The following is a 57,671-nucleotide window of genomic DNA, read 5'->3' as shown; positions in this document are numbered from 1 at the left end:
GCCCGTTCAGGGGTATCGACATTCCCCTCCGCCACCACCGGCAGAGTAACCGCAGCCAGCACCTCACGTAAAAAACCACAGTCATTATCCGCAAGCACATGCCCGACAGTCTCTGCCGTATAGCCATAAAGAGTTGTACCCACGCAGTCAAAACCCAGTCGTTCGGCAGTGACGGCTTCGTCGACGTTGGAGATATCCGCCATCAACAACACGGATGGGTAGCGTGCGCGGAGCTGCACAACCAGCTCTTCCAGCGTTTGCCCACCGGGACGTGGGCGCGCAGTTGCATCAAGGGCGATAATCTCTGGCTCAACGGTCATCAACTCATCCACCTCCTGCATGGTAGCGGTGATAAACACTTCGCTCCCCGGGTAATCGCGTTTGATGATCCCAATGATCGGCAGTGCGACGCTCTCTTTAATGGCGCGTATGTCCGCTACACTGTTTGCACGAATACCAGCCGCCCCACCCTGCGCTGCCGCCAGCGCCATACGTGACATGATAAACGGGCTGTGCAGAGGTTCATTTTCCAGCGCCTGGCAGGAGACAATTAACTTACCTTTCAGCGAATCCAATACAGTTTTCATTACGATAAGATCTCTTCAACTTCATTTTTGATAATGGTGACATGCGGGCCATAGATCACCTGAACACCATTGCCACGAATAATCACACCACGCGCCCCGGTTGCTTTCAGCGCCGCTTCATTAACTTTGCTGCCATCTTTCACCGTCACGCGTAAACGCGTAGCACAACAATCCACCTCTTCCAGATTCTCTTTGCCCCCAAGTCCGGCGACCACGGCTGCTGCTCGTTCAATTTGAGGCAGTGTGTTTTCTACGGATGTTGCGTTCTCGCGGCCCGGCGTCAGCCAGCCAAAGCGATTTATCAAATAGCGGAAGGTGAAGTAATACAGGAAGAACCACGGCACACCCACCATAGGCACGTACATCCAGTTGGTTTTCGCTTCGCCCTGCAACACACCAAAGAGGATGAAATCGATGAGTCCACCCGAGAAGGTTTGACCGATGGTGATATGTAAAATATGAGCAATCATAAACGCCAGTCCATCGAAGAAGGCGTGAATGACATATAAGACAGGAGCCACAAACAGGAAGGAGAACTCAATCGGCTCAGTGATGCCGGTCAGGAAAGAGGTCAAGGCGGCTGACAGCAGCAGACCGGCGACAACTTTTTTGTTCTCTGACTTAGCGGTGTGATACATCGCCAGACATGCTCCGAGCAGGCCGAACATCATGGTGATGAAGCGCCCGGACATAAAGCGTGAGGTACCCACATAGAACTGCTGGGTGTTCGGATCGGCAAGCTGAGCAAAGAAAATACGCTGCGTGCCTTCGACCAGTTGGCCGTTAACGATTTCACTGCCACCGAGCGCCGTCGTCCAGAACGGCAGATAAAAGATATGATGCAAGCCCAATGGGCCAAGCATACGCAGAATAAAGCCGTACAGCAGCGTACCCAGGTAACCTGTTGCATCCACAAGGCCACCCAGTCCAAAAATAAGTTTCTGGAAATGAGGCCAGACGACCGTCATAGCTGCACCCACGGCAATCGCCGCGAGCGAGCTAATAATCGGCACAAAGCGCGAGCCGCTAAAGAAACCCAGAAACTGTGGTAGCGAGACTTTATTAAAGCGACTGTGCAGCGCGCAAGTGACCAGACCAATCACCACACCACCAAATACTCCCGTTTCCAGCGTCTGGATACCAAGCGTCATCCCCTGACCAACAGCCCCCGGGTTTTCATGCGCCAGCGTCCCGTTCAGGATCAGCAAGGCGTTGATGGTGGCATTCATCACCAGAAACGCCAACAGCGCTGCAAGCCCCGCCGTGCCTTTATCCGTTTTCGCCAGGCCTACCGCCACCCCAACGGCAAAGAGCACCGACAGGTTGGCAAACACAATGGAACCCGCGCTGGTCATGATAGTGAAGATAGCCTGCAACCAGTCGACATCTAAAAACGGATAGGCCGTCAGCGTATTAGGGTTCGATAATGCACCACCAATGCCCAACAGCAGTCCCGCAGCGGGCAAGATCGCAATCGGCAGCATGAACGATTTACCGAACCGCTGCGCCTTTTCAAACCACGCCCCAGAGGAAGCGCCGCTAAACATTTTCATCATTTTTCATTTCTCCTGATTGTTGATGAAAATTTTTACCATAATTAATTTAATAAATGAAAATTACCATCAAAAACCAGGAAGTCGATCATACTTTTTTAAAATGTCTGGCATCTCTCCCCAGCTTTCCGCCACACTATCGACAGAGAAACGTATTAAGGATTTTGCATGTCAGAAAATGAAAACCTGCTGCTGAGATTGCGCCAGGGTGTAGACGGATATAGCCGGACACAACAGAAGCTGGGTGAGTTTGTGCTGAGCGATCCGGCGAAAGTTGTCTATCTGACGATTACCGAGCTGGCTCGCGAAAGCGACACCAGCGAGGCAAGCGTCACGCGCCTGTGCCGCACGCTGGGATGTAAGGGATATAACGAATTTAAGATGGCGCTGGCACTTGATCTCCAGCACGGACAGCCCGTAGAACACAGCGGCGATGAGATTGACAACGTGGTCAATGAATCCGTTCAGGCGTTGCAGGACACAGCAAAATTACTCGACAGAACATTACTGGAAGCAGCAGCCCTCGCACTGCACCAGGCGCAGTCGGTACAGATTTATGGCGTGGCGGCCAGTGCGATTCTGGGGGAATATCTACATTATAAACTTTTGCGCCTTGGCAAGCCCGCACAACTGTTCAGCGACATGCATCGTGCCGCCATGAATGCCACAACGCTTTCCAAAAACTCGCTGGTGGTGGCAATTTCCAGTTCAGGTTCCACTCGCGATCTGCTGCATGTGGTTAAACTTGCGCGTACACACGGCGTCCCTGTACTGTCGCTGAGCAATACGCCGCGCAGTCCGCTGGCTTCTCTGAGTGATATCCAACTGGTTGCAGCCAAACCCGAAGGACCGCTGAGCGCCGGGGCGCTGAATGCAAAAGTGGGCGTAATGCTATTAATTGAATTGCTCACCACATCACTTATTGCGTTGGATAAACAGTACAGCGATGTCAGTCAGCAAACCGCCAGTGCGACTCTGCCACTGCTACTTTAAAGACATAAAAAAACCCGCCGAAGCGGGTTTTACGTTAAGAGCTAAAGAACAGGATTAAGCCTGGCCTTTGATCTCTTTACGACCGTTGTACGGCGCTTGCTCACCCAGAGCTTCTTCGATACGAATCAGCTGGTTGTATTTAGCAACGCGGTCAGAACGGCTCATAGAACCGGTTTTGATCTGGCCTGCAGCGGTACCAACAGCCAGGTCAGCGATGGTAGCGTCTTCAGTTTCGCCAGAACGGTGAGAGATGACAGCAGTGTAGCCAGCGTCTTTCGCCATTTTGATCGCAGCCAGAGTTTCGGTCAGAGAACCGATCTGGTTGAATTTGATCAGGATGGAGTTAACGATGCCTTTTTCGATGCCTTCTTTCAGGATCTTGGTGTTAGTTACGAACAGATCGTCACCAACCAGCTGGATTTTGTCGCCCAGAACTTTGGTCTGGTATGCGAAACCGTCCCAGTCAGACTCGTCCAGACCATCTTCGATGGACACGATCGGGTACTGTTTGGTCAGTTCTTCCAGGAAGTGAGTGAATTCTTCGGAGGTGAATGCTTTGTTGCCTTCGCCAGCCAGAACGTATTTACCGTCTTTGTAGAATTCAGATGCTGCGCAGTCCATCGCCAGGGTGATGTCTTTACCCAGCTCGTAACCAGCGGCTTTAACAGCTTCAGCGATTACAGCCAGAGCTTCAGCGTTGGAACCCAGGTTCGGCGCGTAGCCGCCTTCGTCGCCAACTGCAGTGTTCATGCCTTTCGCTTTCAGAACTTTAGCCAGGTTGTGGAACACTTCAGAGCCCATACGTACGGCTTCTTTCAGAGTTTTTGCGCCAACCGGCTGAATCATGAATTCCTGGATGTCGACGTTGTTGTCAGCGTGCTCACCACCGTTGATGATGTTCATCATCGGAACCGGCATGGAGTATTTGCCCGGAGTACCGTTCAGTTCAGCGATATGTGCATACAGCGGCAGGCCTTTAGCAGCAGCTGCTGCTTTGGCGTTAGCCAGGGACACAGCCAGGATGGCGTTTGCACCGAAGTTAGATTTGTTTTCAGTACCGTCCAGATCGATCATGATCTTGTCGATGCCAGCCTGATCTTTAGCATCTTTACCCAGCAGAGCCTGAGCAATCGGGCCGTTAACCGCTGCAACAGCTTTGGTTACGCCTTTACCCATGAAACGGGATTTGTCGCCATCGCGCAGTTCCAGTGCTTCGCGGGAACCAGTAGAAGCACCTGACGGAGCTGCTGCCATACCAACGAAACCACCTTCCAGGTGTACTTCGGCTTCAACAGTCGGGTTACCACGGGAGTCGATGATTTCACGACCGATGATTTTAACGATTTTGGACATTAGATTTTCCTCAGTACAAGTTAAACTAAAACTCCAGACAAACAATGCACCCGTGTGGGTGCATTGCCGTTCTAACTTTTCTACTTCTTACTTCGCCTGACGCTTCTGATGTTCACTAGCGGCTTTCACAAAGCCTGCGAACAGCGGGTGTCCATCACGCGGCGTGGAAGTAAATTCCGGGTGGAACTGGCAGGCCACGAACCACGGATGATTCGGTACCTCAATGATCTCGACCAACTGATCATCACCGGAACGGCCTGCAACACGCAGACCCGCAGCTTCAATTTGTTTCAACAGCATATTGTTGACTTCGTAGCGGTGACGATGGCGTTCAACAATTGTCGGCGTGCCGTACAGTTGACGTACCAGACTCTCGTCGTCCAACTGACACTGCTGCGCGCCAAGGCGCATAGTGCCCCCCAGATCGCTCTTCTCGGAACGGACCTCGACGTTGCCGTCTTCATCACGCCATTCGGTAATCAGGGCCACCACCGGGTACTTACAGTCTGGCACAAATTCCGTAGAGTTGGCGTTGTCCATCCCCGCTACGTTACGTGCAAACTCAATCAACGCAACCTGCATACCCAGGCAAATTCCCAGATAAGGAATATTGTTCTCACGCGCAAAGCGCGCTGTCGCGATTTTACCTTCAACACCACGGTAGCCGAAGCCGCCAGGGATCAGGATTGCATCGAGACCTTTCAGGATCTCAACACCACGTGTTTCGACATCCTGCGAATCAATCAGCTTGATGTTAACGGTGACACGATTCTTCAAACCACCGTGCTTCAGCGCTTCGATCACTGACTTATAGGCATCCGGCAGTTCAATATACTTGCCAACCATACCGATAGTCACTTCACCTGCCGGATTAGCTTCTTCGTAGATAACCTGTTCCCATTCTGACAGATTTGCTTCCGGACAGTTCAAGCTGAATCGTTTACAAATATAATCGTCCAGCCCCTGAGATTTCAACAGGCCTGGAATTTTATAAATAGAATCGACATCTTTCATTGAAATAACGGCTTTTTCTGGCACATTACAGAACAATGCAATTTTTGCACGTTCGTTGGCCGGAACCGCGCGATCTGAACGACAGATCAGAATATCTGGCTGAATACCGATGGAAAGCAGTTCTTTTACGGAGTGCTGAGTCGGTTTAGTTTTGACTTCACCTGCCGCCGCCAAATAAGGAACCAGGGTCAGGTGCATGAACAGCGCGTGCTCACGACCAATATCCACCGCCAACTGACGAATCGCTTCCAGGAACGGCAGAGATTCGATATCACCGACCGTACCACCGATTTCAACCAGCACCACATCATGACCTTCGCCACCGGCAAGGACGCGCTCTTTAATCGCGTTAGTGATGTGTGGAATAACCTGTACGGTTGCGCCCAGATAGTCGCCACGGCGCTCTTTGCGCAGGACATCGGAGTAGATACGCCCGGTAGTGAAGTTATTGCGGCGAGTCATTTTGGTACGAATGAAACGCTCGTAGTGACCCAGGTCCAGGTCGGTTTCAGCGCCGTCTTCAGTAACGAACACTTCCCCGTGTTGGATTGGACTCATAGTACCTGGATCAACGTTGATATACGGATCCAGTTTCATCATGGTCACGTTGAGGCCACGTGCCTCAAGAATGGCTGCCAGGGAGGCTGCGGCAATGCCTTTACCCAGAGAGGATACGACCCCGCCGGTCACAAAAATATAGTTCGTTGTCATGCTGGACCTGAGAAGTTAGGGTGAAACGATGGAATAACCAAGACGGGAAAGTAGTATACCCGAACATGACGAGCGCCACAAACTTTCATTATTCCTCCTCTTCACCAGGCTCACATTAACATCGGGAGTGAGAAAATAGCCCCTTTGGGGTAAATGTTTTTGACGTAAATCAATCGCTTGTTATTTAAAAAATCACACAAATCGCCCTTGACCGACGAAATCCTTTAGAGATCAATTTCCTGGCGTTTTACCTGTTGCCAGACTTCTTCCATAGTTTCCAGATCAACTCCAGTCATTTCCAGACCTCGTTCAGCAACAATTCGTTCAACTTCACGAAAACGTCGTTCAAATTTCTCGTTGGCTTTTTGTAATGCAGTCTCTGCTTTAGTGCCTAAATGACGCGCCATATTGACCGTCGCAAACAGCAAATCCCCCATTTCCTCCTCCAGTTTAGCCTGGTCGACAACGGCCTGCTTCGCTTCGAACATCACTTCGTCGATCTCTTCGTAAACCTTATCGACAACCGGTCCTAGCGTCTTCCAGTCGAAACCAACATTTGAGCAACGTTTCTGGATTTTTTGCGCGCGCATTAATGCTGGTAAGCTGCGAGGAATATCATCAAGCGCGGAATGCTGCGCTTTCTCTGCACGCTCTTCGCTTTTTATTTGCTCCCAGCGGGTTAGTACCTCTGTACTGTTGCTGGCAGAAACATCGGCAAATACATGCGGATGACGACGCTCGAGCTTATCGCTGATAGCAGCACAGATATCATCAAAATTGAAACGTCCTTCTTCCTGCGCCATTTGGGCGTAAAACACCACCTGAAACAGCAGATCGCCCAGTTCTCCGCGCAGATCGTCGAAGTCTTCACGCGCAATGGCATCGAGAACTTCATAAGTTTCTTCGAGAGTGTAAGGGGCAATAGTGGCGAAAGTCTGCTCTTTATCCCACGGACAGCCGTTTTCCGGGTCGCGCAGGCGCTGCATAATACCGAGCAGTCGGTCGATTTGATTCATGTGAAGATCCTGAAAACGATTCAATAGACAGGCCGGATAAGACTTACGTCGCCATCCGGCGCTTTCATGATGCCTGATGGTGACGCCATTGCGTCTTATCAGGCCTACGAAGAAAAATTATCCACCGTGTAAACGACGCGCGTCGATCACATCGGGTACCTGATTGAGCTTGCCGAGTACGCGCCCGAGCACCTGCAGGTTATAAATTTCGATGGTCATATCGATAGTGGCAAGCTGCTGTTTAGTATCACTACGGCTGGCAACACCCAGCACGTTCACCTTCTCGTTAGCCAGAATGGTAGTGATATCGCGCAATAAGCCGCTACGATCGTTGGCCTGAACACGGACAACCAGCGAATACCCGGCAGAATAACTCTCGCCCCACACCGCGTCGACAATTCGTTCCGGCGCATGTGAGCGCAGCTCCACCAGTTGTTCGCAATCGGCCCGGTGTACGGAAATACCACGCCCCTGGGTGATAAATCCAACGATCTCATCGCCAGGGATCGGCTGGCAGCAGCGAGCGATGTGATGCATCAGGTTTCCAACCCCTTCAACCACGACGCGACCATCATCTTTACGACGGCTTTGCGGCGCATGCGTTTTCTGCTGAAGCTGTTTCAGCGCCGCCGCATCTTGTTCGGCTGCACTCGGCTTATTAAACTGCGATTGCAGGAAGTTCACCATCTGGTTGAGGCGGATATCTCCCCCACCAATCGCAGCCAGCAGTTCCTCAAGTTCGTTGAAGTTGTAACGCGGAAGCAGGTGTTTTTCAGCCTCTTTCAGACTAATGCCCAAATGCGCCAGCTCGTCATCGAGGATCTGTCTTCCGGCCAGAATATTCTTGTCCCTGTCTTGTTTACGGAACCAGGCATGAATTTTCGAGCGGCCACGACTGGTAGTCACATAACCCAGGTTAGGGTTCAGCCAGTCACGACTTGGGTTTGGCTGCTTCTGGGTGATAATTTCAATTTGATCACCCATTTGTAGCTGGTAGGTAAACGGCACGATGCGTCCACCAATTTTGGCACCAATACAACGGTGTCCCACATCACTGTGAATGTGATAGGCAAAATCAAGCGGCGTGGAGCCAGCGGGTAAGTCCACGACATCGCCTTTTGGCGTAAAGACATAAACCCGATCGTCAAAGACCTGGCTGCGCACTTCGTCCAGCATTTCGCCGGAATCCGCCATCTCTTCCTGCCAGGCGATCAGCTTACGTAGCCACGCAATCCGATCTTCATGACCGGAGCGAGCCGCACCTGACGCGGTGCCCTCTTTGTACTTCCAGTGCGCTGCGACGCCCAGCTCCGCATCTTCGTGCATCTGTTTAGTACGGATCTGGATTTCAATGGTTTTACCGCCTGGCCCCAGCACAACCGTATGGATTGACTGGTAACCGTTAGGTTTCGGATTCGCGACGTAGTCATCAAACTCATCAGGCAGATGGCGATAGTGGGTATGAACAATCCCGAGCGCGGCATAGCAGTCCTGCAGACGTTCCGCCACGATACGCACGGCGCGCACATCGAACAATTCATCAAAAGCCAACTGCTTTTTCTGCATTTTGCGCCAGATGCTGTAAATATGTTTCGGGCGACCGTACACTTCCGCTTTAACGCCTTCAATTTTCATTTCAGAGCGCAAATGTCCGACGAACTCATCAATGTAGTGTTCGCGATCGATGCGGCGCTCATGCAGCAATTTGGCAATGCGCTTGTATTCTTCCGGATGCAGATAGCGGAAGCAGTAATCTTCCAGCTCCCATTTTAACTGCCCGATCCCTAAACGGTTGGCCAGCGGAGCATAGATATTGGTGCACTCTTTTGCCGCCAGTACACGTTCATCTTCCGGTGCGTCTTTCACTTCACGCAGGTGCGCAATACGTTCTGCCAGTTTGATGACCACACAGCGGAAGTCGTCCACCATTGCCAACAACATGCGACGGACGTTATCGACCTGTTCTGATGAGACTGAGTCGGTATGCGTTGCTTTAAGCTGGCGGATCGCCGCCATATCGCGTACACCGTGGATAAGATTGACGATAGACGTGCCTACGCTTTCACGCAGAGTATCTTCGCTAACCACGCTGGCATCCGCCAGAGGAAACAGCATTGCAGCCCGCAGTGTGTCGATATCCATACTCAACATAGAGAGTATTTCCACCATTTCCACACCACGCCACAGCAACAGATCCGCATCCGGATGCCCCTGTGTTTGCTGCAGGCAGTACGCCCAGGTTTCGGCTAAGCGTTCACACGACTGCTGGCTGGAGATCCCGAGACTCGCGATCCATTTCTTTGGATCAAACTCACCAGCTTTATTTATATGTGCACTTCTTACCGCAACCATCGTCCTCTCCTTAAGGGGCCAGGCCTGTCGAAGTCGACAAGCCATACCCACTGTCTTTCAGGCTGCATTTTTGTTGGCTTCTGACAGACTCAATGCAACCCGAAATTCATCGGGTAAAATATTTATTACAAACGCTCAAACAGGACCATTGATTCCAGATGTCCAGTGTGCGGGAACATATCGAGCATCGCCAGTCGTTGAATGGCATATCCCGCGTTAAGTAACGCTTCGCTGTCACGAGCCAGCGTAGCAGGATTACAGGATACATAAACAACGCGACCAGGTTTTAATTTTATAATATGTTGCATCACGCCTGCAGCCCCCGCACGCGCAGGATCGAGAAGGACTTTATCGAACCCATTTTTCGCCCACGGCTGCCTGGTGACATCTTCCTCAAGGTTTTCATGAAAGAATGTCACATTGTGTAATCCATTATTCAGTGCATTTTCCCGGCCTTTTTCCACCAGCGCAGGCACACCTTCAACCCCCACCACACTTGCAGCTCGTGCTGCCAGCGGCAGCGTAAAATTCCCCATACCGCAGAACAGATCGAGCACGCGATCCTCAGGCTGCACATCCAGCCATTCCAGTGCCCGGGCCACCATTTGTTGGTTCACCCCTTCATTGACCTGGATAAAATCACGCGGGCTGAAGGTTAAACGTAGTCCATTTGAGTCGTACCAGGGCGATTCCCCTGAGATTGATTCAAGTATCTCGCTTTGTGGAGCCAGAAACAAAGACAGTCCCTGGGAATGCGAAAAGCATTCCAGTTTTTCTTTATCGGCTGCACTTAGTGGTGCCGTATGCCGCAAAATCATCAGGGTGCCGTTACCCGCCTGCACCAGTTCAACATGACCAAGATGCCGAAGCCCTTGCAAACTCTCCAGGCACGCCCTGATGTCGGGCAGCAGCGCCTCAAGTTGGGGCACCAAAACAGGGCATTGCTTCACATCGATAATGTCGCTGGAGCCGGATTGACGAAATCCCATCTGCAACTGCTGTTCTTTGGGTCGATAGTTCAGACTTAAACGCGCCCGACGACGATAACCCCACGGAGTGCCAGAAATGACTTCTGAAACCTCACATTTCATCAAACGTGACAGCGCCGCACTTTTACTTCGCTGCTGCAGATGAATGCTTGCATGCTGCTGCTGGCAGCCGCCACACACACCGAAATGTGGGCAACGTGGCACTTCACGATCCAAACTGTCGTTTAAGCGACGTTTGACTTGCGCTCGGGCAAACTGTTTTTTATCTTCGGTTATTACGACCTCGGCGCTTTCCTGGGGCAATAATTCCGGTATAAACAGGGCCTTCCCGTTATGGCGAGCTACGCCCTGACCAAAAGGATCGAGGTCATTGACAGTAACGGTTATGATCTGACGCGTCGTCACGCGTCGCTTTGCAGAGTAGAATTGCGCCATCGACGAGATATTTCTCTATTTAACAGTGTGACCCTAATTGTCCCATAACGGAACTCCATGACCAACTACAGCCTGCGCGCTCGCATGATGATTCTGATCCTGGCCCCGACCGTCCTGATTGGTTTGCTGCTAAGTATCTTTTTTGTTGTGCACCGCTATAACGACTTGCAGCGTCAACTGGAAGACGCGGGTGCCAGCATCATTGAGCCACTTGCTGTCTCCAGCGAATATGGCATGAACTTGCAAAATCGGGAATCCATCGGCCAGCTTATCAGCGTGCTGCACCGCCGCCATTCCGATATCGTGCGGGCAATTTCTGTCTATGACGAAAATAACCGATTGTTCGTCACATCAAACTTTCATCTCGATCCATCGGAAATGCAGCTTGCTACCGGCGAGCCGTTTCCCCGCAAGCTGAGCGTTACCCGGCTCGGGGATATCATGATCCTGCGTACCCCTATTATATCGGAAAGCTATTCTCCGGATGAATCTGCCATTAGCGATGCGAAAAATACGAAAAACATGCTGGGATACGTGGCACTTGAGTTAGACCTCAAATCAGTGCGGCTACAACAGTACAAAGAGATCTTCATCTCCAGCGTTATGATGCTGTTTTGTATTGGTATTGCGTTAATTTTCGGCTGGCGTCTGATGCGTGACGTCACCGGGCCTATCCGCAACATGGTGAATACCGTCGACCGTATACGAAGAGGGCAACTCGACAGCCGGGTAGAAGGATTTATGTTGGGTGAGCTGGATATGCTGAAGAATGGCATCAACTCAATGGCGATGTCTCTCGCCGCCTATCATGAAGAGATGCAGCACAACATTGATCAGGCCACCTCCGACCTACGTGAAACACTGGAGCAGATGGAGATTCAGAACGTCGAACTGGATCTGGCGAAGAAGCGCGCCCAGGAAGCTGCGCGCATTAAATCTGAGTTTCTGGCAAACATGTCGCATGAACTGCGTACGCCGCTTAATGGCGTCATTGGTTTTACACGCCTGACGTTAAAAACTGAGTTAAACACCACGCAACGGGATCACCTGAATACGATTGAGCGCTCTGCCAACAATCTGTTGGCTATCATCAATGACGTTCTCGACTTCTCCAAACTGGAAGCAGGTAAGCTGATCCTGGAAAGTATCCCCTTTCCTCTGCGCAGTACGCTGGATGATGTCGTAACACTTCTGGCACACTCATCCCATGATAAAGGGCTTGAGCTGACGCTTAATATTAAGAATGATGTGCCAGACAATGTAATCGGCGATCCGCTGCGCTTACAGCAGGTCATTACCAATCTGGTCGGGAATGCCATCAAATTTACCGAGAGCGGTAATATCGACATTCTGGTCGAGAAACGCTCCCTCAGTAATACCAAGGTACAAATCGAAGTACAAATCCGCGATACCGGCATTGGTATTCCGGAACGAGATCAGTCCCGTCTGTTCCAGGCCTTCCGCCAGGCGGATGCCAGTATTTCACGACGCCACGGTGGCACCGGGCTGGGGCTGGTGATTACACAAAAACTGGTTAACGAAATGGGTGGGGATATTTCGTTCCATAGCCAGCCGAATCGCGGCTCCACTTTCTGGTTTCATATCAGTCTCGATCTCAATCCTAACGTTCTCAGTGAACGCTCACCAACCCGTTGCCTGGTCGGTAAACGGCTGGCCTACGTTGAACCCAATGCCACTGCAGCACAATGCACATTGGATATATTAAGTGAAACACCGCTGGAGGTGATTTACAGCCCGTCATTCTCCGCGCTGCCAGCGGATCATTACGATATTTTGCTACTCGGCGTACCCGTTACTTTCCGTGAACCGCTCACCATGCAGCATGAGCGACTGGCAAGCGCTGCAGCGATGTCAGATTTCCTGTTACTGGCGCTTCCTTGCCATGCGCAAATTAACGCGGAGAAATTAAAACAAGGCGGCGCTGCGGCGTGTCTGTTAAAACCACTTACCTCAACCCGCTTGCTGCCTGCACTCACGGAGTATTGTCATCTGAATCAAAGCGCAGAGCTGCTGCTGATGGATGAGAGTAAAATTGCCATGACCGTCATGGCTGTGGATGACAATCCGGCGAACCTCAAACTGATCGGCGCATTGCTGGAAGATAAGGTGCAGCACGTCGAACTGTGTGACAGCGGACATCAGGCAGTAGATCGCGCCAAGCAGATGCAGTTTGATCTGATTCTGATGGATATTCAGATGCCGGATATGGACGGTATACGCGCTTGTGAACTGATCCATCAACTTCCTCATCAGCAACAGACGCCAGTTATTGCCGTAACGGCACACGCCATGGCCGGTCAAAAAGAGAAGCTACTCAGTGCCGGAATGAACGATTATCTGGCGAAGCCAATCGAAGAAGATAAGCTGCATAATCTGCTGTTACGCTACAAGCCCGGAGCAGTTGCGTTGACCCGGGCGATTGCCGTTGAACCCCTTGAGCCAGTCGTCAACCCGAACACCACGCTCGACTGGCAACTGGCATTAAGACAAGCCGCAGGGAAAAACGATCTGGCGCGCGATATGCTGCAAATGCTGATCGATTTCCTGCCTGAGGTTCGTAACAAAATTGAAGAACAACTGGTAGGTGAAAATCCCGAAGGCCTGGTGGATTTGATTCACAAACTGCACGGCAGCTGCGGCTATAGCGGCGTTCCCCGTATGAAGAATCTGTGCCAGCTCATTGAGCAGCAGTTGCGCAGTGGCACCAAAGAAGAAGATCTGGAACCTGAATTTTTAGAGCTTCTTGATGAAATGGATAACGTCGCGCGAGAAGCGAAGAAGATGTTGGGATAACGGTTTAACTACCCGGCGAGCTTAGTGCCGCCGGGTAAATCGCCGGATAGCGGCGTAAACACCTTATCCGGCCCAATAATTCAACGTAATTGTTGCCCTACTTTAAGCGTTGCAGCCACATTTCGCGCCGTCATCCGTACATTTTCGCTCGCATTATCCAGCGCCTCGTCCAGCGTACAAATGGTAAAAATCACGCTAAAAACAGCATCGATACCATGCTCATGCACCACACCAACATCCGGTGTCAGACTACCCGCAATACCAATGACGGGCTTATTGTAACGCTTTGCAACGTTTGCCACACCGACCGGCACTTTGCCATGAATCGTCTGGCTGTCGATACGCCCTTCGCCGGTCACCACTAAATCCGCATCTGCGACGCAGTCATCAAGGTGTAACGCATCGGTTACGATCTCTATGCCACAACGTAACTGAGCGCCACAAAACGCATACAGCGCAGCCCCCATGCCACCGGCAGCACCGCCGCCAGCCAGCTCGAACACCTCAACATTCAGATCGCGGTCAATCAAATGCGCATAGTGCGTTAGCGCCTGATCCAAACGCGCAATCACTTCGGGTGTAGCCCCTTTTTGCGGACCAAATACCGCAGAGGCCCCCTCTTTACCAGTAAGCGGGTTGGTCACATCACATGCCACTTCGATGCGACACTCGGCAAGACGTGCGTCTAACTGAGAGATATCAATCCTGGCGAGCGCTTCCAGGCCCATACCGCCCTGTGCAATGTCGTTATTCTGCTCATCCAGTAATCTTGCCCCCAGGGCCTGTACCATACCGGCACCACCATCGTTTGTTGCACTACCACCAATCCCGATGATGATATGCTCAACCCCCGCATCCAGCGCATGACGTATCAGCTCTCCGGTACCCCAGGAGGTCGTTTTTAGCGGGTTACGTGAACCCGGTGGCACCAGCTCCAGTCCACTGGCTGCTGCCATCTCAATAAACGCGGAACGTGCATCCCCCGATAAGCCATAAAATGCCTGAACATTGCTTCCCAGAGGACCAGTAACATCAACATGAACAAGGCGACCTGCCGTTGCAGCAACCATTGCTTCAACCGTTCCCTCGCCACCATCAGCAAGCGGGATTTTTACGTAATCAGCATCAGGCCAAATTTCACGAAACCCCTGCTCAATGGCAGTTGCCACCTCAAGCGCACTCAAACTTTCCTTATAGGAGTCCGGTGCGATCACTATTTTCATAAAGCATCCTTACGCATGTTGACGGTGTTAAGCATACAACAGGAGAAGTGCCGGTTCCTGTCAGAACCGGCATAACGCTTAGCGCACCATGCATGGGCGTTTATTATCAAAGGTCCAGTTCGGGATCAGATACTGCATTCCCATCGCATCGTCACGCGCCCCCAGTCCATGTTTCTGGTACAGTTCGTGCGCTTTCATTACTTGATCCATATCGAGTTCCACGCCCAGCCCCGGTTTCGCAGGTACCTGCACCATGCCACCTTTAATTTCAAACGGCTCTTTGGTCAGACGCTGGTTGCCTTCCTGCCAGATCCAGTGAGTGTCGATAGCCGTAATTTTACCCGGTGCCGCCGCTGCTACATGGGTAAACATCGCCAGCGAAATATCAAAGTGGTTATTGGAGTGAGAGCCCCATGTCAGGCCAAACTCATGGCACATCTGCGCCACGCGTACGGAACCCTGCATAGTCCAAAAATGCGGATCCGCCAGCGGAATATCAACGGATTGCAGAGACAGCGTATGCCCCATTTGACGCCAGTCGGTCGCGATCATATTGGTCGCCGTCGGCAGTCCGGTAGCGCGACGGAATTCTGCCATCACTTCACGCCCGGAGAAGCCTTGCTCTGCCCCACACGGATCTTCGGCATAGGCCAGCGAGCCTTTCAGGTATTTACCGATTTTGATCGCTTCATTGAGCGACCAGGCACCGTTTGGATCCAGCGTCACGCGCGCCTGTGGGAAGCGTTTCGCCAACGCAACAATAGATTCAGCCTCTTCTTCCCCTGCCAGCACACCGCCTTTCAGTTTGAAGTCATTGAAACCATATTTTTCATACGCCGCTTCTGCCAGTCTTACCACTGCATCCGGAGTCATCGCCTCTTCATGACGCAGACGATACCAGTCACATTGCTCATCCTGCTGGCTCTGATACGGCAACGGCGTCGCTTTACGGTTGCCAACAAAGAACAGATAACCAAGCATTTCGACTTCGCTACGCTGCTGACCATCGCCCAGCAAAGAGGCCACGTTTACCCCCAGATGCTGACCCAGCAGATCCAGCATTGCTGCTTCGATCCCGGTAACAACGTGAATAGTGGTACGTAGATCGAAGGTCTGCAAACCACGCCCACCGGCATCGCGATCGGCAAATGTATTGCGTACGGCATTCAGCACATTTTTATATTCGCCAAGCGCTTTGCCGACTACCAGCGGGATCGCATCTTCCAGGGTTTTGCGAATTTTCTCGCCACCGGGAATTTCACCGACGCCAGTATGGCCGGAGTTATCTTTGATAATCACAATATTACGCGTGAAGAATGGGGCATGCGCGCCGCTCAGATTCATCAGCATGCTGTCGTGACCCGCAACCGGAATAACCTGCATAGCGGTAACGACTGGGGTAGTAAATTGTGTACTCATCATTGTGTCCTTATTCAAAATCAGTGACGGCCGAAAACGGGACGTTTACGGTCAAAAGTCCATCCGGGGATCAAATACTGCATCGGGCCTGCGTCATTACGCGCGCCACCGGGCAACGCCTTATACGCTTCATGTGCTTTTTGTACCTGATCCCAGTCCAGTTCCACACCCAGTCCGGGGGCGTCCGGAACAGCAATTTTTCCGTTCTTAATTTCCAGTGGATTTTTAGTCAGGCGGCAATCACCCTCCTGCCAGATCCAGTGCGTGTCGATAGCCGTCGGATTGCCCGGTGCAGCAGCACCAACATGGGTAAACATCGCCAGCGATATATCGAAGTGGTTATTCGAGTGGCAACCCCAGGTCAGGCCCCAGTCATCGCACAACTGTGCCACGCGCACCGCGCCAGAAAGCGTCCAGAAGTGCGGATCGGCCAGCGGAATATCCACAGAGTTGAGCATCACTGCATGACCCATTTCACGCCAGTTGGTAGCGATCATATTAGTCGCGACAGGCAGTCCCGTCGCACGACGGAACTCCGCCATCACTTCGCGACCAGAGAACCCTTGTTCCGCACCACATGGGTCTTCCGCGTAGGTCAGAACATCATTCAACCCTTTACACAGCGAGATAGCTTCATCCAGTAGCCAGGCACCGTTGGGATCGACCGTAATACGTGCGTCTGGGAAGCGTTTTTTCAGCGCACGTGCGGTTTCAATTTCCTGCTCACCTGGCAGCACACCGCCTTTGAGTTTGAAATCTTTAAAACCGTAGCGATCCTGCGACGCTTCTGCCAGACGTACTACCGCATCGCTGTTCATCGCTTGCTGGTGGCGCAGGTGATACCATTCATGATTACCCGGAGTACTTTCCAGATACGGTAAATCGGTCTTTGTGCGATCACCGACATAGAACAAATAGCCAAGTACGGTCACCGCGTCGCGCTGTTTACCCGGCCCTAACAGTTCGCAGACCGGTACATTGAGCGCTTTGCCCAGCAGATCCAACAGCGCAGCTTCCAGCGCCGCCACCGCGTTGACTCGCAGCTCAAAGGTCCAGGCGCCTTTACCAAAGGTGTCAAAGTCAGCCGCCTGATTTCCTTTATGTACCTGCTGGACCACTTTATTCAGCCGGGCGACCTCCTTGCCCAATACCATCGGGATGGCGTCTACCAGCGTCTGATAAATCACTTCCCCGCCCGGCGCTTCACCGACGCCGGTATTCCCGGCGTTGTCGGTGAGAACGACGATGTTGCGGGTAAAATGTGCGTTGTGCGCGCCGCCAATATTAAGCAGCATGCTGTCATGCCCGGCCACCGGGATGACCTTCATGTCGGTAATTACGGGACTCGATTGTGTTGTCATGATCATTGCCCTGCTACAGGTTTCAGTTCGATACGCTTAATATCGCCCACCAGCACCAGATAGCTCAGTACGGCAATCAGCGCGTGAACACCCACGTAAATCAATGCGCCGTTGAACGAGCCAGTGGTGCCAACGATGTAGCCGATGGCAATCGGCGTCACGATGCCGGAGATGTTACCGAACATATTGAACAGGCCACCGCTCAGGCCGCTGATCTCTTTTGGTGCGGTATCAGCCATCACCGCCCAACCCAGCGCCCCAATACCTTTGCCAAAGAAGGCCAGTGCCATAAAGCCGATGATCATCCATTCAACGTTGACGTAGTTACAGAACACCATCACCATCGATAACAGCATCCCCATAACAATTGGCGTTTTACGGGCGATATTCAGCGAACCAGTACGGCGCATCAGCCAGTCGGAAATAATGCCGCCGAGCACGCCACCAGCGAAGCCGCAAATCGCCGGCACCGAGGCGACAAACCCCGCTTTCAGAATCGACATGCCGCGTGCCTGCACCAAATAAACCGGGAACCAGGTAATGAAAAAGTAGGTCAGGGCGTTAATACAGTACTGACCGATATAGATACCTACCATCATACGAGAGCCAATCAGTTGCTTAATTTGCCCCCACTTCACGCTGAACGGAACCTTGGCTTTGGCTGCGGCCTGATCCATGTTGATCAGCGCGCCACCTGCGGCAATATACTCAAGCTCTTTTTGGTTCACACCAGGATGCTGGTTCGGTTCGTGGATAACCTTCAACCAGATAAAGCTAATCACGATCCCGAGGCCCCCCATAAAGAAGAACACGTGTGACCAACCCACTTCATGAGTCAGCCAGCCCATAATCGGAGCGAAGATAACGGTGGCAAAGTACTGTGCAGAGTTGAAGATAGCGACCGCCGTTCCCCTTTCCTGTGCCGGGAACCAGGCCGCGACGATTCGACTGTTACCGGGGAATGAAGGCGCTTCAGCGAGACCAACCAGGAATCGCAGAGTGAACAGCGCAACGATGATGCCGAAGCCGCTAAAGATGTCGACGAAGCCCTGCAACAGGGTAAACATGGACCAGATAAAGATGGACCAGAAATAGACACGTTTTGAACCGAAGCGGTCGAGCAGCCAGCCGCCTGGGATCTGGCCGATAACATAAGCCCATGAGAAGGCAGAGAAAACATATCCCATGCCAACCGCATCCAGGCCAATGTCTTTGGCCATTTCTGAACCTGCAATCGATAAGGTAGCGCGATCGCCGTAGTTGAAGGATGTGACGATAAACAGCATCACCACTATCCAGTAGCGAGCATTTGTGCGTTTTTCCGCACTGCTCGCTGCCTGACTTAATGAACTCATTGTTGCACTCCTGAATTTTCGTGTTAGCCACGCTCACTCTGAACTGCACAACCGGTAGGGAATCAGAGGTGACGTTTCATATATATGCAGCTTTTTATGAGGTCGTTCGCCTTGCATGCTGCGTTTTTATTTACTGGCATAAGCAGTATAAAAAGCGTCCCGCGCGCTCTCACCGTGCAACAACACAACATTTTGGCAGCGTATCACGTATGTTTGTGGCAAAAGCCCAGGGTACTGGAAGCAACTTCACGGAAATGAAATCCGATGGGTTGAAAAGGAGAATGTCAGGCGTGAAAAGAGAGGAGTGTGAAACAGGTCGCTTGACCCTATGAAAACGCCAGTAAAACCCCTTTCAAATGAAAGGCTTTTACTGGCATTTGCCCGAAGCTAACACGATTCAGTTTTATTAGGATAGAAACGGGTCGTTCTTTTGCTTACTGGCACAGGCAAGGCACCCTCCCGGTAGGGGGAGGGTGAACCTTAAGACAGGAGGGTTCCCCAGTTTTCTACCCAGGGATTGGATTCACTTTCCGGCTCAGGGTGCTCACTGGCATCAATCAGCAGCATCTCACCCACGCGCTGGGCGCTCTGCTCCTGTAGCAAAGCGTCAAACTGTTTTCCGCCATTGCAGAAATTAACGTAGCTACTGTCACCCAGTGCAATCACGCCGTAACGCAGATTTGGCTGGAAACCAAGATTATCTTTAATCCCCTGAAAAAGCGGCACAATGCTGTCGGGAAGATCCCCTTGTCCGGTTGTTGAGGTTACTACCAGCACATATTTTTCCTGATACGCCTGCCAGTCAGTCAGCTCAGGATCTTCAAACACCGTGGCTTTATGACCCTGTGCAGTAAGGATCGCTTCGGCCTCTTCGGCTACCAGCAGCGCGTTTCCGTACATCGTGCCGACAAAAATACCAATTTCCGCCATACCCTTTGTCTCCCTGAATTAAGAATCTATCTGCTCATCCTGACCCGACGGCTCGCTTAACTCAACCCTTTCATTCTCAGGGAGAAGTCCACGCCAGCCAAACTGTGATAACGCCTGCATCCAGACCTCGTCAAGTCCGGCGCGAATAACCAGCGGCTCCCCGGTAAACGGATGAATAAGTTCAAGCTGGCTGGCATGCAGCATTAATCGCTGGCAACCGAAATGCTCTGCAGCACTGCGATTTTGCCGCAAATCTCCATGCTTACTGTCGCCAATTATAGGATGGCGCAAGTGAGCAAGATGGCGTCTGAGTTGATGTTTACGCCCTGTTTGAGGATCAAGCTCCACCAGCCCGTATCGGGTTGTCGGATACCGCCCGGTTGCCACCGGCATTTCAACCGTCGCCAGACCTCGATAATGTGTGACCGCTGGCTGCGGCTCTTTGTCCACGCGGGCAAATTTATCGGCGATTTTGTCCAACTCCTCCACCAGTGGATAATCCAGCACCGCATCATCCATCAGCCAGCCGCGCACAATCGCATGGTAACGTTTCTGGATTTGGTGCTGTTCAAACTGCTGCGACAACAGACGCCCGGCTTCACTGGATAACCCCATCAGCAGAACACCAGATGTCGGTCTGTCGAGGCGATGAACGGTAAAAACATGCTGACCAATCTGGTCGCGCACCGTTTGCATCACCACCACTTTCTCGTCACGGTCGAGCCAACTACGGTGGACCAGCCAGCCAGAAGGTTTATTTACAGCAACCAGCCATTCATCCTGATAGAGTATTTCCAGCATCAGATGTTATCGCTTGTAAACAGCGCATCCAGATCCTGCAATGCCATCAGAATAACCTCACGCTGCGGGTGATCGGCTGCCAGCGCCATTTCGTAATACGGCGAGATGGCAAATGCCTCCGGAAGTGGCTGAGCATTATCCAGCAGGGCATGCATGCGGGGAATCAACACCCATTGCAGCCATTCAACTGGTTCCATGGTATCCATACAAAAAGGCTGCGTGCTGGTAAACAGATGCTCCTCTGGCTCATCCATCCGCCAGTGATTATGTTCACGCAGCAACGCTTCTAGCGCATGTAACTGCTCGCGCACACGGTCATGAGTCGTCATGAAATTAACCTCAATGATGAAAAATCTGGCGCGAAGAATAGCACTTGTGAAAAGGAAATAAAAAAAGGGAGCACTGTAAAAACAGTGCTCCCGGTTCGTTTCGCAGCATTCCAGCTACTTTTAGTGCTCCCTGCTCATCCGTGACAACTTTTCCTGTGGTCTTTCGACCTGTTCGTCCTGAACGTTTGCATCCTGCTCACACCACCCCGATGTGAAAACTTCATCCTGAAGTGTCCCTGGCCATCCTGACCCACCGGCTATCCTGACCGGCTCTCGTTCTCCTTCCTGGAGGTGTCCTTTAACGCATCCAGCGTTTTCCTCTTTGCTTCATCCTGAAGCCTGTCCTTGCAACACCATCCTGGTGTGTCCTGCAGAAGTGTCATCATCCTGATGTTCACTTCGTTGTGCGACTCCTTGTCGACAGAGATAGAATCGCCTGTTTCGCCTTATCTTACAAGACACTTACAGACAACCCCTTAAGCTTTTTTTCATATGAAAGCGGGTAGTAAGATAGTAATACGTTGATTTACATAAAATTAGTGTTAAATGGAACAACTAAACCTTTACTTATTACCTGGCAATCTCCTACAGGGTTTGTAAGAGATCTCTCACACGGTTCAGGGCAAACTGGACTACAGAACAGGCTTAAGTTGAGTGAGAAATTCCGCAAGCGAAGCCGCCAGTACCGTTCTGTTACGGGTACCCAGCGTTTCTTTGCACACTTCTCCAGACAGGTTGCACACGGAAATGACATCAAGTTCATTTTCTTGTGTGGCAATAAAAAGCGTAGGCGATAACTTGAGTCGCTTTTGCGTAACCAGATGGCCGATCAGGTTTTCCTGAACACGCCTGAAGTCATCTTCACTCCAGGTTTGCAGCAATGTCAGCTTTTCATCTGCAAACTGCGCGTGCATATCCCCGGCAAACTGGGTGGTATAAAAAGCATGAATAGCGGGTTGTATCACAATATCAAAGGCGCGTTCAACCGCATTTACGTTGGCGTCTCCCACAAAGGGTTGGGGTTGCCAGTACACCGCATCATTGGTGGAAGAAATAATGCACGGAGAAGGTACGCCGTACAGCTCTTCGCTCAACGGCCAACTGTTATTTTGTTCATGCCATGCGTCGCAATAACGTGTCGTAAAGGCTGTCAACGCCTGCGCAGTCAATTCGTCCACTGATTTCTCTCTTCACAAAAGCCAGGATACACTTGTCGCATAGTGTATCTGGTTTATGACGGTGAAACATGTCTTCTTATGAAAACCATCAGGCGCTTGATGGCCTGACTCTCGGAAAATCAACAGATTACCGGGATAATTACGATGCCAGTCTGTTGCAGGGCGTTCCGCGCAGCCTGAACCGCGACCCGCTGGATTTAAAGGCCGATAACCTGCCTTTTCACGGTGCCGATATCTGGACGCTGTATGAACTGTCCTGGCTGAATGCTAACGGCTTGCCGCAGGTTGCCGTCGGTCATGTTGAACTGGATTACACCAGCGTTAATCTGATTGAATCGAAAAGCTTTAAGCTCTATCTGAACAGCTACAACCAAACCCGGTTTGACTCCTGGGATGCGGTTCGCCAGACGCTGGAAAACGATCTGCGCGCCTGCGCTCAGGGTGATGTCAGCGTGGCACTCTATCGTATTGACGAACTGGAAGGGCAACCTATTGCCCATTTCAACGGTACCTGCATCGATGACCAGGACATCGTTATCGACAACTACGAATTCAGTACAGAGTATCTGGAAAATGCCGTTAGCGGTGAGAAAGCGGTGGAAGAAACCCTGGTCAGCCACTTGCTGAAATCCAACTGTCTGATCACTCATCAGCCGGACTGGGGCTCCATACAGATTCAGTACCGTGGACGAAAAATCGATCGCGAGAAGCTGTTGCGTTATCTGGTCTCTTTCCGCCATCACAATGAATTCCACGAGCAGTGCGTGGAACGCATTTTCAATGACATTCTGCGCTTCTGCCAGCCGGAAAAACTGAGCGTCTATGCGCGCTACACTCGACGTGGCGGCCTGGACATTAATCCGTGGCGAACTAACACCAATTTTGTCCCCGCCATCGGCAGACTGGTACGTCAGTAATCTTTTTTCTCAATTTTGCGTGTCGGATTCCGCACGCAAGGTTGTGAAAGATCATAAGCCAGGGCTATTGTAATCAATAGAGGATGATGTCTCTCGTCCCGTAAGGAGTTTACTTGATTACACATATTAGCCCCCTTGGCTCAATGGACATGTTGTCGCAGCTGGAAGTCGATATGCTTAAACGCACGGCCAGCAGCGACCTGTATCAACTGTTTCGTAACTGTTCTCTTGCCGTCCTGAACTCCGGCAGTTTGACTGACAACAGCAAAGAGCTGCTGTCACGTTTTGAAAGTTTCGACATTAACGTGCTACGCCGCGAACGTGGCGTGAAGCTGGAGCTGATTAACCCACCTGAAGATGCGTTTGTTGATGGACGTATTATTCGCGCGCTACAGGCCAACCTGTTTGCCGTGCTGCGCGATATTCTTTTTGTCAACGGACAGATCAGTAACGCCGGTCGCTTTCAACATCTGGATCTTGAAAGCTCAGTGCACATCACTAACCTGGTCTTCTCAATCCTGCGTAACGCCCGAGCGCTGCACGTCGGTGAAGCGCCGAATATGGTCGTCTGCTGGGGCGGTCACTCGATTAACGAAAATGAGTACCTTTATGCCCGTCGCGTCGGCACTCAACTGGGTCTGCGTGAACTGAACATCTGTACCGGTTGTGGTCCAGGAGCGATGGAAGCCCCGATGAAAGGTGCTGCGGTCGGCCACGCCCAACAGCGCTACAGAGACAGCCGCTTTATCGGTATGACTGAGCCATCAATCATTGCCGCTGAGCCGCCTAACCCGCTGGTTAACGAACTCATTATCATGCCGGACATTGAAAAACGTCTGGAAGCGTTTGTACGTATTGCGCACGGTATTATCATTTTCCCTGGTGGCGTAGGAACAGCGGAAGAGCTGCTGTATCTGTTGGGGATCCTGATGAATCCGGCCAACAAAGATCAGGTTCTGCCACTGATCCTGACCGGTCCTAAAGAGAGTGCGGATTACTTCCGGGTCCTGGATGAGTTTATCGTGCACACGCTGGGAGAAAATGCTCGTCGTCACTACCGCATCATCATTGATGATGCTTCGGAAGTAGCGCGCTTGATGAAAAAAGCGATGCCGCTGGTGAAAGAGAATCGCCGCGACACCGGAGATGCCTACAGTTTCAACTGGTCGATTCGTATCGCACCTGACTTGCAGATGCCGTTCGAGCCGTCCCATGAAAACATGGCCAATCTGAAACTGTATCCTGACCAGCCCGTTGAAGTGCTGGCGGCTGACCTGCGTCGTGCGTTCTCCGGTATTGTTGCGGGTAACGTGAAAGAAGTTGGCATCCGTGCCATTGAAGAGTTTGGCCCGTACAAAATCCACGGTGACCGCGAGATGATGCGGCGCATGGACGATCTCCTGCAGGGCTTTGTTGCGCAACATCGTATGAAGCTACCTGGTACTGCGTATATCCCTTGCTACGAGATCTGCGCTTAACCTCCAACGACAGATTGACGCTGCTATCGCGGTGACAGATTTGTCCATATACAAGCCGGGATTGGCACCTCTGCCTCCCGGCTTTTTTAGTGATACCAGTCACATAGCACAACTCCAACACATAAATACCAATAATATCTCCTCAAAAAAGCCTCAACACGCAAACGTTTACCTTCCGAAGCCGACCGTGATTTATCGCCGCAAATTATTATTAGTCGCCAGAATTCACTAAAAATGACAGTTTTTACAGCGCAACGCTCGTATCTTCTCGCCTTACCTTTCATGGCATATGTCGTTAATGGTAGCCTTCGCGCCCGTAAATTCGCTTTGACTATTTTTTAACAGATTAATGGTCCAAATTTATCCACATAAAAGGTGGATTATTGCATTTGAGATCGCGATCACTGATACATTCATAACTAAAATGTATCTTTCCGCCCGAAAATTATTACGGCGAAAAATTATATAAAAAATCGCTAAACGAATTTCGTTTTACAGTCGGGTCTTTTTTCATTGGATTGAACCCAAACCTGACTTTTTAAGCTTCCTCCAGGAGAAATAGATGGAAAACACGCAAACCAGCACTATCGTTACGGGCCAGACCCGCAGCGCATGGCGCAAGACAGACACCATGTGGATGTTGGGCCTTTACGGCACGGCGATTGGCGCGGGTGTATTATTCCTGCCAATTAACGCAGGCGTTGGCGGTATGATCCCGCTGATTATCATGGCCATTCTTGCCTTCCCGATGACCTTCTTTGCTCACCGTGGCCTGACTCGCTTCGTGTTATCCGGTAAAAATCCGGGTGAAGACATTACCGAAGTTGTAGAAGAACACTTTGGCATTGGCGCGGGTAAGCTGATCACTCTGCTCTACTTCTTCGCTATTTACCCAATTCTGTTGGTGTACAGCGTTGCTATCACTAACACAGTAGAAAGCTTCCTGACCCATCAGCTAGCAATTACCCCACCGCCGCGCGCGATCCTTTCTCTGATCCTGATTGTCGGCATGATGACCATTGTTCGCTTCGGTGAGCAGATGATCGTGAAAGCGATGAGCATCCTGGTGTTCCCGTTCGTTGCTGCATTGATGCTGCTGGCTCTGTACCTGATCCCTCAGTGGAGCGGTGCGGTTCTGGAAACTCTGTCTTTTGACTCTGCGGCAACCACCGGCAATGGCCTGTTGTTGACCCTGTGGCTGGCAATCCCGGTAATGGTGTTCTCCTTCAACCACTCCCCGATCATCTCCTCCTTCGCCGTAGCGAAGCGTGAAGAGTACGGTGATGAAGCTGAGAAGAAATGTTCTAAGATCCTGGCATTCGCTCACATCATGATGGTATTGACCGTTATGTTCTTCGTCTTCAGCTGCGTATTTAGCCTGACCCCGGCGGATCTGGCTGCGGCGAAAGAGCAGAACATCTCCATCCTGTCTTACCTGGCGAACCACTTTAACGCGCCGATCATTGCCTGGATGGCACCGATCATCGCGATTATTGCTATCACCAAATCCTTCCTCGGCCACTACCTGGGCGCACGTGAAGGTTTCAACGGTATGGTAATTAAGTCTCTGCGTAGCAAAGGCAAATCCATCGAAATCAACAAACTGAACAAAATCACTGCGCTGTTCATGCTGGTAACCACCTGGATTGTGGCAACGCTGAACCCGAGCATCCTCGGTATGATTGAGACCCTGGGTGGCCCAATCATCGCGATGATTCTGTTCCTGATGCCGATGTATGCGATTCAGAAAGTACCGGCAATGCGTAAGTACAGCGGTCATATCAGCAACGTCTTCGTTGTGATTATGGGCCTGATTGCAATCTCCGCTATTTTCTACTCGCTGTTTAGTTAATCCCCTGCGCCGCCCTCGGGCGGCGCACCTCGTTACACAATGGACGCCTAATGATTAGCGTATTCGATATCTTCAAAATCGGCATTGGCCCTTCCAGTTCCCATACTGTAGGCCCAATGAAAGCAGGCAAACAATTCACGGACGACCTGATTGCGCGCGGAATACTCACTGACGTAACCCGCGTAGTGGTTGATGTTTATGGTTCTCTGTCTCTGACGGGGAAAGGCCACCACACCGACATCGCGATTATTATGGGCCTGGCGGGTAATCTGCCGGATACCGTAGACATCGACTCCATCCCGGGATTCATCCAGGATGTTAATACTCATGGACGTTTGCTGCTGGCAGACGGTCAGCATGAAGTTGAGTTCCCGGTCGATAAGTGCATGAATTTCCATACAGATAATCTGTCTCTGCACGAAAACGGGATGCGAATTACTGCGCTGGCGGGTGAAAAGGCCATATACAGCCAGACCTACTATTCCATTGGCGGTGGATTTATCGTTGATGAAGAACACTTTGGTTTACCGAATAACTCGCCGGTAAACGTACCGTACCCGTATAAATCCGCAGCCGACCTGCAAAGACATTGCCAGGAAACTGGTCTGTCGCTTTCCGGTCTGATGATGCAAAACGAACTGGCGTTACACAGCAAAGAAGAGCTGGAACAGCACTTTGCCAACGTCTGGGAAGTCATGCGTAGCGGAATTGAACGTGGCATCACCACAGAAGGCGTGTTGCCGGGCAAACTGCGCGTTCCACGTCGAGCGGCAGCGCTGCGTCGTATGCTGGTAAGCAGCGATAAAACCACCACCGATCCGATGGCGGTTGTTGACTGGATCAACATGTTCGCGCTGGCGGTTAATGAAGAAAATGCTGCCGGTGGACGCGTGGTCACTGCACCGACTAACGGTGCGTGCGGGATTGTTCCGGCTGTGCTGGCGTATTACGACAAGTTCATCCGCGAAGTGAACGCTAACTCACTGGCACGCTATATGCTGGTCGCAAGCGCCATTGGTTCACTATACAAGATGAACGCCTCTATCTCAGGTGCTGAAGTCGGTTGCCAGGGTGAAGTCGGCGTAGCATGTTCAATGGCGGCGGCGGGTCTGGCTGAACTGCTGGGCGGTAGCCCAACGCAGGTATGTATCGCCGCGGAAATCGGTATGGAACACAACCTCGGGTTAACCTGCGATCCGGTTGCCGGTCAGGTTCAGGTACCGTGCATTGAACGTAATGCCATTGCCTCCGTGAAAGCGGTTAATGCTGCACGTATGGCGCTGCGCCGTACCAGCGAGCCGCGCGTGTGCCTCGATAAAGTTATCGAGACCATGTACGAAACGGGTAAAGACATGAACGCCAAGTACCGCGAAACTTCTCGCGGCGGCCTGGCAATGAAGATTGTTACCTGCGATTAATTCTCTTCAGATTGCCGGACTGGCGTTAACCGCCATCCGGCAAAATGTTGATTTCTGATATTAGCCTCGCTTCGCCGTGAATGTTACCCTACACCCTGATTTGTAAGGGAGAACATTGTGGCCGTCCATCTGCTTATCGTTGATGCACTGAATCTCATCCGCCGCATTCATGCGGTTCAGGGTTCACCCTGTGTGGAGACATGCCAGCACGCGCTCGATCAATTAATTGTGCACAGCCAGCCCACGCATGCTGTTGCAGTATTTGATGATGAAGCACGTAACAGCGGCTGGCGTCACCAACGACTGCCCGACTACAAAGCGGGCCGTCCACCGATGCCCGACGAATTACATAATGAAATGCCCGCCTTACGTACCGCTTTTGAGCAGCGTGGGGTCTGCTGCTGGGTCTCAAGTGGTAATGAGGCTGACGATTTGGCCGCAACCCTGGCAGTAAAAGTCACCCAGGCTGGGCATCAGGCTACCATTGTCTCGACCGATAAAGGCTACTGTCAGTTGCTCTCCCCGACGCTGCGTATACGCGATTATTTTCAAAAGCGCTGGCTGGATGCACCGTTCATTGAGAAAGAGTTTGGCGTACTGCCTCAGCAGTTACCGGATTACTGGGGACTGGCGGGGATAAGCAGTTCAAAAGTACCTGGCGTCGCAGGCATTGGTCCTAAAAGCGCAACCCAGTTGTTAGTTCAGTTTCAACATCTGGAAGGGATTTACGCCCATCTCGATAATGTGCCTGAAAAATGGCGTAAGAAACTGGAGGCGCACAAAGAGATGGCATTTCTTTGCCGCGATATCGCCCGGTTGCAAACGGATTTACATATCGACGGGAATTTGCAGCAACTTCGGCTGATACGATGATAAATGAATTGCCGTGTGGCTGCGCTCATCCGGCTTACAGAACCAACAAACTGTAAGCCGGATACGTACATAAGAACTACCAGGCCGTATGGTACAACTCGACAATATCGGCAAGGCTCGCTTCACGCGGATTTCCGCCGGTACAAACATCATCGAATGCCGCCTGCGCCAGCGCCGGTATATCGTCTTTACGCACGCCAACGTCACGTAAGTGCAGCGGGATCCCCACGTCACGGTTAAGCGCAAACACCGCATCAACGGCGGCTTTGCGTGCCTCTTCCAGAGTCAGATTTTCCACCTTCACCCCCATCGCACGGGCGATATCACGGAATTTCTCTCCAGTAAATTCAGCGTTGTACTGCATTACATGCGGCAACAAAATAGCATTGGCAACGCCGTGCGGTGTGTTATAAAACGCCCCCAACGGGTGCGCCATACCATGCACCAGCCCCAGACCGACGTTTGAGAACCCCATTCCCGCAACGTACTGGCCCAGCGCCATCGCTTCCCCCGCCTGAAGGTCTCCGGCAACTGAACCGCGTAACGCACTGGCAATAATCTCAATAGCTTTAATGTGCAGCGCATCCGTTAACGCCCATGCTGCACGCGTGATGTAGCCTTCAATGGCGTGGGTCAGCGCATCAACGCCGGTCGCAGCCTTTAATGCGGCAGGCATGCCATCCATCATATCCGCATCAATAAACGCCACCTGCGGGATATCATGCGGATCGACACAAACAAACTTACGCCTGTTCTCCTCATCCGTGATCACGTAGTTAATGGTCACTTCTGCTGCCGTCCCCGCCGTAGTGGGGATTGCCATAACCGGTACGCTCGGGAAGCGCGTTGGCGATAACCCTTCCAGACTGCGTACATCGGCAAACTCAGGGTTATTATGGATAATGCCAATAGCCTTACAGGTATCCTGCGGCGAACCGCCACCAATGGCTATCAGATAGTCTGCACCACTTTTCTGGAAGACACTCAGCCCTTCTTGTACCACCGCAATGGTTGGATTGGGCATTACGCCGGAAAAAATGTCCCATTCCAGACCAGCTGCGTCCATCCGCGATGTTACCTTATCGACAACACCACACTGCACCAGATTAGCATCTGTCACAATCAGCGCTTTACGGTAACCACGGCGGATGACCTCATCGGTTAACGCCCCAACAGCTCCCCGGCCAAACCATGCCGTTTCGTTCAGAATCATTCTGTTCGCCATCGTTTTTCTCCTTTCGCTATGCGAAATTACTCTTCAATACGTAATCCATAGGATTTGAATTTCTCCAGCACAATAGCGATTTCTTCATCATCCAGTACCGGAACGGGATCGACAATCGCCAGCGTGCTCAGATAAAGACGGGCCAGAACTTCCACTTCTTGTGCCAGCCACAAGGCTTTTTCCAGATTCGCCTCGCAGGCAATCAGCCCATGATGCTGCAACAGTGTGGCTTTACGGTTTTGCAGGGCAACAACCACATGCTCTGACAGTTCGCGAGTACCAAATGTCGCATACGGCGCACATGGAATGGAGTTACCTCCGGCAGCCGCAATCATGTAGTGAATGGCAGGGATTGGACGGTTCAGAATCGACACCGCAGTGCAATGAATCGCATGATTATGCACGACCGCATTAGCATCTGGCCGTGTCTGGTAGGCTGCCAGATGAAAACGCCATTCGCTGGAAGGTAATTGTCCTTTATCATAATTACCGTCGTTATCGACATACACGATCATATTTTCTGTGAGTCTTTCATAAGGAATACCGCTGGGCGTAATCAACATTCCGTTCTCATAACGTGCACTCACATTTCCCGCCGTTCCCTGATTCAGTCCAAGGCTGGTCATTTCAAGGCAGGTTTCAATAATTTCTCGAGATAAACGCATTCTTTCCATAATGAATCTCCGGGTACAGTTTCCCCTCGTCTTTATTGCGAAATAATGCACCCGCAGAATAAGACGCGGTCAGGTTTCAGATATGAGCAGCCACTGAATATTATTATTCAGATTCAGTAGGCTGAATTATTTTTGGTACATACACAAAATCATTCAAATTGCGTCAAGACGGCAAGTGAGCGAACGCAGCCAACGCGGAGGCAGCTTGAAGGATGACGTGTAGAGCTACGTGTTATTTCTGTCTGACACGCTTAATAAGTTTCATCTCAACTTTTACCGTTTCTTTAATTGGCTGATCATCAATTGCACTCATCATCATATCGAATGCTTTTTCTGCCCAGACATTTTCGTCCTGCTGCATTGACCAGACATTATTGGCCAGGAATCCCAACATCGGATGTTCATCGAATGTCCCAATATTGATATCAGGTGGAATAACACCAAAACGGTTGCGAATAGAGATAACTGCACCTTCCAGCACGGGTAACGACGAGGCGATAAACGCCTGAGGGCAGCCCTGCTCGTTGATCAGTTTGTCCATGAGTCGATAGCCACCATCCGGGGTATTGTCCGGGCCTTCACGCACCCAATCCTGATGAGAAATACCATTTTTACTCAACGCATTTAGGTAACCTTTCAAACGATCGCCGATACTGGGTAAACCGGTATCCCCCACTAAAAACCAGATTGGCGATTTCCCCGCGTCAAACAAACTTTGCGTCAGCTTTTCACCACCCAAAATATTATGACTTTCAACCAGCGCGTTATCGGTGTACTTAAAATCACGGTCAAGTAACACCATTGGTTTTCTGACCTGGCGTAAATGGTGTTGCTGATTTTCTAATGTCGAAGGAACAATAAAGAGACCATCAACATTGCGTGCAATTAACGCTTTGGTTAATTTGTTTTCGTAATCCACATCATCGTAGGTACAGCTAATCGTTAGCTGATATCCAGAGCGACGACAGCGTTGCTCGAGTTTTTCTGCGAGCGTGGCAAAAAAGACGTTGGAAATATTGGGCACAATCAGACCCAGCGTATCCGTTTTATTGAGTTTCAGGCTACGGGCCGAATGGTTTATCACGTAACCATATCGCTCAACGTATTCATTAATGCGAGTCTGGGTTTTGACGCTGATCCGATATTGCTCAGCTTTCCCATTCAGCACCAGTCGCACGGTCGTAACCGATAAATTCAGATCGCTGGCTATCTGTTCTACTGTTTTAGCCATCTATATGCCCCAGTCCACATCCAAAACGTCCATTCACAATCATAAAAGTATTTTAAACTTTTGTCTTACTGCATCAGTTGGTTAAGCGTCTGCTGTTGTTCCCACATTGTAAGATAAGCCTGATATTTGCGGGTATAAAAGTCCTGCCGCTGTGGATTTGCCTTAATCACTTCACCTGGCGTAACCATCGCCTGGCACGCTGCTGGAAAATTCGACCACGCGCCGCTTGCGACCGCGCCGGTAATCGCCGCGCCTAATGTCACGGCATCTTCTTCCTGCATCAGATGGATATCGCATCCGGTAGCATCGGCATACTCTCGCAGCCACAAAGGATTATGCGTAGCGCCGCCACACAGCGTCAGTCGAGAAATGGTATGGCCGTTTTCGCGCATCACTTCCATAATATGCCGCGTACCGCAGGCGATCGCCTGTAATGTCGCCAGATACAAGCGGGCAAGCTGTCCCTCTCCTCGCTCAAGAGTCAAACCGCAGACGCTACCCCTGGCATCGGGTCTTGCTCGCGGTGAACGGTTTCCGTGGTGATCGGCCAATACATGCAGATAGCGCCCCGGCTCCGATTCATTTTCTTCCAGCGCAGCAACCCATTCATTCACTAAAACGATCGGATGACAGCCCCGCGCTTCGGCTTTACGAAACAGCTCGGCGCTGGCTCCTGACTCCTGAAGTGTCCAGTCAACTAACGCACCGGCAGCACTCTGCCCACCTTCCGTCAGCCAGTAGCCTGGCAACATGGCGGACCAATACGGCCCCCATACACCCGGCGTATGAATTTCCTGTGCGCTGCATAACATATGGCAATTTGACGTTCCGCTAATCAGCGCCAGCGTTCCCGCAGGCTGAGCACCAGCAAGTGCAACTCCGCCAGCATGGGCATCAATCATTCCACTAGCGACCACTACTGCTGTCGTCAGCCCCAACGCCTGTGCAGCTTCTGGGCTAAGCGTACCAACAGCAGCTCCCGGCGGCAGGATCCGAGACGGAATTTTGCCCAGTAGATCGGTTAATTCAACAGCGTCGAGCAGGGAATGGCTAAAGCGTTGCTCATGTGCCAGATAGTTCCATTTGCAGGTCAGGGTACACAGTCCCGCCACATCATTATCGGTGGCTTTCCAGACCAGAAAATCCGCCAGATCGTAGAGGCGATGCGCACTCTGCCAGGTAGCGGGAAAATGATTCTTCAGCCAGAGTGCTTTAGGAAGCTCCATTTCTACACTGACTTCACCACCTACGTAGCGCAGAGCCGGATCCTTTGTCGCATTGATACACTGGGTCTCTTGCGCTGCACGGTGATCCATCCACATGATGATGTTATGGTCCGGCGATTCCCCAGGTGAAACCGCCAGCCCCTGCCCTTGCTTATCCAGCGCGACCAGAGAACAGGTGGCATCAAAACCCAGTGAACGGATCTCCTCTGCAGGAACGCCGGCTGACGACACAGCCCCTTTCACCGCACTGCAAACCTGCAGCCAGATTTCAGCAGAAGATTGCTCCACTCGCTCCGGGCCTGGTCGAAACTGCGAGATAGGGAAAGTCGCAAAGGCCAGGCGCTTGCCGCTGGCATCAAATACACCGGCCCTGACACTTGCGGAACCGACATCCACACCGAGGAAATATCCACTGCTCATAGTAACTCCCTGACGCTGGCTAAAAATGGGGCGAGAGTTTCGCCCCAACGGGCTTATTTCTTACCGAATGGGTGCAATAACTTCTCTATTTCCGGCGTGTTAATGTTCTTCGCGTTAACAAATTTCACGGGAATATCGATCTCTTTCGGTACGGACTGACCCGACACTGCGGCATTCAGCGTTTTGATACCCTGATAGCCAATCTGATAGGCATCCTGTACCACAAAGCCCTGGATAACTCCGGACTTCAGGAAGGCAATAATCGCCTCGGTACTGTCAAAGCCAATCACCTTCACTTTGCCCTTCAGGTTTTGACTATCAATAGCGTTAGCAACCCCCAAAGTTGAACCTTCATTGGTGCCATAGATCCCTGCGATGTCAGGGTTCGCCTGAATCATATCGATGGTCTTATCCATCGCTTTTTGCGGATCGCCATCGCTGTACTGGACAGGGAGAACCTGGATATCCGGATACTTTTCCTTCATGCGGGTAATAAATCCTTCCGAGCGTTCAATCGCTGAAGAGGTGCCAGCCACATGCGCAATAATGCCGACTTTTCCTTTGTTACCCACCTCAGCAGCAAGCGCATCTGCCGCTTCTGCCCCCGCTTTACGGTTATTGGTTGCCACAAAGCTGGCAGGAATATCGGAATTCACGCCAGAGTCAAACGTCACGACCTTAATGCCACGTGAGTTGGCCGTTTCCACCAGCGGTGCGAGTGCATTGGCATCTAACGCCGCCAGCAACAGTCCATTAGGTTTTTGCGCCATTGCGTTTTCAACTAACTGAATCTGCTCAGCAATTTGGGTTTCATCCGCCGGTCCGACATAGCTGGTTTTATCACCCAGCTCTTTCGCTGCCGCTTCTGTACCCATTTTCACGGTTTGCCAGAATTCATGCTGGAAACCTTTACTGACCACCGGAAGATTCATATCTTTAGCCAATGCGCTGGAGGTCATGCAGGCCAGCAGAGATAACGCATAGACAAAATGCCTGGTTTTCATTGTTGTACTCCGTTCTGAGTGAGTCACCCTAAACGTCAGGGTTATGATGCCCCGTGACTACCGGGAGCGTTAATCAACGAATTTTCTTGCGTAATGTATCGAGGTAAACCGCAGCGATAACCACGACACCCATTGCTACCATTTGCCAGAACTGAGAGACACCCATCAGGTTCAGACCATTTTTCAGTACACTCATAATGAATGCGCCGATGATAGTGCCACCGATAGTCCCAATCCCGCCCATCAGGCTGGTACCGCCAATCACAACCGCAGCTATCGCTTCCAGCTCATAACCCACACCGACCGTAGGTTGTCCTGAGTTCAGACGAGAAGCCAGAATGACCCCGGCAATCCCGGTCAGCAGACCGCAAAAGGCGTAGACGAAAATTTTGACGCGCTGGACTTTGATCCCGGAAAGATGTGCTGCAACTTCGTTACTGCCCACAGCGTAAACATAACGACCAATGACCGTTTTCTTCAGGATATAAGCGGCAATCAGCGCGACAACAACAAGGTAAAAAACAGGATAAGGCAGCACATCGAACAGGCGTCCCTGCGCCAGCATTTTGAACGTAGGGTAATCAGCAAAGTAAATCGCGCGACCGTCAGTCATCACCATGTTGATGCCCCTGACAGACATCATCAGTCCCAGCGTGGCGATAAATGGCGGTATCGTCATTTTGGTTACCAGTATCCCGTTGATATAACCGCATAATCCTCCGGCCAGAACACCTGCCAGGATACACACTGGCAACGGCAGGCCCAGCGTTGCGCATATCCCTACCGCTACCCCGGAAAAGGCGACGACAGACCCGAGAGAAAGATCGATCCCTGAGGTGATAATGACGAAGGTAACGCCAATTGCCATGATGCCAATCACCGAGGTTTGCAGGGCAATTGTCATAATGTTTTCAGTATTAAAGAAAAAAGGTGAGCCAAAGCTAAAAAATATCACCAGAATAATCAGGCTAAAAAGCGGCGCAAGGCGCATTAAAAGTTCTTTGTTAATTTTTATTTTCTTATTATTGCTGTCTGAAGAGGTTACAGAGATAGTCATAAATTAGTCCTCTAACGTCGCGTATTGCATGATTTTTTCTTGTGTGGCGTCATCAGAAGCTAACTCACCGGTAATACGGCCATTGCGCATAACTAAAATGCGATCGCACATACCCAGCACTTCCGGTAATTCAGAAGAAATCATGATAATTGATTTTCCTTTTGCCACCAGGCGATTCATTAATTCATAAATTTCAAGTTTAGCCCCTACATCAATACCACGCGTGGGCTCATCAAAGATGAGAATATCAGTATCCTTACATACCCATCTGGCAATAATAATTTTCTGCTGATTACCGCCACTTAAATTCAACGCAGCCTGCTCAAGATGCGGCGTTTTAATTCGCAGAGTTTTTACCTGTTCCTGACTTATTTTCTGACAGCGTTTACTATCAACATTGCCATAGCGATCGGAATACTCCGGGTAATTGCCGAGCATAATATTACGCTCAACAGACAAGCCTAATGCCAGTCCTTCTTTTTTTCTGTCCTCGGTTAAATAGCTGATACCTTGCCTGATGGCGTCAGGGATATCTTTTACCACCGTCTCTTTGCCGCGCAGCTTAATCGTTCCACTATCTATTGGGTCAGCGCCGAAAATCGCACGCGCCAGTTCAGTACGACCTGCGCCCATCAGACCGGCAAAGCCTAAAATCTCCCCCTGGTGAAGGGTAAAGTTGATGTCGTTCAGTACACCTTTTCGTGTCAGGCCGCTCACCTCCAGCACCGGTTTGCGCTGGGATTGTGGTTCGCGACGAGGATAGATATTGCCGAGATCACGGCCAACCATCATCGCGATCAGATCGCTGATTTTTACCGCATCATAATCAACGGTGGCGATAAACTGTCCATCCCGCATGACGGTGGCACGATCGGCAATCAGCGCCAGTTCCTCAAGCCGGTGAGAGATATAAACGATGCCAGTACCCTGCTCTTTAAGTAAACGGGTAACCTGAAATAAACTGTCGATCTCCGTTTCGGTTAGTGCAGCGGTCGGTTCATCCATAATTAGAACTTTGGCATTCACCGATATCGCTTTTGCAATCTCAACCATTTGTTGTTGCGCGACAGTGAGGTCGGCAACCAGAGTCTCTGGCGAGATATTCAGGTTTAATTTTTGCAAAATATCGATAGCAGCCTGGCGCTGTTGTTTTTCATCAAGGCGCCAACGGTTATTTTTGCAAAACTCCCTGCCAATAAATATATTCTCTTCAACCGTGAGTTCAGGAAAAAGATTAAATTCCTGGTGAATAATCGTGATCCCGGCTTTCTGGGCGCTCAATGGGTTCGCGAATGCAACGGGTTGGTCCTCGAAAACAATATCTCCCTCATCAGGTTGATAAACACCGGATAAAATTTTCATCAGGGTAGACTTTCCCGCGCCATTTTCCCCCAGCAGCGCATGAACCTCACCTTTGCGTAAAGCAAAATCCACATTACTCAACGCTAATACTCCGGGAAAACGTTTCGTAATATGACTCATCTGTAAAAATGTTTCGGACATTGCTGCTTTCCTCAATATACAGAAACTGCAGTCAGTGAATCAGGCGAAAACAGCGTTGTCAGGGAGCCATCGTCACCGTTGATGCGAATACTTCCTAAAGATCATATACGTTTTATCAAAAATGCTAACTCGAGTTAGCGATTTGCCTTTTAAAGCTATTTTAGCTGCCAAAAATAACCAAATCATTTGGTTTAAAATTGTGATGCCGGGCAGACAATTTATTCTATACCTCTGATTACAAATAAAATTATCTTAAATCAGTGATTTTGTTTATTTGACGCAGATCGAATTTTAACCACTTCTCGTGAAGCTTCTCACAGTTCCACAACAAAAAAGTTGTGCAAAAAACTCTCTAATACCTAAGCTAACTCGAGTTAGCAAAAATGAAAAATTCAGCCAACTGCGGCAGTGGTATCCAATATCCACTTCAGCTGCACGGCATAAAGTGAGATGAGGAACCTCGAATGAACAAAATCAGTTTACCGAAAATCGGTATTCGTCCGGTGATTGATGGGCGTCGCATGGGTGTACGTGAATCGCTCGAAGAACAAACCATGAACATGGCGAAAGCCACTGCCGCGCTTATCACAGAGAAACTTCGTCACGCCTGTGGCGCACAGATTGAATGTGTGATCGCAGACACCTGCATTGCCGGAATGGCTGAATCCGCCGCCTGTGAAGAAAAATTCAGCGGTCTGAACGTTGGTGTGACGATTACCGTTACCCCATGCTGGTGCTACGGTAGCGAAACCATCGACATGGATCCTATGCGTCCGAAAGCCATCTGGGGCTTCAACGGAACAGAACGTCCTGGCGCCGTTTACCTGGCGGCAGCTCTGGCTGCGCATAACCAAAAAGGTCTCCCCGCCTTCTCTATTTACGGCCATGATGTGCAGGATGCTGGTGACACCACTATCCCCACCGATGTAGAAGAAAAACTGCTACGTTTCACGCGGGCGGGCTTAGCCGTTGCCAGCATGAAGGGCAAAAGTTATCTGTCCGTAGGGGGTGTTTCGATGGGGATCGCAGGATCTATCGTCGATCATAACTTCTTCGAATCCTGGCTGGGAATGAAGGTTCAGCCTGTTGATATGACCGAATTACGTCGTCGCATTGACAAAAAAATCTATGACGAAGCTGAACTGGAAATCGCACTGACGTGGGCGGACAAAAACTTCCGCTACGGCGAAGATCAGAATGCGCAGCAATACAAGCGTAACGAGGAACAAAGCCGTGCGGTACTGAAAGAGAGTCTGCTGATGGCAATGTGCATCCGAGACATGATGCAAGGGAATAAGAAACTGGCAGAAAAAGGCCTTGTAGAAGAATCTCTGGGCTACAACGCTATTGCTGCTGGTTTCCAGGGGCAGCGCCACTGGACGGATCAATATCCAAACGGCGACACCGCCGAAGCGTTGCTGAACAGCTCATTCGACTGGAATGGTTTACGCCAGCCGTATGTTGTCGCCACCGAAAACGACAGCCTGAATGGTGTGGCGATGCTGTTTGGTCACCAACTCACCGGAACGGCGCAAGTCTTTGCCGATGTGCGCACCTACTGGTCACCCGAGGCGGTAGAGCGCGTAACTGGTAAACCGCTGACCGGTCTTGCTGAACACGGCATCATCCATCTGATTAACTCTGGATCTGCGGCACTGGACGGCTCCTGCAAACAGCGCGACAGCGAAGGCAAGCCAACCATGAAACCGCACTGGGAGATCTCGCAGCAAGAAGCAGATGATTGTCTGGCGGCTACCGAATGGTGTCCGGCAATCCACGAATACTTCCGTGGCGGCGGCTACTCTTCGCGCTTCCTGACCGAAGGCGGCGTGCCGTTCACCATGACTCGCATCAATATCATCAAAGGTCTGGGTCCGGTACTGCAAATCGCTGAAGGCTGGAGCGTGGAGTTGCCGAAGGATGTGCACGCGCAGCTTGATGAGCGCACCAACTCCACATGGCCGACAACCTGGTTTGCACCGCGCTTAACCGGAAAAGGACCATTCACCGATGTCTATTCAGTGATGGCTAACTGGGGCGCTAACCATGGCGTACTGACGATTGGCCATGTTGGCGCAGACTTTATTACGCTTGCCGCCATGCTGCGTATCCCGGTTTGTATGCACAACGTGGAAGAAGAGAAAATTTACCGTCCTTCAGCCTGGGCAGCCCACGGTATGGATAGCGAAGGCCAGGACTATCGTGCCTGCCAAAACTACGGGCCGCTGTATAAGCGTTAAGAGTTCCATCTCCATAACGACAGGGTTCTCATACCCTAAGTCATTCAAGCGCAGGACAAAAACACATTAGCATTTTTGTCCTGCAGTTTGAGGTATGACGGGTATGCCAGGAGCGATTATGAAACAAGACGTTATTTTGGTCCTCGACTGTGGTGCGACGAACGTGCGAGCCATTGCCGTTGACCGTCAGGGACAAATTATCGCCCGCGCCTCCACCCCCAATGCCAGTGATATTGCCGCTGAAAACAGTGTCTGGCATCAGTGGTCCCTTGATGCCATTCTGCAGCGCTTTGCCGACTGCTGCCAGCGACTCGCAACTGAACTCGCCTCCTGCCAGATCCGCGGGATTACGGTCACTACATTTGGTGTTGACGGCGCGCTGGTTGATGAGCATGGTGAGTTGCTTTATCCGGTGATCAGCTGGAAATGCCCGCGTACCGCCGCCGTCATGGCCAGTATCGATCGCCTGATATCACCACAGCAGTTGCAGGACATCTCCGGTGTCGGCGCTTTCAGCTTCAACACGCTGTACAAACTGGTGTGGCTCAAAGAGAACCACCCACGATTGCTGGAGCAGGCGCACGCCTGGCTTTTTATTTCATCGCTTATCAACCACCGCTTAACCGGCGAATTCACCACAGATATCACGATGGCGGGAACCAGCCAGATGCTGGAGATCCATCAGCGAGATTTCAGCCATGACATTCTGCAGGCAACTGGTATACCCCGCCGGCTTTTCCCACGCTTAGTCGAGGCAGGGGAACAGATCGGAACGCTGCAAAACGAAGCCGCAAAGCAGCTTGGGCTTCCGCCAGGTATTCCGGTTATTTCCGCCGGGCACGACACGCAGTTTGCGCTGTTTGGCGCAGGCGCGCAGCCGGATGAACCGGTGCTCTCTTCCGGCACATGGGAAATTCTGATGGTGCGCAGCGCACAAGTGAATACTCCCCTGCTCAGCCATTATTCAGGTTCCACCTGCGAGCTGGACAGTCAGAACGGACTGTACAACCCCGGTATGCAATGGTTGGCTTCCGGCGTGCTCGAGTGGGTGCGTAAACTGCTGTGGACGGCAGAAACGCCCTGGCAAACGCTGATAAGTGAGGCGCAAGCTATTCCAACAGGCGCTGAAGGCGTAAAGATGCAGTGCGATTTGCTCACCAACGCTAACGCAGGCTGGCAGGGTGTCACATTGAACAGCACTCGCGGACATTTTTACCGTGCAGCACTGGAGGGATTAACGGTACAGCTCCAGCAAAATCTACACACGCTGGAAACTATCAGCCACTTCAAGGCGACGGAGCTGCTGTTAGTTGGCGGAGGAAGTCGCAACGCGCTGTGGAATCAGATAAAAGCCAACGTACTCGGGATCCCCGTCAAGGTACTGGATGACGCCGAAACTACCGTCGCCGGAGCTGCAATGTTTGGCTGGTCAGGTATTGGTGAGTTTGCTACCCCGGAACAGGCCCGCGCACAGGTGCGCTACCGATATCGCTACTTCTATCCCCAAACCGAATCCGAACTCACAGGAGTCGAGTGAAATGCTTAAAACGATTTCCCCCTTAATTTCCCCTGACCTGCTGAAAGTGCTGGCGGAAATGGGACATGGCGATGAGATAATTTTCTCCGATGCCCACTTTCCGGCACACAGCATGGGACCACAGGTTATCCGTGCCGATGGTTTGCAGGTCAGCGATCTGTTGCAGGCCATTATTCCGTTGTTTGAGCTGGACAGCTACGCCCCACCGTTGGTGATGATGGCCGCCGTAGAAGGAGATTCTCTCGATCCGAACGTTGAAAGGCGTTACCGCGATGCGCTCTCTTTAACGACTTCCGGACCGGATATTACCCGTATCGATCGCTATGCATTCTATGAACGGGCGCAAAAAGCGTTTGCGATCGTCATTACCGGAGAGCAGGCAAAATACGGAAATATTCTTTTGAAAAAAGGGGTAACGCCGTAATCTCTGGTCAGAATGCCCGTCAGATACGGGCATTCATCAAATGATGAGGATCAGAACAGTGAAAGCGGCACGCCAGCAAGCAATAACAAACCTGCTAATTACCCATAAAAACCTGACAACCGAAGCCTTATCTTTACAACTTAACGTCAGCAAAGAGACTATTCGCCGCGATCTCAATGAACTACAAATGCAAGGGAAAGTGCTGCGCAACCACGGACGTGCCAGGATAATTCATCAGGAAAATCAGGACAGCGGCGAACCGTTTCATATTCGACGTAAAAGCCATTATGCGCATAAAGCGGATGTTGCCAGGGCCGCATTGGCATGGATAGAGGAAGGAATGGTAATCGCTTTAGATGCCAGTTCCACCTGCTGGTATCTGGCCCGCCAGTTACCGGACATCAACATACATGTGTTTACTAATAGCCAGCCAATTTGTCAGGAACTGGGCAAACGTGAACATATTCAGCTCATCTGCTCAGGTGGACGACTCGAGCGCAAAGATGGCTGCTACATTAATCCGTCGCTCATCTCGCAGTTGAAACCTCTCGACATCGATCTGTTTATTTTTTCCTGCGCGGGGATCGACAGTAACGGTACTCTCTGGGACTCGACGGCTACTAACGCTGAATTTAAATCCATTCTGCTCAAACGGGCATCACAGTCATTGTTGTTGATCGATAAAAGTAAGTTGCATCGTTCTGGCGAGGCCCGGATCGGGCATCTGGAGGAGGTGACGCATGTGATTTCGGATGAACAGCAAACTGACGGTGTTCTGCCACAGGCCTGATAAGCGCATGCGCCATCAGGCCTGCAGGGAGGTCTTTATCGCTCGTCGCGACGACCGCCGACAGCGGCCCACAGACGACGCACGTGCACGGTCACTTCTTCGCGGTCATGATACAGCTGACGTGCCTGAATCTGCGCATTGATGTTATGTTCATCCAACTGCGCCTGGATATAGGCCAGGTTTTGCGACACTTCTTCGTAGCGCTTTTTCATCGGCAACTTGAGATTGAAAATCGTCTCACGGCACCAGCCATTAACCAACCATTGCGCCATCAACGCGGCAACTTTCGCAGGCTTCTCCACCATATCGCAGACCATCCACGAGATGTTGTTGCGATTCGGACGGTATTTAAATCCGTCTTCACGCAACCAGGTCACCTGTCCGGTATCCATCAGGCTTTGCGCCATCGGACCGTTATCCACGGAGTAAACCCACATATTGCGTTTGACCAGCTGATAGGTCCAACCGCCGGGGCAAGCCCCTAAATCCACCGCATACATTCCATTTGCCAGACGCTCATCCCACTCATCGGCAGGAATAAAAACATGCAGCGCTTCTTCGAGCTTCAGTGTTGAACGGCTCGGAGCATCGGCCGGGAACTTCAAACGCGGGATGCCCATGTAAAACGGTGAATTATTGTCAGGCCAGGAATAACCGGTGTAACAACAACCTGGTGCGATAAAGAAAACATGGACTACCGGGCGCTTTGGCGTCTCGTATTTTGCCAGCACGCCCGCTTCACGCAGCGCCGCGCGCAGCGGCACGGTAAATTTACGGCAAAACTTAACCAGCTCTTTGCTTTCGTTAGTGTCTGCGACTTCGACGCGCAGGTCACCACCTTTCTCTACAACGCCCTGCAACATACCGACAATCGGCGTAATGCGATCTTCCGGCGGCAAATATTGCAGCAATTCACCGACGACAAACATTTGACGGGCAAAAATCAGCGAACTGAACGGCAGCTCTTTGACCAACTTTTCAGCATCACCCTGCTGATAGCACTCATAAATGACGTAACCCGCATTGTCTTTCACGCGAGCAAAGCCAAACACTTCCCGACGAGTTGCTTTATCCGTAATTTCTGCGGCGCACTCTTTTTCAAAACCTGGGCGACACAACAATACAACCTTATTCATGGCTAACGCCCTTACGTTTCAATCGAATAGCACCAACTAACATCAGAACCCAACCTGCCAGGAAGCTGAAGCCACCAACAGGGGTAACAAACGCCCACAGGCGTAGATGAGACAGCGCGAGGCAATACAGGCTGCCGCTGAACAGCACCGTGCCTAATGCCATAAACACGCTACTCCAGTAAAACCAAATGCTAATACGTCGCTGCATAGCGACCGCCAGGCCAAAGATGGCCAGCGTATGGAACGCCTGATACTCAAGGCCCGTCTGGATCCACCCCATTTCAACGACGCCGAGGGTTTTACTCAGAACATGTGCCCCAAAGGCGCCCAGTGCCACAAAAATAAAGCCACTTACGGCGGCAAAAATCAGCATAAAACGGCTGGTCATGTTAATACCCTAAGTAAATTATTGTTCATAACGAAAGCGGAATTTTTCTTGTTCAGTGGCCGCTTTTGCCAGTATCCACTGACGGAAGGCGGCTATTTTACCCAGTTCTGCCTGACTGTCATGACAAACCAGATAAAATGCGTTCTTGCTGACCAGAACATCATTAAAGGGACAGACCAAACGCCCGGCTTCAATTTCAGACTGCGCCATAACGTTATTGGCCAGCGCCACTCCCTGTCCATGAATAGCAGCCTGAAGCACCATGGCACTATGGCTGAAGATAGGTCCCTGCTGTACGTTGATATGATTCAGGCCAAGCTGGCGCGTATAGGCTTGCCAGTCACGCCGCGAAGCATCGTGCAATAAAGTGTGTTTTGCCAAATCCTCTGGCGTCTTCAATGGTTTATCGCCAGTGAGTAACAGAGGCGAACAGACTGGCAATAAATATTCTGCGTACAATTTTTCCACACGCAGGCCAGGCCAGTTACCGCGCCCATAAAAAATAGCGACATCAACATCGTCAGCCAGTTTGTCTTCCTGGCGGTCTACCGCCTGGATCCTGACATCGATTCCCGGATAAGCTGAGTTAAAGCTAGAGAGTCTTGGCACCAGCCATTGAATTGCAAAACTGGGCAATAAACTCACGGTGAGCGCGCCTTTTGCACTGCGTGCCTGAAGTTTACGCGTCGCATCGGTTAATTGCGAAAAAATCTCTTTGATGTCGAGGAAATAGCTTTGACCTTCTTCCGTCAACAAGAGAGATCGATTGCGTCGACGAAACAGCTTAAGTCCCAAGAAATCCTCAAGTGACTTGATTTGATGACTTACTGCGGCCTGCGTCACAAAAAGCTCTTCAGCTGCGCGGGTAAAACTCAAATGACGCGCCGCAGCATCAAAAACACGTAACGCATTTAAGGGTGGTAATCGTTTTGACATGACTTTTTAGGCTTTGATGTTAAAAGAATTTAACAGTTACATAACAGCCTGTAACCTATTAGTTTTTTTAATCTGAGCCATTATAAATTGTCCGTTGAGGTTCTACCAGCAAATACCTATAGTGGCGGCACTTCCTGAAGCCGGAACGAAAAGTTTTATCGGAATGCGTGTTCTGGTGGGCTTTTGGCTTACGGTTGTGATGTTGTGTTGTTGTGTTTGCAATTGGTCTGCGATTCAGACCATGGTAGCAAAGCTACCCTTTTTCACTTCCTGTACATTTACCCTGTCTGTCCATAGTGATTAATGTAGCACCGCCAAATTGCGGTGCTTTTTTTTGTCCGAGTTTCTGTCGATGACGCCCGGCTATTTCTCCAGTTCCACCATCTCTTTCACATCGGTACGGTTAATCTGCTGTTTGTTGCCATTAGCGTCCTTGTAGGAAATCATTCCCGTCTCATTATCGGTCTTTGGCTTACCGTCAGACACGATCGACCGACCATCATTGGTGTGCATCACGTAATTCGAACCAGAACAGGCGCTCAGGGCAAAAGTCAGCATACATGCAGAGATAATTGCGGCAGTCTTTTTCATATTCTTCTCCTTAAAGCGATTTATGCTAAATAAAACGAATTCCATAACAGGCAAAAATACTCACCTAACACTATTTAGCATAAGCCACTGTTCTGACTTTACCAGGATATCCAGAGGATTCTGATAGTTAGCCTCCCCTTGTGTCTGCGCTCTTTTTGCGCCACGATCGGTTTATTGAACTGAGGAATACCATGAACGCTTTTAACCCCGCGCAGTTTCGCGCACAGTTTCCCGCTCTCAGCGATGCTGGCGTCTATCTCGATAGCGCCGCAACAGCGTTGAAACCACAGGCTGTGATTGATGCCACTCACCAGTTTTATAGCCTGTGCGCCGGTAATGTCCATCGCAGCCAATTTGCCGAAGCCCAGCGGCTGACCGCCCGCTATGAAGCCGCACGGGAGAAGGCCGCCTGCCTGATCAATGCACCGGATGATAAATCCATTGTCTGGACCCGCGGTACGACAGAGGCTATCAACATGGTGGCCCAAAGCTACGCACGCCCGCGCTTACAAAGAGGCGATGAGATTATCGTCAGCGTGGCGGAACACCATGCCAACCTCGTTCCCTGGCTGATGGTGGCGGAACAAACGGGGGCAAAAGTCATCAGGCTCCCTCTCAACGCCCATTTACTGCCGGACGTGGAACGCTTACCAGAACTCATCACACCACGCAGCCGCATACTGGCGCTCGGGCAGATGTCTAACGTAACTGGCGGCTGTCCGGACCTGGTTCGCGCCATTTCGCTCGCCCACGCTGCGGGTATGGTGGTGATGGTTGATGGCGCCCAGGGCGTTGTACATTTCCCCGCAGACGTGCAGCAGTTGGATATTGATTTCTATGCTTTTTCTGGTCACAAGCTGTACGGGCCGACCGGGATCGGCGTTTTGTATGGTAAGCCAGAGTTGCTGGATGCCATGTCTCCCTGGCTCGGCGGCGGCAAGATGATTAATGAAGTCAGTTTTGCGGGGTTTACCACCCAGGCGGTTCCCTGGAAACTGGAGGCAGGTACGCCTAACGTTGCGGGTGTTATTGGCCTGAGCGCTGCGCTGGAATGGCTGGCGGATGTCGACATCGTGCAAGCAGAAAGCTGGAGCCGTGGTCTGGCTACACTGGCAGAAGAGGCACTGGCGAAGCGCCCGGGATTCCGTTCTTTCCGCTGCCAGGACTCCAGCCTGTTGGCCTTCGATTTTGCCGGTGTTCACCACAGCGACATGGTGACACTGCTGGCCGAATATGGCATCGCGCTTCGCGCAGGACAACACTGTGCGCAACCGCTGCTGGCAGAACTTGGTGTATCAGGGACGCTGCGCGCCTCATTTGCACCTTATAATAGCCAAAGTGATGTGGATGCGTTGGTGACGGCGGTTGACCGCGCGCTGGAAATATTGGTGGATTAATGACAAACCCTCTGTTCGCCGAACATCCGTTTGGCACAACCGTGACCGAAGAGACTTTACGAGCTATCTTTGTCCCACTTACTCAGTGGGAAGATAAATATCGCCAGCTTATCCTGCTGGGGAAGCAACTACCGCCACTCCCGGAGCCATTAAAGGCCCAGGCAAAAGAGATCGCGGGATGCGAAAACCGCGTCTGGCTGGGGTATGCCGTACATGAGAATGGCACTATGCACTTTTTCGGCGACAGCGAAGGCCGTATCGTGCGCGGTTTGCTGGCAGTGCTGCTCACCGCGGTAGAAGGTAAAACCGCCGCCGAATTACTGACACGTTCACCAATGGATTTTTTTGATGAATTAGGTTTACGCGCCCAGCTCAGCGCTTCGCGTAGCCAGGGACTGAATGCCCTTAACGCGGCGATTCTTGCAGCAGCGCAGCAGGTTGTATAGCTGTTTTGCCGGATAAGCGCTGGTGCCCCATCCGGCAAACAATCATTAAGTCTGACGCGCCGCCTTCGCCATCATCTTCTTCAACGCGTGTGACACCGCGACAAAGCCAAATGTCGCTGTCACCATCGTCGCAGCGCCAAAACCAGATGCACAATCCATACGCTTCGGCCCTTCTGCCGTCGCCTTCATCGCACACACTGAACCATCAGCCTGCGGATAGACCAGCGCCTCGGTCGAGAACACACAGTCCACACCCAGCTTGCCTTTGCTGTTTTTAACCACGCCAAAGTCACTTTTTAGCCGCTCACGTAGCTTCGCCGCCAACGGATCCTGAATAGTTTTGGCTAAATCAACGACCTGAATCTGCGTAGGGTCAATCTGCCCACCCGCACCACCGGTGGTGACCAGCGGAATTTTATTGCGACGGCAGTACGCGATCAGCGCTGCCTTCGGGCGTACACTGTCGATAGCATCAATGACATACGAAAAGCCGGCGTTCATATACTCTGCAACGTTATCCGGCGTGACAAAGTCATCGACCACACTGACCCGACACTCGGGATTAATCTGCCGTATACGTTCAGCCATCACCTCAGCCTTCGCCTGGCCCACGTTATCACGCAGAGCATGGATCTGCCGGTTAGTATTGGTAACGCACACATCATCCATATCGATGAGCGTAATTGCGCCAATTCCGGTACGCGCCAGCGCTTCCGCCGCCCACGATCCCACGCCGCCAATCCCGACCACACACACGTGCGATCCGGCGAACAGGTGCAGCGCATTTTCGCCATACAGACGCGCTGTGCCGCCAAAACGCTGACGCCAGGCATCACTTATCACAACAGACATACGACCTCAGAACAGAAAATTCAAAGAGCGGTGATCGCCACTCACTATAGTGGCGACAACACCGTTCTTGCGCCGAATGGCGCTTCGCTTATCCCGCCTGCTCGAAAAATGGCAGGTCTGATAAGACTATTAACCGCTAAATACGTTACCCGCTCCGGCGCCACTTTTCAGCACCCAGACACGACCGTAGTGATTATACCAGCCCGCACGATGCCCTGCGTCTGCACCAATACCCTGATAGATATCGAAGTGCTGGCCTTTGATCGCTCCACCGACATCTAATGCCACCATCAGACGCAGTTCATACTGACCGGTAAATTTCCCGTTATTGTCCAGCAGCGGCACTTCTGCCAGTAACGTCGTGCCCGCAGGAATAATACTACGGTCAGAAGCAACGGAGGCCCTGCCAATCAGCGGCACTGCGCTGGCCCCTTTTACCGGGGCAAAAGATTGTGGTTTAAAGAAGACGAACGACGGATTCTGTTCCAGCAGTTCACGCACTTCAGCTTCGCTGTGCGTTTCACCCCAGTGACGGATCGCCTGCATCGACATATCTTCTTTCTTCACTTCGCCACGATCGATCAGTACTTTACCAATACTGCGATAAGCATGGCCGTTTTTGCCGGCATAGCTAAAGAAGTTAAGCGGGCTGCCATCACCGAAGTCGATGTAGCCACTGCCCTGAACATCCATAATGAAGTTATCCATCAGGGAGTTGCTGTATGCCAGGATATAGTTGTCACTCAACGCACCTGCGTAGATTTCAGCGCGGGAAGGTAAACGCCCACGTTTTGGCGGCATACGATAGATAGGGTATTGAAATTCCCCCTGACGCGTGTGCCGCGCCTGGATTACCGGCGTGTAATAACCAGTGAACTGAACGTTGCCATAGTTATCAGCCCCTTCCATCTGCCAGGCATCAATACCAAACTGGCGCATATTGCGCGTATCGCCACCTGCACGTAGCCACTCCTGGATAGCGTTGTAGACATTGCTTTGGTTGCCATACAAACGCGGAGAGGCGTTGCGGATCTGATTTACCTGCTCGGCGAAATCACCGGCATTGATTGGCGCGCCAACCGCATCAGGTTGGTTCACCAGTGAGAAAGGCTGGGTAAATTTCCCGTCTTTATACTGCTGTCCACGATCGGTGGGTTTAGAGGAACACGCAGCGAGCATCGCGACTACGGCCCCCGCCAGAAGATATTTTGCCCAACGTCCTTTCATTATTCTCGTCTTAAGTTGCCTGAATGCGAGATGAAGATAACAAACCCCCGAACCTAATGAAATGCGAATGCATACCCCATCGCAAATTTTGCGCAAAAAATAAACCGAAATGCTTTGTTTTTGTTCATTTTCATCCTTAAACCGTGATCAAGGTGAAAAAAGGGTTGCATGAAAACGTTAGCAGAGTATAGTGCGCATCCACGGACGCGGGGTGGAGCAGCCTGGTAGCTCGTCGGGCTCATAACCCGAAGGTCGTCAGTTCAAATCTGGCCCCCGCAACCAATTAAAATCAGAAGCAGTAATATTTCTGTTAAGCAGTTCGAATCACACATGTGATTTGAAATACGCAGCAGAAAGACGGACGCGGGGTGGAGCAGCCTGGTAGCTCGTCGGGCTCATAACCCGAAGGTCGTCGGTTCAAATCCGGCCCCCGCAACCAATTAAAATCTGATGTGATATTTTTGCAAGGTAGTTCGAATCACAGCAAAGCCAACGCAGATGTGGTTTGAATACGAAGCAAAAGACGGACGCGGGGTGGAGCAGCCTGGTAGCTCGTCGGGCTCATAACCCGAAGGTCGTCGGTTCAAATCCGGCCCCCGCAACCAATACATTGAACACCCTGACGGGTGTTTTTTTGTTTCTGCGGTCCGTAAAAAAAGCGCTTCTCAGCGCTTTTTTATTATCCCCTTCTCGCCAGCGTTGCCCCATCGGCAAAATACGCTTTGATCCCAGCCAGAATCGACTCAGCAACTTCCTGCTGGAAGGTCGCGGTTTTGAGCTTTCGCTCCTCTTCAACGTTACTGATAAACGCCGTTTCCACGAGGATCGAGGGAATATCCGGCGCTTTCAACACCGCAAATCCTGCCTGCTCAACCTGATTCTTATGCAGATTATTAATCTTACCGAGCTTATTCAGTACCGCTTTACCAAACTTCAGACTGTCAGCAATCGTCAGCGATTGCACCATGTCGAACATGGTGTGGTCGACGTAGCGGTCACCACTCTTACTGACACCACCAATTAAATCCGAGGCGTTCTGGGTTTGCGCCAGATATTTTGCTGCGGTACTGGTCGCACCTTTAGTGGAAAGTGCAAACACCGACGAACCACTGGGCTGTCGACTGGTAAAAGCATCCGCATGAATGGAGACAAACAGGTCAGCGCGCTGCTTCTGGGCTTTCGCCACGCGGACTTTCAACGGAATGAAGATATCCTCATTACGCGTCATATAGACCTTCATATTGCCTTCTTTTTCGATCAGCGCGCGCAGGCGACGGGCTATCTGCAACACCACATCTTTTTCGCGCGTCTTGTATTTCCCCACGGCACCGGAATCTTCGCCACCATGGCCGGGATCGAGCATAATGACAATTGGACGGTCACGCCCCGCTTTACCGGGCTGCGGGCCACTTTGTGCAGGTGGCACCTGTTTATCGAGATCGCCCTTGTTGTAGTCTTCAAGTAACGCCAGCAGAGGATCCTGCACATCCTGGGCATTCGCGGGATAAAGATCCATCACCAGACGTTCTTTAAATCCTGCAACGGGTGCCAGGGCGAACAGCTGCGGCTTCACATCTTGTTTCAGCTCAAACACCATGCGCACGGTCTGTGGGTCAAATTGGCCTACTCTTGCTGACTTAATGTACGGATCGTCAGGGCGGATCTGCGTCCCGATCCCCTTGAGCACCGAGTTCAAATTAACGCCTTCAATATCCACAACCACACGCTCAGGATTACTCAGGGCAAACTGTTTGTATTTCAGCAGACGGTTGGATTCCACCGTGACGCGGGTATAACTGGAGGCAGGCCAGATGCGCACTGCAACGACCTGACTGACGGCGGCCAGACCGACCTGGCTGACGCTCAAAAGCCACATAGCACCCGCACCTTTCAGTAAACGGCGGCGACTGATTGCTGAATTGGATCCCGACATGCTTCTCCCGAGCAAAAGAAATCTTTATTTAGGTAATAGGTAAAACGTCCTAATTGACCGGAAACTTTAGCGAATGACGCATAATCTGTCATCTACAAAAGGGTAAACATTCTTTTTATATTCACGGCATTACTGAGAAAAATCTTCAGGAAGGGTAAAAATTACGCTTGCGCATGGAGCAAAAACAGAATAAAAATACACAAATTACGAATAATCATGCAATGAGGATGTGCCGTGGTGAAGGAGCGTAGAACCGAACTGGTACAGGGATTCCGCCATTCTGTTCCCTATATCAATACCCATCGGGGAAAAACGTTTGTCATTATGCTGGGCGGCGAAGCCATCGAGCATGAAAACTTTTCCAGTATCGTCAATGACATTGGCCTCCTGCATAGCCTGGGCATCCGCCTCGTTGTGGTGTATGGCGCCCGGCCACAGATTGATGCCAATCTTGCTGCTCATCATCATGAGCCGGTGTACCACAAAAATACGCGCGTGACTGATGCCAAAACGCTGGAGCTGGTGAAGCAGGCTGCAGGGCTACTCCAGCTTGATATCACCGCCCGCCTGTCGATGAGCCTGAACAATACACCATTGCAGGGCGCGCACATCAATGTGGTCAGCGGTAACTTTATTATCTCCCAACCTCTTGGCGTCGATGACGGCGTAGATTACTGCCATAGCGGACGCATCCGTCGTATTGATGAAGAGGCGATTCACCGTCAGTTGGACAGTGGCGCCATTGTATTGATGGGCCCGGTAGCCGTTTCCGTCACCGGAGAGAGCTTTAATCTGACTTCAGAAGAGGTCGCCACTCAGTTGGCTATCAAGCTGAAAGCAGAAAAGATGATCGGTTTTTGCTCCTCCCAGGGAGTTATTAACGATGATGGCGATATTGTTTCCGAACTTTTCCCCAACGAAGCCCAGGCTCGCGTTGAGTCACAGGAAGAGAAAGGCGACTACAGCTCCGGCACCGTGCGCTTCCTGCGTGGTGCCGTAAAAGCCTGTCGCAGTGGCGTACGCCGCTGCCACCTGATTAGCTATCAGGAAGATGGCGCATTGTTACAGGAGCTGTTCTCACGCGATGGGATCGGGACGCAAATCGTGATGGAGAGCGCCGAACAGATCCGTCGCGCCACCATTAACGATATCGGCGGTATTCTGGAACTGATTCGCCCACTCGAGCAGCAAGGTATTCTGGTCCGTCGCTCACGTGAACAACTGGAAATGGAAATCGACAAATTCACCATTATTCAGCGTGATAACCTGACCATCGCCTGTGCCGCCCTGTACCCTTTCCCGGAAGAACGAATTGGCGAAATGGCGTGTGTGGCAGTACATCCGGACTATCGAAGTTCTTCACGCGGAGAAGTTTTGCTGGAAAGGATCGCCGTGCAGGCCAGACAAATGGGGCTTAGCAAACTGTTCGTGCTGACAACACGCAGTATTCACTGGTTTCAGGAGCGCGGCTTCACGCCCGTGGATATTGACCTGCTGCCAGAGAGTAAGAAACAGATGTACAACTATCAGCGGCGTTCAAAAGTGCTAATGGCAGATCTGGGGTAACCACAGTTGCCGGATAGCGTTAACGCTTATCCGGCCAACAAATCCTACTGTGCAATACCATCATTAAACAACGCCGACAGCCCACTGCGACGTTCAGTGCGAGTGGCAATGGCCCCACTCAATATCCGCTCATCGGCATACAGCGACAAGCGACGGCGCGCGCGGGTCACCGCCGTATAAACCAGCTCGCGGGTAACAACGGGCGAATGCTGGCTGGGTAAAATCAACGCCGCATGATCAAACTCGGATCCTTGTGATTTATGCACCGTCATCGCCCAGGTCGTTTCATGTTCCGGTAAACGGCTGGGCTGTACCGACTTGATATTGCCATCCGGCAACGCAAACCACACCCTTAAGCCCTGACCACGATCGAGCGCGATCCCGATATCACCGTTAAACAGACCCAGCGAACTGTCATTTCGCGCAATCATCACTGGTCGCCCCTCGTACCAACGGGTATGTGCGAGACGGGAAATCTTACGTTTTTGCACCATCACCTGTTCGATGCGCTCATTCAACCCACTCACGCCGAACGGACCTTCACGCAGTGCGCACAATAGCTGATATTCATTAAATGACTGAATAATAGCATCCGGCTCTGCACGCTCATGGAGCAACTCAAGGTAGTGCCCATAGCCCGCTAGCGCTTCATCAAGCATAGCTGCGTAATCTTCACTACTTTGCAGCGTGCGTTTTTCAATATCACTAAAACCTTGCTGGAAGACCGTTTTGATCGCGGCTTTATCACCCCGATTTATCGCAGAAGCCAGTTGGCCGATACCGGAATTACTGCCAAAACGGTAACTCTTTTGCAGCAGGCATAAGCTGTCACGTAATGATGCCGCCTGTGTTCCTGACCCCGCAGGAATGGTGCTCCCGGTCAGGCGGCTCAGTTGTTTTGCGCGTTCCGCAGTAAACCCGGCATTCAAAAAAGCACAGATACCCCCCAGCACAGCCCCCGCCTCAACGGAAGCAAGCTGGTCACGATCGCCAAGAAAAATCACCCGACCATGGGGAGGTAATGCATCAATAAGGCGCGACATCATAGGCAAATCAATCATCGAGGCTTCATCAACCACCAACACATCAAGATGGAGAGGATTGCCTGCATGATGGCGCAGTCGCTGGCTACCCGGCTGTGCGCCTAATAATCGGTGCAGCGTACTGGCGTCATCAGGAATACGTTTCTTTTGTTCATCGGTCAACGGCAACTCACGTAATGCAGCGCCCAGCGACGCAGTCAGTCGCGCCGCCGCTTTTCCCGTTGGAGCGGCCAGCCGGATACGACAGCGTTCACCATCCGCCATCTGAATCAACGCCGCCAACAGCCTGGCGACCGTTGTCGTTTTTCCCGTTCCCGGCCCACCAGAGATCACTGATATACGACGCGTCAGCGCTACAGCCGCTGCAACTTTCTGCCAGTTAATTCCTTCCGTATGCGGAAAAAGCGTCCCCAGCGTGTGGGTCAACCGCGATTCATCCACCTCGATTGCCTGGTTAACCTCACTAAAGAAGCGAGCCACCGTGCGTTCGTTATTCCACATTCGGTTCAGATACAGGCGATCGCCATACAGCACCAGCGGCGTCGGGCGCTCGCCGCGACTTACCGCATCAGAGGCAAGCAGACATTCAGCCCAGTCTTCAGGCTCCCCTTTTTCACTCATCCAGGAGGTAAGCAAAGGATGGGCGTCTTCGCTTAAAGATAAACGCGAAAGCGGTAAACAGACGTGGCCTTCTCCCGCTTCGCGGCTAAGCAATGCCGCAGCCAGCGTGACGACCGGGTTGTCGTTTCCGGCAACCGCCAGCGCAAACTGGGCATCTAACGGCCGTAGCTGTTTCTGCTCCACAGCCTCCAGTAATCGCTTCTGGATTGTCATTGCATTTCCTCCAGTGCTGCGCCCGCAAACATCTCGTCCATCATCGCAATCAGCTCTCCGTCTGGTCGGGTCGCATAAATTCCCTGCTGAGGTTCCTCGCTATCAACACCGCGCAAAAAGAGATAGATAACGCCGCCAAAATGGCGTTCATAATCGTAGTCTGTAATGCGGTGACGTAAATAGCGGTGCAGCGCCAGAGTATAAAGTTGATATTGCAGGTCATAACGGTGTGCCTGCATTGCTGAGGCCATCGCCTGCTGGGTATAAGCGCTGCTGTCTTCTCCCAGCCAGTTAGATTTGTAGTCAAGCAGGTAATAACGCCCCTGGTGGCGGAACACGAGGTCAATAAAACCTTTCAGCATGCCGCGAACCTGCATGAAATCCAGCGGTGGACAGCCCGCCGAGAGAGGATCGTACTTGCGGATCAGCGCGTCCAGTTGGCTGGCTATCAGCGGCTGCGAAATGGGCAGATAAAACTCCATCTCCACCTGTTTTTCCCGTGCAGACAGAACGCTCAGACTCACGCCCGATTCGTTAAGCGGCGCACGCAAAATGGTCTCCAGCCAGTGGGTCAAAACCGGCGCCCAGTGTGCCTCATACCCACCCAACGCCAGTTTTTCCTGTACCCATTGCGTTTCAACCGGTTGGGTAAAATCCAGGTCCTCAAACAAGCTATGTAAAAATGTTCCCGGCGATGCACCTCGTGGAAACTGATGCGGTGTTAGCCCTGATTCCACAACCGCCTCACCCACGCCTGATGCATCAATGTCCAGCCGGGGGATCAGATCCTGCGCGATGCCATGTCCACGTTGTTGCAGGCCGGAATAGCTGGTCACACGCCAGCTGTCACCGGGAGCACGTTGCAGCGTTCTTGCACTCAATACCGAACTGGCGGGTTGCGAAACCAGCCAACGCTCACCGTCTGGCTCATTCGGCGTCAGGCAGGCAATATCTTCACTGCAAAGCGCTTCAATAGCAGCACGAAGCCCTGCGGCATCCTTCGGCTCGCCTTTTTGCAACAAGCGTCCCAGAGCACTCTGATGCACATCGGTATCACCTTTCTTATCACCCCGACGGCGCACCAGCGGCGCAACGCCGAGACTGCAATGCCATACCGAACGCGTCAGCGCAACATAAAGCAATCGCAGGTCTTCCGCCAGACGTTCAGCTTCTGCCAGCTCAATACTCTCATCCGCTTCGCTGAGATCCAGCACAGCTTCAAAAGAGCTACGATCATGGTAGAACGCCTGATCCTGAACGCGAAAATTAGTGATAAAAGGCAGCCAGACCAGTGGATATTCCAGCCCTTTCGATTTGTGGATGGTGACGATTTTAACCAGATGCTTATCGCTCTCCAGCCTCAACTGCTGACTGGAAGCATTGCTGTCAGGTTCCAGAATATGCTGGGAAAGCCAGCGCACCAGCGCATGCTCACTTTCCAGTTGCGATCCCGCTTCCTGCAACAGTTCACTGATATGCAAAATGTCGGTCAGACGGCGTTCGCCACCCGCCGTTGCCAGCAGGTTTTCTGCAATTTGACGCGCTGACATCAGCGCGCGCAGCATCGGCATGACGCCACGCTTATGCCAGAGCTGGCGATAACCGTCGAATTCCTCTACTACGGCATCCCAGGCATTCTCGTCATTGTTCAGCGCTTCAATATCCTGCGCATTAAGTCCCATCATGGACGTCGCCAGCGCGCTACGCAGTGTGTTTTCACGTTCCGGCGTCATCACCGCCTGCAGGACCCATAGCAGTTCCTGCGCCTCCAGCGTTTCAAATACACTGTCACGGTTGGAGAGATAGACCGACGGGATAGCCAGTTGCGTTAGCGCGTCGCGTACCAGCGCCGCCTCCTGGCGACTGCGGACCAACACGCTGATATCCGATGCGCGTACCGGGTTGGACGCTTTACCGCTGACCAGCAACGCCTCACCAGACTGCCCGGCTTTAAGCCAGTCACGAATTTGCGTTGCGCACACCTGGGCCATATAGTTCTGGTAATCGCCCACGCCACAGCTTTCTCCTTCCATTAGCCACATGCTCATCGCAGGTTGCTTTTCACCGTGAAGTACAAACCGCAGCGATTGATTCTTCTCTGCGGATTTCACCGGGCTAAAGGGGATTTCGCGGAACATGAAGGCGTCGTTCATCTGGCTGAAGAGCGTATTGACGCCATTGACCATCCCAGGCGCAGAACGCCAGTTGGTATCGAGCGTGTAATGTGCGCTAACTTCACTACGCGCTTTCATATAGGTGAAGATATCCGCACCGCGAAACGCATAAATAGCCTGTTTGGGATCGCCAATCAACAGCAGCGCGGTTTCCGGCTGATGCTGCCAGATACGACGGAAAATACGGTACTGCTGCGGGTCGGTGTCCTGGAATTCATCGATCATCGCCACCGGAAAACGGGTTCGAATGGCAGTAGCCAGCGCATCGCCGCTTTCACTACCCAGTGCCGCGTCCAGCCGACTGAGCATATCGTCAAAGCCTAACTCTCCGCGTCGACGTTTCTCCTGCGCAACCGCTTCGCGGATTTCCGCCAGCGCCCGGGTAATCACCAGATCGCGGATCGTCAGCGGTTCGCTAATCAGTTCATCAATGGCGACAAATAGCGGATGCCGGGGCGTTACGCCGCCCGCTTTGGTGCGATCTTCTAAAAAGCGTTGAGAGAATTTCTCCAGCGCATCAGGGAGCTGGTAGCTTTGTGTCTCTTCCTGCGCCCAGGCACTGATCTTTTCGATCCACTTACCCTGATTACCACGATTAAATTTACGCCTGTCGATTCCGGAATCTTCAAGCAGACCTTCCAGCTCATCGACCGAATCGCGCCATTGCTGCTTAATCTGGTTGATACGCGCCAGAATTTTTTCGTGTCGGGATGCCAGCGTTTCATCCGTTGGCGGCGGCGCTTTAATGACCGGAGCTTCACCCTGTAGGTAGCGGTCGATATCTCGTAGCAGCGCTTGTGGACCTTTCCACGTTTCGAAGATCACCTGCGCAATATCGCGAGAGAGCGGGTAACAATGTCGACGCC

At 51.6% G+C, this 57,671-nt stretch carries 45 protein-coding genes and 3 tRNA genes (2 of these 48 only partly in view); 17 read left to right on the top strand and 31 right to left on the bottom strand.

The genetic code is table 11. The features are described from left to right. Positions 1-587, bottom strand: the 5' portion of a protein-coding gene (locus LG384_RS22250) for an N-acetylmannosamine-6-phosphate 2-epimerase (protein WP_225761541.1). It extends 103 nt beyond the left edge of the window; the window shows 587 of its 690 coding nt (coding positions 1-587); the start codon lies at positions 585-587; the stop codon falls past the left edge of the window. Continuing rightward, positions 587-2,143, bottom strand: a complete 1,557-nt coding sequence (locus LG384_RS22245) for a PTS transporter subunit EIIC (RefSeq protein WP_225761540.1) — start codon at positions 2,141-2,143, stop codon at positions 587-589. The genes LG384_RS22250 and LG384_RS22245 overlap by 1 nt, the downstream gene beginning before the upstream one ends. A gap of 165 nt (positions 2,144-2,308) precedes the next feature. Between LG384_RS22245 and LG384_RS22240 the strand changes: the two genes are divergently transcribed. Then, on the top strand, positions 2,309-3,133 hold the full coding sequence (locus tag LG384_RS22240; protein WP_225761539.1) for a MurR/RpiR family transcriptional regulator: 825 nt from the start codon (positions 2,309-2,311) through the stop codon (positions 3,131-3,133). Positions 3,134-3,187: 54 nt separating this feature from the next. Here the strand turns inward: LG384_RS22240 and eno are convergent, their stop codons facing one another. The 5 genes from eno to rlmD form a co-directional block, all read right to left on the bottom strand. Continuing rightward, entirely contained in the window at positions 3,188-4,486 is a 1,299-nt protein-coding gene (gene eno, locus LG384_RS22235) for a phosphopyruvate hydratase (protein WP_045446862.1), read from the bottom strand. A gap of 87 nt (positions 4,487-4,573) precedes the next feature. Next, complete coding sequence (gene pyrG / locus LG384_RS22230) at positions 4,574-6,211, bottom strand: glutamine hydrolyzing CTP synthase (protein WP_045446865.1); 1,638 nt, start codon at positions 6,209-6,211, stop codon at positions 4,574-4,576. Between the two features lie 224 nt (positions 6,212-6,435). Further along, entirely contained in the window at positions 6,436-7,227 is a 792-nt protein-coding gene (mazG, locus tag LG384_RS22225) for a nucleoside triphosphate pyrophosphohydrolase (protein WP_048220657.1), read from the bottom strand. A 117-nt stretch (positions 7,228-7,344) separates the two neighbouring features. Beyond that, complete coding sequence (gene relA, locus LG384_RS22220; protein WP_045446871.1) at positions 7,345-9,579, bottom strand: GTP diphosphokinase; 2,235 nt, start codon at positions 9,577-9,579, stop codon at positions 7,345-7,347. Positions 9,580-9,704: 125 nt separating this feature from the next. Beyond that, positions 9,705-11,003: a 23S rRNA (uracil(1939)-C(5))-methyltransferase RlmD gene (rlmD, locus tag LG384_RS22215; protein WP_225761538.1), complete on the bottom strand. Its 1,299-nt coding sequence runs from the start codon at positions 11,001-11,003 to the stop codon at positions 9,705-9,707. 57 nt (positions 11,004-11,060) lie between these two features. On the opposite strand from rlmD, the gene barA reads away from it, so the two are divergent. After that, the gene (gene barA / locus LG384_RS22210) at positions 11,061-13,817 is read left to right on the top strand and encodes a two-component sensor histidine kinase BarA (RefSeq protein ID WP_045446877.1); all 2,757 of its coding nucleotides are present in this window, start codon (positions 11,061-11,063) and stop codon (positions 13,815-13,817) included. Between the two features lie 80 nt (positions 13,818-13,897). Here barA and LG384_RS22205 read toward each other — a convergent pair whose 3' ends face one another. The 8 genes from LG384_RS22205 to syd all read right to left on the bottom strand — a co-directional run bounded on the left by LG384_RS22205 (position 13,898) and on the right by syd (position 22,413). Beyond that, positions 13,898-15,040 (bottom strand): glycerate kinase, encoded by a 1,143-nt coding sequence (locus tag LG384_RS22205; protein ID WP_225761537.1) that lies wholly within the window; start codon positions 15,038-15,040, stop codon positions 13,898-13,900. A 78-nt stretch (positions 15,041-15,118) separates the two neighbouring features. Continuing rightward, positions 15,119-16,459 carry a glucarate dehydratase gene (gene gudD / locus LG384_RS22200; RefSeq protein WP_045446883.1) on the bottom strand — a complete coding sequence of 447 codons (1,341 nt, stop codon included), beginning with the start codon at positions 16,457-16,459 and terminating at the stop codon, positions 15,119-15,121. Between the two features lie 20 nt (positions 16,460-16,479). After that, entirely contained in the window at positions 16,480-17,820 is a 1,341-nt protein-coding gene (locus LG384_RS22195) for an enolase C-terminal domain-like protein (protein ID WP_045446886.1), read from the bottom strand. A gap of 2 nt (positions 17,821-17,822) precedes the next feature. Next, on the bottom strand, positions 17,823-19,175 hold the full coding sequence (gene gudP, locus LG384_RS22190; protein WP_045446889.1) for a galactarate/glucarate/glycerate transporter GudP: 1,353 nt from the start codon (positions 19,173-19,175) through the stop codon (positions 17,823-17,825). Between the two features lie 480 nt (positions 19,176-19,655). Further along, the gene (locus LG384_RS22185; RefSeq protein ID WP_045446892.1) at positions 19,656-20,105 is read right to left on the bottom strand and encodes a flavodoxin; all 450 of its coding nucleotides are present in this window, start codon (positions 20,103-20,105) and stop codon (positions 19,656-19,658) included. Between the two features lie 18 nt (positions 20,106-20,123). After that, positions 20,124-20,906 (bottom strand): tRNA pseudouridine(65) synthase TruC, encoded by a 783-nt coding sequence (truC, locus tag LG384_RS22180; protein WP_045446895.1) that lies wholly within the window; start codon positions 20,904-20,906, stop codon positions 20,124-20,126. Beyond that, positions 20,906-21,235: a YqcC family protein gene (locus tag LG384_RS22175; RefSeq protein WP_045446898.1), complete on the bottom strand. Its 330-nt coding sequence runs from the start codon at positions 21,233-21,235 to the stop codon at positions 20,906-20,908. Before LG384_RS22175 ends, truC begins: the two co-directional genes overlap by 1 nt. Before the next feature lie 632 nt (positions 21,236-21,867). Beyond that, positions 21,868-22,413, bottom strand: a complete 546-nt coding sequence (gene syd, locus LG384_RS22170) for a SecY-interacting protein (protein ID WP_045446901.1) — start codon at positions 22,411-22,413, stop codon at positions 21,868-21,870. A 68-nt stretch (positions 22,414-22,481) separates the two neighbouring features. On the opposite strand from syd, the gene queF reads away from it, so the two are divergent. From queF to xni, 5 genes are all read left to right on the top strand, one after another. Then, the gene (gene queF / locus LG384_RS22165; protein ID WP_045446904.1) at positions 22,482-23,330 is read left to right on the top strand and encodes an NADPH-dependent 7-cyano-7-deazaguanine reductase QueF; all 849 of its coding nucleotides are present in this window, start codon (positions 22,482-22,484) and stop codon (positions 23,328-23,330) included. 113 nt (positions 23,331-23,443) lie between these two features. Beyond that, the gene (gene ppnN / locus LG384_RS22160) at positions 23,444-24,808 is read left to right on the top strand and encodes a nucleotide 5'-monophosphate nucleosidase PpnN (protein WP_045446906.1); all 1,365 of its coding nucleotides are present in this window, start codon (positions 23,444-23,446) and stop codon (positions 24,806-24,808) included. 562 nt (positions 24,809-25,370) lie between these two features. Then, on the top strand, positions 25,371-26,660 hold the full coding sequence (locus LG384_RS22155; protein ID WP_045446909.1) for an HAAAP family serine/threonine permease: 1,290 nt from the start codon (positions 25,371-25,373) through the stop codon (positions 26,658-26,660). A gap of 50 nt (positions 26,661-26,710) precedes the next feature. Further along, complete coding sequence (locus LG384_RS22150; protein ID WP_045446912.1) at positions 26,711-28,078, top strand: L-serine ammonia-lyase; 1,368 nt, start codon at positions 26,711-26,713, stop codon at positions 28,076-28,078. Positions 28,079-28,195: 117 nt separating this feature from the next. Beyond that, positions 28,196-28,951 (top strand): flap endonuclease Xni, encoded by a 756-nt coding sequence (xni, locus tag LG384_RS22145; RefSeq protein WP_225761536.1) that lies wholly within the window; start codon positions 28,196-28,198, stop codon positions 28,949-28,951. A gap of 76 nt (positions 28,952-29,027) precedes the next feature. Here the strand turns inward: xni and fucO are convergent, their stop codons facing one another. The 7 genes from fucO to LG384_RS22110 form a co-directional block, all read right to left on the bottom strand. After that, on the bottom strand, positions 29,028-30,176 hold the full coding sequence (fucO, locus tag LG384_RS22140; RefSeq protein ID WP_225761535.1) for a lactaldehyde reductase: 1,149 nt from the start codon (positions 30,174-30,176) through the stop codon (positions 29,028-29,030). Positions 30,177-30,202: 26 nt separating this feature from the next. Next, on the bottom strand, positions 30,203-30,850 hold the full coding sequence (gene fucA / locus LG384_RS22135) for an L-fuculose-phosphate aldolase (protein ID WP_045446921.1): 648 nt from the start codon (positions 30,848-30,850) through the stop codon (positions 30,203-30,205). 232 nt (positions 30,851-31,082) lie between these two features. Beyond that, positions 31,083-32,081: a LacI family DNA-binding transcriptional regulator gene (locus LG384_RS22130; RefSeq protein WP_225761534.1), complete on the bottom strand. Its 999-nt coding sequence runs from the start codon at positions 32,079-32,081 to the stop codon at positions 31,083-31,085. A 65-nt stretch (positions 32,082-32,146) separates the two neighbouring features. Further along, entirely contained in the window at positions 32,147-33,727 is a 1,581-nt protein-coding gene (locus tag LG384_RS22125; RefSeq protein ID WP_225761533.1) for an FGGY-family carbohydrate kinase, read from the bottom strand. Between the two features lie 53 nt (positions 33,728-33,780). Continuing rightward, the gene (locus LG384_RS22120; protein ID WP_225761532.1) at positions 33,781-34,731 is read right to left on the bottom strand and encodes an ABC transporter substrate-binding protein; all 951 of its coding nucleotides are present in this window, start codon (positions 34,729-34,731) and stop codon (positions 33,781-33,783) included. A gap of 73 nt (positions 34,732-34,804) precedes the next feature. After that, a complete protein-coding gene (locus LG384_RS22115; protein ID WP_045446933.1) occupies positions 34,805-35,788 on the bottom strand; it encodes an ABC transporter permease in 984 nt (327 codons plus the stop codon). Positions 35,789-35,791: 3 nt separating this feature from the next. After that, a complete protein-coding gene (locus LG384_RS22110; protein ID WP_200009919.1) occupies positions 35,792-37,291 on the bottom strand; it encodes a sugar ABC transporter ATP-binding protein in 1,500 nt (499 codons plus the stop codon). A gap of 464 nt (positions 37,292-37,755) precedes the next feature. On the opposite strand from LG384_RS22110, the gene fucI reads away from it, so the two are divergent. From fucI to fucR, 4 genes are all read left to right on the top strand, one after another. Next, a complete protein-coding gene (fucI, locus tag LG384_RS22105; RefSeq protein ID WP_045446939.1) occupies positions 37,756-39,531 on the top strand; it encodes an L-fucose isomerase in 1,776 nt (591 codons plus the stop codon). Positions 39,532-39,649: 118 nt separating this feature from the next. Continuing rightward, positions 39,650-41,068, top strand: coding sequence for an L-fuculokinase (fucK, locus tag LG384_RS22100; protein ID WP_045446941.1), 1,419 nt, complete (start codon positions 39,650-39,652; stop codon positions 41,066-41,068). A 1-nt stretch (position 41,069) separates the two neighbouring features. After that, entirely contained in the window at positions 41,070-41,492 is a 423-nt protein-coding gene (gene fucU, locus LG384_RS22095; RefSeq protein WP_045446943.1) for an L-fucose mutarotase, read from the top strand. 58 nt (positions 41,493-41,550) lie between these two features. After that, entirely contained in the window at positions 41,551-42,282 is a 732-nt protein-coding gene (gene fucR / locus LG384_RS22090) for an L-fucose operon activator (protein WP_200010102.1), read from the top strand. Positions 42,283-42,317: 35 nt separating this feature from the next. Here fucR and rlmM read toward each other — a convergent pair whose 3' ends face one another. The 4 genes from rlmM to LG384_RS22070 form a co-directional block, all read right to left on the bottom strand. Then, positions 42,318-43,418, bottom strand: a complete 1,101-nt coding sequence (gene rlmM / locus LG384_RS22085; protein WP_045446948.1) for a 23S rRNA (cytidine(2498)-2'-O)-methyltransferase RlmM — start codon at positions 43,416-43,418, stop codon at positions 42,318-42,320. Beyond that, on the bottom strand, positions 43,411-43,806 hold the full coding sequence (locus tag LG384_RS22080; protein WP_045446951.1) for a DUF423 domain-containing protein: 396 nt from the start codon (positions 43,804-43,806) through the stop codon (positions 43,411-43,413). The genes rlmM and LG384_RS22080 overlap by 8 nt, the downstream gene beginning before the upstream one ends. Before the next feature lie 18 nt (positions 43,807-43,824). Next, complete coding sequence (gcvA, locus tag LG384_RS22075) at positions 43,825-44,742, bottom strand: glycine cleavage system transcriptional regulator GcvA (protein ID WP_005130970.1); 918 nt, start codon at positions 44,740-44,742, stop codon at positions 43,825-43,827. Positions 44,743-45,105: 363 nt separating this feature from the next. Then, positions 45,106-45,333: a YgdI/YgdR family lipoprotein gene (locus tag LG384_RS22070; RefSeq protein ID WP_045446955.1), complete on the bottom strand. Its 228-nt coding sequence runs from the start codon at positions 45,331-45,333 to the stop codon at positions 45,106-45,108. A gap of 191 nt (positions 45,334-45,524) precedes the next feature. Here LG384_RS22070 and csdA point away from each other — a divergent pair, with 191 nt between their 5' ends. Continuing rightward, positions 45,525-46,730, top strand: coding sequence for a cysteine desulfurase CsdA (gene csdA / locus LG384_RS22065; protein ID WP_225761531.1), 1,206 nt, complete (start codon positions 45,525-45,527; stop codon positions 46,728-46,730). Then, on the top strand, positions 46,730-47,176 hold the full coding sequence (gene csdE / locus LG384_RS22060) for a cysteine desulfurase sulfur acceptor subunit CsdE (RefSeq protein WP_225761530.1): 447 nt from the start codon (positions 46,730-46,732) through the stop codon (positions 47,174-47,176). The genes csdA and csdE overlap by 1 nt, the downstream gene beginning before the upstream one ends. A gap of 45 nt (positions 47,177-47,221) precedes the next feature. On the opposite strand, the gene tcdA is transcribed toward csdE, so the two are convergent. Together tcdA and mltA are read right to left on the bottom strand one after the other, a co-directional pair. Continuing rightward, the gene (tcdA, locus tag LG384_RS22055; protein ID WP_045446964.1) at positions 47,222-48,028 is read right to left on the bottom strand and encodes a tRNA cyclic N6-threonylcarbamoyladenosine(37) synthase TcdA; all 807 of its coding nucleotides are present in this window, start codon (positions 48,026-48,028) and stop codon (positions 47,222-47,224) included. 129 nt (positions 48,029-48,157) lie between these two features. Then, positions 48,158-49,255, bottom strand: coding sequence for a murein transglycosylase A (gene mltA / locus LG384_RS22050; RefSeq protein WP_048220641.1), 1,098 nt, complete (start codon positions 49,253-49,255; stop codon positions 48,158-48,160). Positions 49,256-49,460: 205 nt separating this feature from the next. Between mltA and LG384_RS22045 the strand changes: the two genes are divergently transcribed. The 3 genes from LG384_RS22045 (at position 49,461) to LG384_RS22035 (ending at position 49,860) form a co-directional block, all read left to right on the top strand. After that, positions 49,461-49,537, top strand: a tRNA-Met gene (locus LG384_RS22045). 80 nt (positions 49,538-49,617) lie between these two features. Beyond that, positions 49,618-49,694 (top strand) — tRNA-Met (locus tag LG384_RS22040). 89 nt (positions 49,695-49,783) lie between these two features. Next, a tRNA-Met gene (locus LG384_RS22035) sits at positions 49,784-49,860 on the top strand. Between the two features lie 74 nt (positions 49,861-49,934). Here LG384_RS22035 and amiC read toward each other — a convergent pair. Continuing rightward, positions 49,935-51,188 carry an N-acetylmuramoyl-L-alanine amidase AmiC gene (gene amiC / locus LG384_RS22030; protein WP_045446970.1) on the bottom strand — a complete coding sequence of 418 codons (1,254 nt, stop codon included), beginning with the start codon at positions 51,186-51,188 and terminating at the stop codon, positions 49,935-49,937. 234 nt (positions 51,189-51,422) lie between these two features. On the opposite strand from amiC, the gene argA reads away from it, so the two are divergent. After that, positions 51,423-52,754, top strand: a complete 1,332-nt coding sequence (gene argA / locus LG384_RS22025; RefSeq protein WP_045446973.1) for an amino-acid N-acetyltransferase — start codon at positions 51,423-51,425, stop codon at positions 52,752-52,754. A gap of 44 nt (positions 52,755-52,798) precedes the next feature. Here the strand turns inward: argA and recD are convergent, their stop codons facing one another. Both recD and recB read right to left on the bottom strand, forming a co-directional pair. Further along, positions 52,799-54,631: an exodeoxyribonuclease V subunit alpha gene (gene recD, locus LG384_RS22020; protein WP_225761529.1), complete on the bottom strand. Its 1,833-nt coding sequence runs from the start codon at positions 54,629-54,631 to the stop codon at positions 52,799-52,801. Then, positions 54,628-57,671 carry the 3' portion of an exodeoxyribonuclease V subunit beta gene (recB, locus tag LG384_RS22015; RefSeq protein WP_225761528.1) on the bottom strand. It continues 502 nt past the right edge of the window, so only the last 3,044 of its 3,546 coding nucleotides appear in the window; its start codon lies beyond the right edge, outside the window — the gene reads right to left on this strand; the stop codon is at positions 54,628-54,630. The genes recD and recB overlap by 4 nt, the downstream gene beginning before the upstream one ends.

This window comes from Citrobacter sp. Marseille-Q3906 (assembly GCF_916618775.1).
GTDB classification, from domain to species: Bacteria; Pseudomonadota; Gammaproteobacteria; order Enterobacterales; family Enterobacteriaceae; genus Citrobacter; species Citrobacter murliniae.
The sequence above is the reverse complement of the archived record's forward strand: the minus strand, read 5'-3'. Positions and strand labels throughout refer to the sequence as shown.

Bases quoted from the DNA above. Each gene is read 5' to 3' on its own strand.
- LG384_RS22245 (WP_225761540.1), bottom strand. From the start codon at position 2,143: ATGATGAAAATGTTTAGCGGCGCTTCCTCTGGGGCGTGGTTTGAAAAG.
- LG384_RS22240 (WP_225761539.1), top strand. From the start codon at position 2,309: ATGTCAGAAAATGAAAACCTGCTGCTGAGATTGCGCCAGGGTGTAGAC.
- eno (WP_045446862.1), bottom strand. From the start codon at position 4,486: ATGTCCAAAATCGTTAAAATCATCGGTCGTGAAATCATCGACTCCCGT.
- pyrG (WP_045446865.1), bottom strand. From the start codon at position 6,211: ATGACAACGAACTATATTTTTGTGACCGGCGGGGTCGTATCCTCTCTG.
- mazG (WP_048220657.1), bottom strand. From the start codon at position 7,227: ATGAATCAAATCGACCGACTGCTCGGTATTATGCAGCGCCTGCGCGAC.
- relA (WP_045446871.1), bottom strand. From the start codon at position 9,579: ATGGTTGCGGTAAGAAGTGCACATATAAATAAAGCTGGTGAGTTTGAT.
- rlmD (WP_225761538.1), bottom strand. From the start codon at position 11,003: ATGGCGCAATTCTACTCTGCAAAGCGACGCGTGACGACGCGTCAGATC.
- barA (WP_045446877.1), top strand. From the start codon at position 11,061: ATGACCAACTACAGCCTGCGCGCTCGCATGATGATTCTGATCCTGGCC.
- LG384_RS22205 (WP_225761537.1), bottom strand. From the start codon at position 15,040: ATGAAAATAGTGATCGCACCGGACTCCTATAAGGAAAGTTTGAGTGCG.
- gudD (WP_045446883.1), bottom strand. From the start codon at position 16,459: ATGAGTACACAATTTACTACCCCAGTCGTTACCGCTATGCAGGTTATT.
- LG384_RS22195 (WP_045446886.1), bottom strand. From the start codon at position 17,820: ATGACAACACAATCGAGTCCCGTAATTACCGACATGAAGGTCATCCCG.
- gudP (WP_045446889.1), bottom strand. From the start codon at position 19,175: ATGAGTTCATTAAGTCAGGCAGCGAGCAGTGCGGAAAAACGCACAAAT.
- LG384_RS22185 (WP_045446892.1), bottom strand. From the start codon at position 20,105: ATGGCGGAAATTGGTATTTTTGTCGGCACGATGTACGGAAACGCGCTG.
- truC (WP_045446895.1), bottom strand. From the start codon at position 20,906: ATGCTGGAAATACTCTATCAGGATGAATGGCTGGTTGCTGTAAATAAA.
- LG384_RS22175 (WP_045446898.1), bottom strand. From the start codon at position 21,235: ATGACGACTCATGACCGTGTGCGCGAGCAGTTACATGCGCTAGAAGCG.
- queF (WP_045446904.1), top strand. From the start codon at position 22,482: ATGTCTTCTTATGAAAACCATCAGGCGCTTGATGGCCTGACTCTCGGA.
- LG384_RS22155 (WP_045446909.1), top strand. From the start codon at position 25,371: ATGGAAAACACGCAAACCAGCACTATCGTTACGGGCCAGACCCGCAGC.
- LG384_RS22150 (WP_045446912.1), top strand. From the start codon at position 26,711: ATGATTAGCGTATTCGATATCTTCAAAATCGGCATTGGCCCTTCCAGT.
- fucO (WP_225761535.1), bottom strand. From the start codon at position 30,176: ATGGCGAACAGAATGATTCTGAACGAAACGGCATGGTTTGGCCGGGGA.
- fucA (WP_045446921.1), bottom strand. From the start codon at position 30,850: ATGGAAAGAATGCGTTTATCTCGAGAAATTATTGAAACCTGCCTTGAA.
- LG384_RS22130 (WP_225761534.1), bottom strand. From the start codon at position 32,081: ATGGCTAAAACAGTAGAACAGATAGCCAGCGATCTGAATTTATCGGTT.
- LG384_RS22125 (WP_225761533.1), bottom strand. From the start codon at position 33,727: ATGAGCAGTGGATATTTCCTCGGTGTGGATGTCGGTTCCGCAAGTGTC.
- LG384_RS22120 (WP_225761532.1), bottom strand. From the start codon at position 34,731: ATGAAAACCAGGCATTTTGTCTATGCGTTATCTCTGCTGGCCTGCATG.
- LG384_RS22115 (WP_045446933.1), bottom strand. From the start codon at position 35,788: ATGACTATCTCTGTAACCTCTTCAGACAGCAATAATAAGAAAATAAAA.
- LG384_RS22110 (WP_200009919.1), bottom strand. From the start codon at position 37,291: ATGTCCGAAACATTTTTACAGATGAGTCATATTACGAAACGTTTTCCC.
- fucI (WP_045446939.1), top strand. From the start codon at position 37,756: ATGAACAAAATCAGTTTACCGAAAATCGGTATTCGTCCGGTGATTGAT.
- fucK (WP_045446941.1), top strand. From the start codon at position 39,650: ATGAAACAAGACGTTATTTTGGTCCTCGACTGTGGTGCGACGAACGTG.
- fucU (WP_045446943.1), top strand. From the start codon at position 41,070: ATGCTTAAAACGATTTCCCCCTTAATTTCCCCTGACCTGCTGAAAGTG.
- rlmM (WP_045446948.1), bottom strand. From the start codon at position 43,418: ATGAATAAGGTTGTATTGTTGTGTCGCCCAGGTTTTGAAAAAGAGTGC.
- LG384_RS22080 (WP_045446951.1), bottom strand. From the start codon at position 43,806: ATGACCAGCCGTTTTATGCTGATTTTTGCCGCCGTAAGTGGCTTTATT.
- gcvA (WP_005130970.1), bottom strand. From the start codon at position 44,742: ATGTCAAAACGATTACCACCCTTAAATGCGTTACGTGTTTTTGATGCT.
- LG384_RS22070 (WP_045446955.1), bottom strand. From the start codon at position 45,333: ATGAAAAAGACTGCCGCAATTATCTCTGCATGTATGCTGACTTTTGCC.
- csdA (WP_225761531.1), top strand. From the start codon at position 45,525: ATGAACGCTTTTAACCCCGCGCAGTTTCGCGCACAGTTTCCCGCTCTC.
- csdE (WP_225761530.1), top strand. From the start codon at position 46,730: ATGACAAACCCTCTGTTCGCCGAACATCCGTTTGGCACAACCGTGACC.
- tcdA (WP_045446964.1), bottom strand. From the start codon at position 48,028: ATGTCTGTTGTGATAAGTGATGCCTGGCGTCAGCGTTTTGGCGGCACA.
- mltA (WP_048220641.1), bottom strand. From the start codon at position 49,255: ATGAAAGGACGTTGGGCAAAATATCTTCTGGCGGGGGCCGTAGTCGCG.
- amiC (WP_045446970.1), bottom strand. From the start codon at position 51,188: ATGTCGGGATCCAATTCAGCAATCAGTCGCCGCCGTTTACTGAAAGGT.
- recD (WP_225761529.1), bottom strand. From the start codon at position 54,631: ATGACAATCCAGAAGCGATTACTGGAGGCTGTGGAGCAGAAACAGCTA.